This is a genomic window from Bacillus sp. UNC41MFS5 (assembly GCF_000686805.1).
Genome location: NZ_JMLP01000010.1, coordinates 344,989 through 396,444, shown reverse-complemented (window position 1 = coordinate 396,444; position 51,456 = coordinate 344,989). Strand labels below are relative to the sequence as shown.

Sequence of the window (51,456 nt, the reverse complement as noted above, 5' to 3'; positions counted from 1 at the left end):
CCTACCTACGTGTCTATAAAAATAAAGGTGCCAGTGGTGTTGATGGAGTTACAGTCGACGAACTTAAGCAACACCTGAAAGAGAACAAAGATGAGTTGCGCCAGCGCATCAGAACAAGAAAATACCAACCACAAGCTGCCTTAAGAGTGGAAATCCCAAAAGAAAACGGAAAGATGCGCAAATTGGGAATACCAACAGTAGTGGACAGAGTCGTTCAACAAGCCATTCATCAAGTTCTCAATCCCATATTTGAAGAACGGTTCAGCGAATTTAGTTACGGTTTCAGACCTAAAAGAAGTTGTGAAATGGCGATTATTAAAAGCCTGGAATTTCTGAACGATAGTCTTGATTGGGTAGTCGACATTGACCTTGAAAGATTCTTCGATACGGTCCATCATGATAAACTCATGCGAATTATATCCAACACAATAAAAGATGGCGATGTCATCTCGTTAATCAGAAAATACTTAGTCAGTGGAGTCATGGTGAATGGAAAATATGAAGACACACCTGTCGGTACTCCGCAAGGAGGAAACCTCAGTCCACTATTAAGTAATATTATGTTAAACGAACTTGATAAGGAACTAGAGAAAAGAGGATTAAGGTTCGTGAGGTACGCTGATGACGCTCTTATCTTTGTGAAAAGTGAAAAAGCAGCGAACCGAGTAATGAATTCAATCGTGAGATTTATAGAAGAGAAATTAGGTCTGATAGTCAACGTAGAGAAGAGCAGAATTTCACGTCCAAAAGAATTAAAATTCTTAGGATTTTGGTATTATTACGACATTAATAACAAGAGATATCAAGTGAAACCTCATCTAAGTTCGGTACAGAAGTTTCAAAGGAAGCTTCGACAACTGACAAAGCGAAACTGGAGTGTTCCATTAGACTACCGAATATTGAAATTGAAACAAGTAATATTAGGATGGGTAAACTACTTCAGAGTGGCAAACATGAAAAAAGTGACTGAACGAATAGACACGAAGCTTCGCTCCAGAATCAGGGTCATTATCTGGAAACAATGGAAAGTAGCGAAGAAACAAATTAGATCGCTTATTCAACTAGGGATTCCGGAGGAAGAAGCGAAAGGATTAACCTATTGTCGAAAAGGTTACCGATTCATAGGATTATCCAAAGTCGTCCAAAGAGCAATCTCAAACAAAAGACTAAAGCAGAGGGGAGTCCCCTCTGCTTTAGAACATTATCTAAAAGTACACACTGTGATATAAATTGAAACGCCGTATACGCGAACCGTACGTACGGTGTTGTGAGAGGGGCGAAAATAATACATTTATTTTCCCTCTACTCGATTACTTTAAAATTGGATTAAGGATTTTAGAAATTTATTTCTTTTCGTTCTCTAATTCCATCAGTTTTTGAATAAGAATATGTTGGGGCATATGCATAAGCTGTTCTATCGGAACATTTAACTTTTCAGAAAGCTTTATGGCAGTTTCAGGTGATAACTGTAAGGGTTTCATTTGTTATTCCTCCTAAATTTAAGTTGGGAAGTGAAGATATGACTCAGATTTTTGCGCACCGTGGTTATTCCGCTTCTTTTGCCGAAAATACACTTACAGCCTTTATAGAAGCAGAAAAAGCCGGAGCTGACGGATTAGAATTGGATGTACAATTAACTAAGGACGGTGAAATAGTTGTCATCCATGATGAAAAAGTTGATCGAACTACGAATGGTAAAGGGTTTGTCAAAGATTTTTTATATAAAGATTTAAGAAAGTTGAATGCGAATAATAAAAACAGCAAAATGGAACCAATTCCCGCATTAACGGAAGTGTTGGAATGGCTATGTACAAATAAATTGTTATGTAATATTGAACTCAAAAATGGACTCATTCCCTATAAAGGAATGGAAGAAAAAGTCATTCAGCTTATTTACAAATATAAGTTAGTGGATAGAATTATCATTTCCTCTTTTAATCATTATAGTATCGTCTATACCTACAGTATAGCACCAGAAATAGAAACAGCCCCTCTATTTCTTGAGGGAATTTACATGCCATGGGTCTATGCCAAAGCGATTCGAGCAAAAGGGATTCATCCCAAACATTCTGCGATATCTGATGAAATTATCATTAAAACCATTGAAAATGGAATTGCCGTACGACCTTATACGGTAAATAAAGAAGTGGATTTGCAGCGTCTTTTTAATATTAATTGTACGGCACTTATTACTGATGATCCAGTTAAGGCATTAAAAATACGAAAGCAATTTGAAAAGAGACCTTAATGGCCTCTTTTTATTTTTTAAATCTCTTTTGAACTTTGCTTCTTTTTCGATCGCGATGGAAAACAAATCCTGCGACGAAGCCTAGTCCTCCGATAAAAAAGATTAATCCAGTTAGAAATTGAAGTAATAAATTAGGAAATGGTGCTTGTACTATTCCGAATAACATATCACGCATTAATTTAATGCCAACAGCAGCTAGGATACCAGGAATTAATACAATCAAGAGGGCAATAATTCGCTTCATAAATAAATCCTTCCAATATCAAATTTTGCAAAGTGAAAAGCCTTATTTTGATTATATCTCAAGAAAATATTATTACATAGATATAATTTGTCAATGATTGTGATTGGAGATAAAATAGATATGAAAAAAGTTGCATGGGTTTCTTAAATATTATGAAAAAATTTTCTTATGAGGGGTATTTAAATGCAGAACGTAATGATTGTTGGTGCAGGAAAAGGTGGTACGGCAATCTTAAAAATTCTAAAAGAATCTGAAGTTTTAAAGGTAAGTGTTGTCATTGATCGGAATATAAATGCACCTGGCGTTTTGTTAGCACGTAAAGAAGGCATTAATACTGGGACAGACTGGCAGCCCTATTTAGTTGATCAGATTGATATTATAATTGAAGTTACTGGAAATGAAGCCGTTTTCCAAGAGTTAAGAAATACAAAAAATAAACAGACCGTTTTGATTCCAGGAAGCGTTGCCTTTCTAGTTGCAAAAATTATGGAAGAAAAGGAAGATCTCATCGAAAAGCACAAAAATGAATCCTACCAGCAAGAACTTATTTTTAATGCAACTAATGACGGAATGGTTGTTATTGATAAATATGGTAAGGTCATCCTATTTAATACACGCGCACAAGAAATAATCGGTGTAACAAAAGAACAGGCAATAGGCAAATATGTAGTTGAAGTAATTCCTACAAGCAGGCTCCCATTCATCCTTGAGTCAAGAAGAATTGAAGAAAACCAAGAAATGGGTTTGAAAAATGATCGAAAAATTATTACTACAAGGATTCCCATTATTGAAGAAAATGGCACCTTGATTGGTGCATTTGCTGTCTTCAAAGATATTACTGAAGTGGTTAATCTAGCAGAGGAACTTACAGATTTACGAGAAATTCAAACGATGCTTCAGGCTATTATTCATTCTAGTGATGATGCCATTTCTGTTGTGGATGAGAATGGCAGGGGAATACTTATTAATCCTGCTTACTCACGGATTACAGGTCTTACCCAGGAACAAGTTATAGGCCAACCTGCCACAGCCGATATATCTGAGGGTGAAAGTATGCACATGAAAGTGCTTCAAACGAGGAGAGCTGTCCGCGGGGTACCAATGAGAGTGGGACCAAGTAAACGAGAAGTTATAGTGAATGTTGCTCCAATTATTGTAAAAGGAAAGTTAAAGGGCAGTGTTGGTGTTATCCACGATATGTCCGAGATGAAATCTTTAAATAGGGAATTAAATCGTGCACGCCAACTCATTCGTAAACTTGAAGCGAAATATACATTTGAGGATATCATTGGTCAATCCGATGAAATGATGCTTGCAATGGAACAAGCAAAATTAGGAGCAAAAACTCCTGCGACCGTCCTCCTGCGAGGTGAATCGGGAACAGGGAAGGAATTGTTTGCTCATGCCATACATAATGCGAGTGACCGGAAATATAACAAATTTATCAGGGTCAATTGTGCTGCTATTTCGGAAACTTTGCTGGAAAGTGAACTATTTGGCTATGAAGAGGGAGCTTTTTCGGGCGCAGTAAGAGGCGGGAAAAGAGGCTTTTTTGAAGAGGCTAATAATGGAAGTATTTTCCTAGATGAAATCGGTGAGCTTCCAGTAAATACACAGGCAAAGCTACTCAGGGTTTTGCAAGAAAAAGAAATCATCCGTGTAGGCGGAACAAAGCCTATTTCCATTAATGTTAGAATTATTGCGGCAACTAATGTCAATTTAGAAAAAGGTATTGCTAAAGGCTCCTTTCGGGAAGACTTATATTATCGATTAAATCGTATGCCAATTCATATTCCGCCATTAAGAAAACGTAAGGAGGAAATCCCTCTTTTAAATGAAAGGCTTATTCAAAAAATTAGTCAGGACTATGGAAGGAATGTAGAAGGAATTACCCCAGCGGCACTGAAGCAATTAATGGAATATGACTGGCCAGGTAACGTAAGAGAATTAGAAAATATACTTGGAAGAGCGATCATTTTTATGAATTATAATGATCAGTTTATAGATGTTCAGCACTTACCAGAATTAAAAAATAAAAAAAACTTATCGGAACCATTTGTAAGCAATTCTTCTGATTCCGTGGTTATGGATCGAACCTTATCAGATATGATGGAAGAATTTGAGGCTAAAATTATTAAGCAAGCACTTCTTCGTTTAAATGGGAATAAAACATTAACAGCAAAAACACTCGGATTGTCTGTAAGGAATTTATATTATAAGATCGAAAAATATAATATTGAAAAAAATAGCATGCAATAAATTTCATATTATGAAAGAAAGTGCACACTTGGGTGAAGTGTAGTAAAGCGTTTTCATTAAAAGTGGTTTGGCACGGAAATTGCATATTTTAGTATGGGAGTTGCAGTAAGAGGAGAAAGGGTTGATGACAACTTGTTGCTTGATTCACTAATTGACAAAGCAGCCCAAGTACGTACAAACACCGTTGCAGTTGCTGCGGCAGAAGATTTAGAAGTCATTGAAGCAGTTATCGCTGCTTTAGAACAAAATCTTGCAAAATTTATTCTTTTCGGTGACGAAGAAAAAATTAAATCCATTATTAAAGAAAAACACCCAAACATTAACGATCTTAATTTAAAAGTTGTCAATGCTGATTCAAATGCTGCAGCGGCAGAATTAGCAGTAAAGGCAGTTTTTAATAAAGAAGCAAATGTCTTAATGAAAGGTAATATTCCCACAAATATTTTTTTAAAGGCAGTTTTGAATAAGGTGTATGGACTTAGGACAGGAAATGTCTTATCACATATTGCTGCATTTGAAGTTCCTGGCTTCAATCGTTTTACGATCATTACAGATGCTGCAATGAATATTGCTCCCGATTTAGAACAGAAAGCACAAATTATTAAAAATGCAGTTTCCATTGCAAGGTCAATTGGAATAGATGTACCGAAAGTGGCACCTGTAGCTGCTGTGGAAGTAGTTAATCCGGCTATGCAAGCCACATTAGATGCAGCTGCATTAACGGTAATGAATAAACGAGGGCAGATTTTGGACTGTATTGTGGATGGTCCTTTAGGTTTAGATAATGCTGTATCAACGCTTGCTGCGGAACATAAAGGGATTCATAGTGAAGTAGCGGGGAGTGCAGATATTTTATTAGTACCAACAATTGAAGTTGGCAATGTATTATATAAATCATTAATTTATTTTGCAAATGCAAAAGTTGGCGCCGTTATTGCCGGAGCAAAAGCACCAATTGTGTTAACATCCAGATCAGATTCTGCTGAAAGTAAGCTTTATTCCCTTGCACTAGCGTTATGCTGTGCTACATCAAAATAGATAGTAAATCATTTGAGGAGGAATTATACATGGAAATTTTCAAATATCTAGAACAATACGATTATGAGCAAGTGGTATTCTGTCAGGATAAACAATCAGGATTAAAAGCAATTATTGCTATTCATGATACAACTTTAGGGCCAGCTTTAGGTGGAACACGGATGTGGACGTATGCATCCGAAGAAGCAGCCATTGAAGATGCACTAAGACTTGCTAAAGGAATGACTTATAAGAATGCGGCTGCTGGATTAAATCTTGGCGGTGGTAAAACTGTTATCATCGGTGATCCAAGAAAAGATAAAAATGAAGAAATGTTCCGTGCATTTGGCCGCTACATTCAAGGATTAAACGGCAGATATATTACCGCAGAAGATGTTGGTACAACAGTGGCTGATATGGATTTAATTCATGAAGAGACAGATTTTGTAACTGGAATTTCTCCAGCGTTTGGTTCATCTGGAAATCCTTCCCCAGTAACAGCTTTTGGTGTATACCGCGGTATGAAAGCAGCTGCGAAAGAGGCGTTTGGAACGGATTCTCTTGAAGGAAAAGTAGTGGCTGTTCAAGGTGTTGGAAATGTTGCTTATACACTTTGCGAATATTTGCATGAAGAAGGAGCACAACTGATTGTAACTGATATAAATCAAGAGGCAGTTAACCGTGCGGTTGAAGCATTTGGTGCTCTCGCTGTTGATCCTGATGAAATTTATGGTGTGGAATGTGATATCTATGCCCCATGCGCACTCGGAGCAACGATTAATGACGAGACCATTCCGCAGTTAAAAGCAAGAGTGATTGCTGGTTCAGCGAACAATCAATTAAAGGATACCCGTCACGGCGATATTATTCATGAAATGGGTATTGTTTATGCCCCGGATTATGTAATCAACGCTGGAGGCGTAATCAATGTGGCAGATGAATTATATGGTTATAACCAAGAGCGCGCAATGAAAAAGGTTGAACAGCTATATACGACAATTGAAAAAGTGATTGAAATTTCAAAACGTGACGGCATTCCAACTTACGTAGCTGCTGACAGGATGGCAGAAGAAAGAATTGCAAGAATTCGTAATTCAAGAAGCCAATTTCTCCAAAACGGTCATCATATTTTAAGTCATAGAATTTCTCGCTAGAACTTATGTTAGCAATATATTTAGGAAAGCGCTGAATTGGATATTCAGCGTCTTTGCCTTTCATAGGGCTATGAATGTTTAATTTAAGTTAAAACTCGACTTCAATCATTAAGAATAATAAAATTGGAGGTCAAATACGTTGCACGATAATGAATATCGGATTCTCGTCATCAACCCAGGCTCGACATCCACGAAAATCGGGGTTTTCGATAATGATATTTCTATATTTGAAAAAACAATTCGTCATGATTCAGAGACAATCAACTCTTTTTCAAATATTATTGATCAATATGAATTTAGAAAAACAACAATTTTGGAAACAATGGATAATGAAGGGATAAATATTTCCAAACTGTCGGCTGTATGTGGACGTGGGGGATTACTACGTCCAATCGAAGGGGGTACCTATGCAGTTAATGATGTGATGTTAACAGATTTACGGTCTGGTTATGCAGGGCAGCACGCATCCAATCTTGGCGGGATCATTGCTTACGAAATTGCTTCTGGTTTAAATATTCCTTCTTTTATCGTTGATCCAGTTGTTGTTGATGAGCTTGAACCAATTGCGAGAATTTCTGGATTTTCCTTAATTGAACGGAAAAGTATCTTTCATGCTTTGAATCAGAAGGCCGTTGCAAGAAGGGTTTCAAAGGAATTAGGGAAAAAATACAGCGACTTAAATTTAATTGTAACCCATATGGGTGGTGGCATTACCGTGGGTGTGCATAAGCAAGGGAAGGTCATTGATGTAAACAATGGTCTTCATGGGGATGGACCCTTCAGCCCAGAACGTTCCGGAACAGTTCCTGTAGGGGATTTAGTAGCCCTATGTTATTCTGGTGAATATTATCGGGAAGAAATTATGAAAATGCTGGTTGGTCAAGGCGGTCTTGTAGGTTATCTCGGCACCAATGATGCGGTAAAGGTAGAGCAGCGAATTACAGCAGGCGATAAAGAAGCAATGCTTATTTATGACGCAATGGCCTATCAAGTGGCTAAGGAAATTGGGGCTGCTAGTGCTGTTCTCTCTGGAAAAGTGGATGCGATTGTTCTAACTGGAGGGCTCGCCTACGGGAAAGGGTTTGTGAAATCAATTACCGATAGGATCAATTGGATTGCTGACGTAATGGTTCAACCGGGTGAAAATGAACTACAAGCACTTGCTGAAGGTGCACTGCGAGTCTTAAGAGGCGAAGAAGAGGAAAAAATTTATCCTGGGAATTTTAAAACAGTTAAAATTTAAGGTTATGGGGAGGAAAAAAGAGTGGCACAAGAATATGATTTGGTAGTTCTTGGCGGGGGTACTGGCGGCTATGTTGCCGCAATTAGGGCCTCTCAGCTTGGCTTAAAAACAGCGATTGTTGAAAAAGGAAAGCTTGGCGGGACATGTCTGCATCAAGGGTGTATACCAAGTAAGGCACTTCTTAGGAGCGCAGAGGTTTTTGCAACAGCAAAACATAGTGAGGATTTCGGTGTTATTACTAGTGATGTATCGATAAATTTTGGTAAAGTACAAGAGAGAAAAAATAAAATTATTGACCAGCTTCATAAAGGTGTACAGCATTTAATGAAACAGGGCAAAATTGATGTCTATGAAGGTATAGGAAGAATCTTAGGACCGTCCATTTTTTCTCCGATGCCGGGAACTATTTCTGTTGAAATGAATAATGGGGAAGAAAACGAAATGCTTCTACCTAAAAATGTGATTATTGCCACAGGTTCAAGACCAAGGACACTTTCAGGTCTTGAGATTGATCGAGAATATGTGATGACATCTGATGAAGCATTGCAATTAGAGTCACTACCTAATTCCATTATTATTGTTGGTGGTGGTGTAATCGGAATAGAATGGGCGTCTATGCTTCATGATTTCGGTGTTGATGTAACAGTTATTGAGTATGCTGACCGCATTATCCCGACAGAAGATAAAGAAATTTCAAAAGAAATGCAGCGTTTGATGAAGAAAAAAGGAGTTAAACTGGTAACAAGTGCAAAAGTCCTCCCCGAAACAATGGTAAGGGACAATGGAGTAGCAATTTCTGCAGAAGTAAAGGGCACAGTGAAAGAATTTAAAGCGGAAAAAATTCTTGTTTCGGTGGGTCGTCAGGCAAATACAGAAGGAATTGGCCTAGAGAATACAGAAATACAAGTAGAGAAGGGTTTTATTGCAACAAATGAATTCTTCCAAACGAAAGAATCACATATTTATGCGATTGGTGATGTGATTGGTGGATTACAACTTGCCCATGTGGCATCACATGAAGGGATCATTGCTGTCGAACATATTGCCGGAAAGGATCCTTCGCCACTGCAGTATCATTTAGTTTCTAGATGTATCTATAGCAATCCAGAGGTTTCCAGTGTGGGAATAACAGAAGACCAAGCTATAGAAAAAGGTTATAAAGTAAAGACAGGGAAGTTTTCTTTCCGTGCGATTGGGAAAGCACTTGTTTTTGGAGAATCTGATGGATTTGTGAAAATTGTTGCGGATGAAGAGACCGATGATATTCTAGGGGTGCATATGATTGGTCCGCATGTAACTGATATGATTACGGAGGCAGGACTTGCGATGGTATTAGATGCAACACCTTGGGAAATCGCGCATACGATTCATCCACACCCAACTCTTTCAGAAGCCATTGGTGAGGCTGCGCTTGCCGTTGATGGGAAAGCGATTCATTCTTAAAAAATCAAAAGTTTAAATCTTTGAAAAAGTGTTAGTGTCTAGCTACAGTGCCTAGGTGCTCGAGACATAAGCCAATCGCTTCGGAAGGCAAAAAGCACGCCTTCTGTCAGCGCTCGTCTTATGCTTGTCGCCCCTGGACAAGGCACTTCCGCTTTTCGAATTTGGGAGGTAAGAAATAAATGACAGAAAAGCGTCATGATGCTTTAGGTTTAAATGACGGAAAAGTATTGGAAATGTACGAAACTATGCTATTGGCCCGCCGGATTGATGAGCGGATGTGGTTATTAAACCGTGCCGGGAAAATTCCCTTCGTTATTTCTTGTCAAGGTCAGGAGGCAGCACAAGTAGGGGCTGCATTTGCGCTTGATCGTGAAAAAGATTATGTTCTTCCGTATTATCGTGATATGGGTGTGGTTTTAACTTTCGGTATGACGCCGAGGGAATTAATGCTTTCAGGTTTTGCAAAAGCAGAAGACCCTAATTCAGGCAGCAGGCAAATGCCAGGCCACTTCGGCCAAAAGAAAAATCGGATTGTCACAGGTTCTTCACCTGTAACAACTCAGGTTCCACACGCTGTTGGAATTGCCCTTGCTGGGAAAATGGAAAGAAAAGATCTCGTAACTTTTGTAACTTTCGGAGAGGGCTCTTCTAACCAAGGGGACTTTCATGAGGGTGCCAACTTTGCAGGTGTACATAAACTTCCTGTTATTTTTATGTGTGAAAATAACAAGTACGCTATCTCCGTTCCAATCGAAAAACAATTGGCGTGTGAAAAAGTTTCCGACCGTGCGATTGGTTATGGTATGCCTGGGTTCACTGTTGATGGGAACGATCCACTAGAGGTTTATAAAGCTGTGAAGGAAGCAGCAGAGCGCGGTCGACGCGGTGAAGGACCTACGTTGATTGAAACCATTTCTTATCGTCTAACACCACACTCTTCTGATGATGACGACCGTTCCTACCGTGCACCAGATGAGGTTGCCAAAGCAAAAACCCAAGATCCAATTATTACCTTTGGAGCATATTTGAAGGAAACAGGTGTCATGGATGATGCATTAGAAAAAGAAATTAATGACCGCGTAATGAAGCTTGTCAATGAGGCGACAGACTATGCAGAAAATGCACCGTACTCTGCACCTGAAGATGCGCTGAAATTTGTTTATGCGGACTTGTAAGGGGGATGAAACATGGCGATAATTTCATATATTGATGCCATTACAATGGCAATGCGAGAAGAAATGGAAAGAGATCCAAAGGTTTTTGTCCTTGGTGAAGATGTTGGATTAAAAGGCGGGGTATTTAAGGCAACCCAAGGATTATATGACCAATTTGGGGAAGAACGAGTCATTGATACACCACTTGCTGAATCAGCAATTGCTGGCGTAGGAATTGGTGCAGCGATGTATGGCATGCGGCCGATTGCCGAAATGCAATTTGCCGACTTTATCATGCCGGCAGTGAATCAAATTATTTCAGAAGCAGCGAAAATCCGCTATCGTTCGAACAATGACTGGAGTTGTCCGATGGTGATTCGTGCTCCTTATGGCGGCGGTGTTCACGGTGCACTTTATCATTCCCAATCTGTTGAGGCAGTATTTGCAAATCAGCCTGGATTAAAAATTGTTATGCCTTCCACACCTTACGATGCAAAAGGGCTGTTAAAGGCAGCTGTCCGTGACAATGATCCAGTATTATTTTTCGAGCATAAGCGGGCGTATCGATTAATTAAAGGTGAGGTACCTACAGATGATTACACCCTTCCAATTGGGAAAGCGGATGTAAAGCGCAAAGGAGAAGATATTACCGTCATTACGTATGGTCTATGTGTTCATTTTGCCCTTCAAGCAGCAGAAAAATTAGCGAAAGATGGTATCTCCGCTCATATTCTTGATTTGAGAACTGTCTATCCTCTGGATAAAGAAGCCATCATTGAGGCGGCATCGAAAACTGGTAAAGTTCTTCTTATTACAGAGGATACAAAAGAAGGCAGTATTATTAGTGAAGTGGCTGCAATCATTGCAGAAAATTGCTTATTCGAATTAGATGCACCAATTATGAGGTTAGCTGGACCAGATGTACCGGCCATGCCGTATTCGCCAACAATGGAAAAATTCTTTATGGTAAATCCAGATAAGGTAGAAAAAGCGATGCGCGAACTAGCTGAGTACTAAAACGAAAAGCCCTGGCATCTTGGGTACAGCGCCAGAGCTGGACAATAGGAGTGTGTATATAGTGGTAATTGAACAAATCAAAATGCCTCAGTTAGGGGAGAGCGTTACCGAAGGTACGATAAGTAAATGGCTTGTATCTGTAGGAGATAAAGTAAATAAATACGACCCCCTGGCAGAAGTTATGACAGATAAGGTAAATGCGGAAATCCCATCCTCCTTTACAGGTGTAATAAAGGAACTAATTGCTGAAGAAGGGGATACCTTAGCAGTTGGGGAGCAAATTTGCACGATAGCGTTGGAGGGTGGAACAATTGAAGAAGTTCCTGAAGCATCTGTTGCAGCAAGCCCGAGCGCACCATCAAGTGCCTCGGAAAATGTGGAACAAGCTGATCAAGGCAACAAAGCACGTTACTCGCCTGCCGTCCTAAAAATCTCTCAAGAACATGGCATTGATTTAACTAGGGTGTCAGGCACCGGTGCAGGTGGACGAATTACGAGGAAAGATCTTTTAAAACTAATCGAATCAGGTAATATTCCTGAATCAGGACAAAATGTAGAAGCTAAAAATGAGCCCGCTGTTACCAAGGCAACAAATCAAGAAGCGGCTCAGCCAGTTGTTGCGCCAACGGCACCTGCTCAAGCTGTGAATATTCCAGTAGCCGTTGGCGACATTGAAATTCCAGTCACAGGTATTCGTAAAGCAATTGCCGCAAATATGCTTAGGAGCAAACACGAAGCACCGCATGCTTGGACAATGATTGAAGTGGACGCCACGAATTTGGTGGAGTACCGTAACTCGATAAAAGATGAGTTTAAGAAAAATGAGGGCTTTAATTTAACTTTCTTTGCATTCTTTGTGAAGGCTGTTGCACAGGCGCTAAAAGAATTCCCGCAAATCAATTCGATGTGGGCAGGAGATAAAATCATTCAAAAGAAAGATATCAATATTTCCATTGCAGTAGCAACAGATGACGCCCTTTATGTTCCTGTCATTAAACAGGCCGATGAAAAAACGATTAAAGGAATTGCGCGTGAAATATCTGAGCTCGCTGTCAAAGTAAGAACAGGGAAACTAAGGTCTGAAGATATGCAAGGCGGAACCTTCACGGTGAACAATACGGGTTCTTTTGGATCTGTTCAATCCATGGGTATCATCAATTACCCACAAGCGGCTATTCTTCAAGTTGAGTCTATCGTCAAACGACCAGTCGTCATGAATAATGGAATGATTGCTGTTCGTGACATCGTAAATTTATGTATGTCACTCGATCACAGAGTATTAGACGGGCTCGTTTGCGGACGTTTCTTACAACGTGTGAAGGAAATACTGGAAAATACATCTAAATCAACGACTTCGATTTATTAAAACATCATCACCGCTGCCAATGATAGCAGCGGTTGTTTGTTTTTAGATTGCTTGAAATGTGTTTGTACCATAAAATAGTAGTAGGTAGAATTATTTGAATTTTAATTCAATTGAGTGGAGAGGGGGATGAGGAGTTTGGAAAATTTAAAGAATCAGTCTTTTTCTTCAATATCAGAACAAGCATGGACAGAAAAAGCAGAGCAATCCTTAAAAGGAAAGTCGGTTGAATCTTTACAAACTACTACATATGAAAATATTATTTTGAAACCGCTTTATACCCGCCAAGATGAGTGTCCGGTACCGGAATATCCAGGAGGTTCGGATTTTAGAAGAGGGATATATCCATTAGGTTACCTGACAAATGATTGGAAGGTTGCCCAACGACTATCCTGCAAATCGGTAGAAGAGCTGCAGGCGAAACTCCATCAATTATTTAAAAAAGGTCAATCAGCCATTTCATTTAATGTCTCGAAAAGTCTGTTAGGTGGGAGTCAAAACCTAGGAAAAATTTTAGCAGATTCATATACTCAATATCCATTTTCAATTGACGCTAAAGAATTACAATCCACTTTTCTCACTGAATTAGAATTAATAGTAGAAGAAGATGCTAGCGAAAAAATCAGTGGATATATTGGTTCAGATCCAGTTGCAATTTTTGCTAAAGAAGGAGTGATTTCAGAAGCAATTTTTAAAGATTGGGTAAATAACATTAGTAACGCTGCTGAAAAGTTTCCTAACTTGCGTACAATTCTAATTGATACTAGTGCCTATCATAATGGTGGTGCAAGTGCAGCTCAAGAACTGGGGATTGCAATAGCTGAAGGGATATTCTATCTTGAACATCTTCAGGATGCAGGCATGGATTTAGATGCGATTTTTACAAAAATGATTTTCCAATTCTCTATTGGCAGCAATTTTTTCATGGAAATCGCAAAGCTTCGAGCTGCACGAGTCCTATGGAGCCGTGTGAGCAGTGTTTATGGAGCTAATGAAGATAAGTCCAGAATGAATATTGCTGCTGAAACTTCTACTATAACAAAAACTTTACATGACCCTTATGTTAACCTCCTCCGGGCTGGAAATGAAGCTTTTGCGGCTGTGGTTGGGGGCATTCAGTACTTACATGTGAGTCCTTTCGATGATCTCACAGGTGTCACTTCGTTTTCGGATAGAATTGCTAGAAATACTCAATTGATTTTGAAGGAAGAAGCACAGCTGCAGAAAGTTATTGATCCTGCTGGAGGTTCTTGGTATGTGGAACATCTAACAAATGAGCTTGCTGAAAAAGCTTGGGGATTTTTTCAACGTATTGATGCACATGGAGGCATTTTAGAAGTACTAAAATCTAAATGGTTGCAGCAAGAGATAGCAGCGGTCTATGAAAAAAAGATTGATGATATTCAAACAAGAAGGAAAAGTATTGTTGGTACAAATGTCTATGCCAATCTGGATGAAATGGTTACATATAAAAGCCTGCCAGAGAAAAATTCATATTTTGCAAATGGGAAAAACTCGTTAATTAATATAGAGGCTATTCCAGACCGTAGATTGGCAGAACCATTCGAAGAATTACGAAAAAAGTCATTTGATTTCGAAGGAAAATTAGGATCTAAGCCCTCTGTAGGGATGATTTGTCTCGGTGGATTAAAGCAGCATAAAGCAAGGCTGGATTTTATGAAGGGATTTCTCGCAGCCGGAGGTTTGAAAGCGGTTAAAAGTAATTCTATTATATCTGTTGAGAATGCCAGACAATTCGTTTTAGAACATCCTGCAAAGCACTATTGCTTATGCGGAACGAATGATCAATATGAAATAATTGGACATGGCATCTTAAATGTCCTTAAAACTGAATTTCCTGAGCGGACTTTTTACTTAGCAGGACTGCCAGAAAAAGAAAAACAGGACCTTTGGATGGATGAAGGTATTAAGCAGTTTATCCATATGAAAAGCAATTGCTATGAAACGCTGTTGTCCATTCTTAGTGAGTTGGAGGTGAGTAAGGTTGAAGAAACAAAAGCCTGATTTTCAAAATATATCCTTATTTGACGAACAGAAATTTATTAACAAAGAAGAGTGGCAGCAAAAAGTCGATCAAGAAATAAATGGTGTGATTGATGATTTACTGTTTGAGACAAATGAACAAATTAGTCTAAAACCGCTCTATACAAGCGAGGATCGTAAAGACCTTCCGCATATTGATGATCTTCCCGGGCTCCCTCCTTATACAAGAGGACCGTATCCAACCATGTATGTCAACCGTCCATGGACAGTTAGACAATATGCAGGTTTTTCAACAGCTGAGGAAAGCAATGCTTTCTATCGTCGAAATCTAGCTATGGGACAAAAGGGATTATCGGTTGCTTTTGATTTAGCCACACATCGTGGCTATGACTCCGACCATCCACGAGTGGTCGGTGATGTCGGTAAAGCAGGGGTAGCGATCGATTCCATCCTTGATATGAAGACATTGTTTGAGGGAATACCGTTAGACCAGATGTCCGTATCAATGACCATGAACGGGGCAGTGCTGCCGATCCTTGCCTTTTTCATCGTGACCGCTGAAGAACAAGGTGTAAGTCAGGAGAAACTGGCTGGTACCATTCAAAATGACATTTTAAAAGAATATATGGTCCGAAACACTTATATTTATCCGCCTGAAATGTCTATGAAAATAATTGCTGATATCTTTGAATATACGTCAAAATACATGCCAAAGTTTAATAGTATTAGTATTTCCGGTTATCATATGCAGGAGGCGGGGGCACCAGCTGATTTAGAATTGGCATACACGCTTGCAGATGGCTTGGAATATGTACGAACAGGTCTGAAGGCTGGTATTGAAATCGATTCATTTGCGCCCAGATTGTCCTTTTTCTGGGCAATTGGGATGAATTACTTCATGGAAGTAGCTAAGATGCGCGCTGCTCGATTGATTTGGGCAAAAATGATGAAATCATTTTCTCCAAAAAACGAAAAATCATTAGCGTTACGGACACATTCGCAAACATCCGGCTGGAGTTTGACCGAGCAAGATCCGTTTAATAATGTCACTCGTACGTTGATAGAAGCCCATGCGGCTGCAATGGGGCATACCCAATCCCTGCATACGAACGCCTTGGATGAAGCAATCGCACTGCCAACCGATTTTTCTGCACGTATTGCCCGTAACACACAATTATTTTTACAAGAGGAAACGGGGATTACCAATGTCATTGATCCATGGGCAGGCTCTTACTACGTTGAAAAATTAACTGATGAGTTGGTTTATAGAGCGTGGACACATATTGAAGAAATAGAAAATCTCGGTGGAATGGCCAAGGCGATTGAAACAGGCCTGCCAAAGATGAGAATTGAAGAAGCTGCAGCCAGAAGACAGGCACAAATTGATTCTGGGAAGGAAACAATTATCGGTGTCAATCGCTATCGACTAGAAAAGGAAGAAGCCATTGATATTTTAGATATTGATAATACAGCAGTTCGGTTAAAACAAATTGAAAAATTAACTGCATTAAAAGCTAATCGCGATGAGAAGAAAGTAAAAGAAACGCTTACAGAATTAACGAAAGCCGCAGAAACTGGTGAACAGAATTTATTAGAATTGGCTGTACAAGCAGCAAGGGCGAGAGCCACACTTGGGGAAATTTCTGATGCAATTGAGCAAGTGGCTAGCAGACATAAGGCAGTAATTCGTTCAATCAGCGGCGTGTATAGTACAGCTTTTAGCAATGAAGAAGAAATTGATGCAGTGAAAAAAATGACGGATGAATTCTTAGAAAATGAAGGCAGAAGACCAAGAATACTGATTGCCAAAATGGGTCAGGATGGCCATGACCGCGGTGCCAAAGTAATTGCTACGGCCTTCGCTGACCTTGGATTTGATGTCGATATTGGCCCTTTATTTCAAACTCCAGAAGAAACAGCGATGCAAGCCGTTGAAAACGATGTTCATGTGATTGGGATAAGTTCGCTTGCTGCAGGTCATAAAACGCTTCTCCCGCAATTGGTGGAGGAATTAGTGAAACTTGGCAGAGACGATATTTTGGTGGTGATTGGCGGTGTCATTCCAGCACAGGATTATCAATTTTTATATGACCACGGTGCTTCAGCTATCTTTGGACCGGGGACAATTATTCCGGTTGCCGCACAAAAGGTCGTCAAGGAGATTTATCACAAACTCGGTTATGAGGAAGTGTCTCAATAATGTCCTCTAATCAAAAACCGGAATGGAGCGATCCGAACCAACCAGATAAATGTTCAAGTGTGATAAGAAAAGGTCAAGAGCATGAGGGTCAAGCAGCATCCATTCAACCAAATATTCGCTTTCAAAAACGAAGAACCTCGGAACCGACGGTGGAAGAGCTTTATGAAGGAGTAATAAGGGGCGATAGGAGTCTTTTAGCTAGGGCGATTACGCTTGTTGAGAGCAATGCAGAACAGCATTTTCAAAAAGCACAACAACTCCTGCAGAAACTCCTGCCTAAAAGTGGTCAAGCTATCCGGATTGGAATTACAGGTGTTCCAGGTGCAGGGAAAAGTACTTTTATTGAGACCTTTGGTACGTACCTTTGCAGCTTAGGACATCGTGTAGCCGTATTAGCCATTGATCCAAGTTCGAGCATAAGCGGCGGCAGTATCCTTGGTGACAAGACAAGGATGGAGCAGTTATCAAGGAACCCTCGCGCCTTTATCCGTCCTTCTCCAACTGCAGGAAAACTAGGCGGGGTGCATCGGAAGACGAGAGAGGCGATGTTAATTTGTGAGGCAGCCGGTTTTGATGTCATCTTAATCGAAACTGTCGGGGTTGGGCAAAGTGAAGTCATTATTAGAGATATGGTAGACTTTTTCATGCTGTTAGTTCTTACAGGTGCTGGCGACGAATTGCAAGGGATGAAAAAAGGGATTATGGAGTTGGCTGATGCCGTCCTTGTTCACAAAGCCGATGGGGAGAACAAACAAATCGCTGAGCAGACGAGAAAAGAGTATAACCGTATCCTTCATTTTCTTCATCCCGCCACCAAGGGATGGGCTACTAAAGCCTATACGTGTTCTTCTTTGACTCAAGAGGGGATAAGCGATATTTGGAATGTCATACAGTCCTTTGAGCAAAATGGTAAAACATCAGGTGTGCTATTTGAAAGAAGAAGAACCCAGGCGAAAGAATGGCTCTATTCGCTGATTACTGACCAACTTCAATTTCATTTTTTTCATCATAATGGCGTGAAAAGTGCCCTATCTACTTTAGAAAATGAAGTAATTGCTGGAGAAAAGACAGTAGCTACGGCAGTTGATGAGTTATTTACTATTTATTTAGGATAGAAAAGTGAAGCGTCCATTAAATTCTTCTAAAGTATTAAGATTCTACATTTGAAAAAAACATATTTTTACTGTTAATATGTAGGTATAGGCATAAATCTAAGGAGTGAATTTAATGAGCATGGATTTTAATTTCTTTATGAATGATGTTGTGAAACAGGCACGTCAAGAAATCGTGTCTGCAGGATATAAAGAATTGACAACACCTGAGGAAGTGGAAGCAGCACTTGACCAAAAAGGGACTACTTTAGTAATGATTAATTCCGTCTGTGGTTGTGCTGGCGGTGTGGCACGTCCCGCAGCAGCACATGCCCTTCATTATGATAAGCGCCCTGATCAATTTGTCACTGTTTTTGCAGGACAGGATAAGGAAGCAACTGAAAAGGCAAGAAGCTATTTCACTGGTTATCCACCATCCTCACCGTCTTTTGCTCTATTAAAGGACGGTAAGATTATTTCAATGGTGGAAAGACATCAAATAGAGGGCTATGACCCTGCAACAGTTGTATCAAAACTTCAAAACGAATTTGATCAACATTGTGAAGAAGTATAATAAATGAATACAGAAAAAGCTAAATCATAAATTGATTTGGCTTTTTTTCTTGTCGAAATGAAATTTTTAATGTATATTTATTAATTATTTCGCAATTTTAGTCATAATATAGAGGAGTTTTTCATCATGAAGAATGTATTAAAAAATTATTTAGAAAAAATTCAAAATAGATTATGGGAGATTAGTGATACACTATACCATCATCCCGAATTAGGGGATCAAGAATTTGAATCTAGTAAACGGTTAATAGAGTTTCTTGAAGAACATAAGTTTGTTGTTGAAAAAGGGATCGTTGGCCGACCTACATCGTTTAAAGCCGTTTATGATAGCAAGAAGGATGGCCCAACAATTGCTTATTTATCTGAATACGACGCGTTACCTGAAGTTGGACATGGGTGCGGCCATAATTTGATAGGGACGATGAGTGCCGGGGCTGGAGTGACTTTAAGTAAAGTGGTAGATGAAATTGGCGGGCGTGTTGTTGTTTTAGGAACACCTGCTGAAGAAACAAACGGTGCCAAAGTTCCGATGGCTGAACAAGGCATTTTTGATGATATCGATGCTGCGATGATTTTACATCCTGCTGATGAATCCTATGAAAGTGGTGAATCTCTAGCAATGGATGCAATTCAGTTTGATTTCCGAGGCAGGACCAGTCATGCGGCGGCTTCCCCAGAGATGGGAATTAATGCATTGGATGCTGTATTACAATTATTTAATGGGATCAATGCACTGCGTCAACATGTAACTTCAGATGTTAGAATTCATGGAATTATTAAAGAAGGTGGAGTAGCAGCGAATATCGTCCCTGATAAAGCTGTAGCTCAGTTTTATGTTCGTGCCAAGGACCGTAGCTATTTAAATGAAGTGGTTCAAAAGGTAATTGGCATTGCAAAAGGGGCATCTTCCATGACAGGGGCAGAGGTTCATATTGAAAACTATGAATTGAGCTATGATAATATGGTGACCAATGAAACCCTCTCGCAGTTATTTACTGACAATCTCTTAAGTACAGGTGTTAAGCAAGTAAAGAAAGCAAAAGATTCATACGGTTCCATTGATATGGGAAATGTCAGTCATGTTGTGCCAGCCATTCACCCTTATATTGGTCTTGATTCGCCTGGATTAATTGCTCACACAAGGGAATTTGCTGACTTAACAATCACTGATAACTCCCACCAGATTCTATCAAGAGGAGCTTTGGCCCTTGCCTTAACTGGATATGATTTAATAACTAACAAAGAAGCATTGAAAAAAATGAAAAATGAATTTAGTCAAACAGTGATAAGTTAACTTTATTTTTAAAAGCATCTCTTCTCACAGAGGTGCTTTTTTATATGTATATTAATATTATTTTAATATAATTGGGTGCAGAATTTTTAGAATATTTTTATATTAGAAAAATATCTTTTCAAAATAAAATCTATGTGTTAATATTCGTTTTGTTGAATAAAAATTCAAATCAGAGAAGGCAGATAATATTTATCATAGGAGGATATATCATGAAAAAAACAGTTTTATTTTTTACGATGATTTTAACATTAGTGGTTTTGGCTGCTTGCGGTCAGAGCAATAAAGACGGCGCAAATGGAGAAAAAACAGCAGATAAGAAAGTATTAACAATGGCTACTTCAGCAGATTTTGCTCCATTTGAATCAAGAGACCCATCAGGTAAGGTCGAGGGCTTTGATATTGATTTAGCTAATGCCATTGCTAAAGAATTAGGTTACACACTAGATATAAAAGACATGAAGTTTGATGGTTTAGTCGGTGCATTACAGGCAAAACGAGTCGATATGGTACTTGCTGGTATGTCAGCAACAGAAAAGCGCAAGCAAAATGTTGATTTCTCAACAGCATATAACCATTCAGGTGAGATGTTTATCACGCTAAAAGATTCTAAGATTAAAACAATTGATGATCTTAAAGGAAAAACAGTTGGTGTACAGTTGGGAACCATTCAAGAAGAGGGTGCAAAAACCCTTCAAAAAAAGGTTGATTTTACACTGAAGCCATTAGATAATGCAACAACTTTAATTCAAGAACTATTATCAAATCGAATCCAGGTTGCTTATATGGATAAATCAGTTGCAACAGGATATATAAAGGAACAAGGTTTAGCCGGATTTGATGATCCTACAACAAGCTCTCCAGGAATGGCTGTCGCTTTTCCTAAAGGTAGTGACTTAACTGAAAAAGTAAATAAAGTTCTTAAAGATATGGAAGAGAATGGAAAGCTCCAAGAATTAAAGGACAAGTGGTTAAAAGACCAGCAATAAGCATAAACTGAATTTCAACAAGACTAGTGCTGCAAAGAAAATTATAAAGTGAGGTGTAAGGCATGAATTTGGATTTTAGCCAAATTGTGCCTTATATTCCTTTTATTTTAGAGGGAATATGGGTTACATTAAAATTTGTTATTATTTCTATTATTGTAGGTTTTATCCTTGGTACAATTTTAGCTTTGTGTAAAATATCACGAATCAAAGCATTAAATTGGTTTGGGGATCTTTATACATCTATTTTTCGAGGGACACCATTAATTTTACAATTGATGTTAATTTATTTTGCCATTCCGCAATTAACAGGTTATGACATTTCACCATTTTTATCATCAATCTTAGCTTTTGGCTTAAATTCATCAGCTTATGTTTCGGAGATTATCAGGGCCGGAATTCAAGCAGTGGATAAAGGTCAAACCGAAGCAGCCCAAGCATTAGGAGTTCCTTATCGACTTATGATGAAGGACTTGATATTACCACAAGCACTAAAAAATATTTTACCTGCACTTATGAATGAATTTATTACCTTAACCAAAGAATCAGCGATTGTCTCGACGATTGGTTATTTAGACTTGATGCGTCGTGCACAGGTTGTTGGAGCGGATACGTATCGAAATTTTGAACCATTAATTTTTGTCGGTCTCATCTATTGGATTTTAGTTATGGTGCTTACTTTGGCAGGTAAACGGTTTGAACGGAGGCTGAAGTACAGTGATTAAAGTGGAAAACCTATATAAACAGTTCGGCAATAACGAAGTATTAAAAAATATTTCTACAAATATTGATAGTGGAGAGGTTGTCTCGATTATTGGACCATCGGGTTCTGGTAAATCTACCTTTCTTCGCTGCTTAAATTTATTAGAGACACCAACAAAAGGGAAAGTTTGGATTAATAATCAAGAGCTTACCGATAGCAAAACGAATATCATGAAAGTGCGTGAACAAATCGGCATGGTTTTTCAACACTTTTATTTATTTCCACATCTGTCGGTTTTGGATAACTTAACTTATGCACCGATGAAAGTAAAGGGCGATTCACGGGAACTTGCTGAGAAAAAAGCCCGGGAATTGCTTGCACGCGTCGGTCTTACTGAGAAAGAAAAAGCCTTTCCGAATAATTTATCAGGTGGACAGAAGCAGCGAGTGGCGATCGCTCGTGCACTTGCGATGGAACCGAAGTTAATGTTATTTGATGAGCCAACATCTGCACTTGACCCAGAGATGGTAAAAGAAGTACTTAATGTTATGAAAGATCTTGCGCAATCAGGAATGACGATGGCCATTGTTACCCATGAAATGGGTTTTGCTCGTGAAGTTTCTGACCGGATTATCTTCCTTGATGAAGGGGTATTATTAGAAGAAGGATCTCCTGATGAATTCTTTAATAACCCTCGGACTGACAGGGCTAAGGACTTTTTAGAAAAAGTATTGTAGAGAATCGGAATCATAAATATGGGGCATTCTTGCAAAAGAATGCTTTAATAGGGATATGCTAAAGATGGTCTTAACGATCATCTTTTTATTTTTTTATAATTTGGAGAGGTAACTATGAAATTTCGGATTGGATACCGGACAATTAAAACAGCTGTTGGGACAGCCATTTCAATTTTACTTGCTCAGCAGTTAGGACTGCAGAACTTTGCTTCTGCAGGAATACTTACCATACTATGTATACAGGTGACAAAGCGGAGGTCGCTCAGTACGGCATGGGCTCGTTTTTTAGCCTGTGTACTAGCGATGCCTTTTTCTGCCGTTTTTTTCGAGGGAATCTCCTATCATCCAATTGTAATTGGGATTATGTTATTTTTCTTTATTCCGACGATAGTCATGCTGAAGGCGCCTGACGGTATTGTGACAAGCAGTGTTATTATTTTACATATTTATATGGCAAAAAAAATAACCTTGGCCATTTTTCTAAATGAGCTTGGGGTAATCACGATTGGAATTGGGGTCGCATTACTTATTAATCTTTATATGCCAAGTGTCGATAAAAAACTAAAGGATTATCAAAGTGAGATCGAGGAGAATTTTAAAATCATCTTTGTTGAAATGGTACGTTATTTACGGACTGGGGATAGTAATTGGGATGGAAAAGAGATTACGATGGGTGCTCGTCTGCTTGATGAAGCAATAGCAATAGCCCTTCAGGATGTTGAAAATCATTTTTTACGAGATGAGAATATATTTTTTCATTATTTTAAAATGAGACAAAAGCAATTTGAAATTATCGAACGTGTTTTACCTATTGTTACCTCCATTACTCGAACGGTAAAGCAGGGGCATATGGTAGCTGAGTTTCTAGAAGAACTTTCTGAAAATGTCCATCCTGGTAATACAGCCTATATTTATCTTGAAAAATTAAGAGAAATGAAAAAGGAATTTGAGGAAATGGAGCTCCCAAAGACAAGAGAAGAATTTGAAACGCGGGCTGCTCTGCTGCAGCTAGTAAATGAAATGAACGAATATCTGATTATTAAAAGTTCATATAAGGGAATAAAAACAACGGCTAAAGTGAATGAACAGAAGAAGATTGAAGCAAACTAGGGAAAAAAAGGCAGGTGGCTGCTTTGATAAAAATTTTATCGCCAATCCTGATTGCTTTTTTCATGTCACCACTTTGGCCATTGGGGCCAAACCCTATGCCAGGCGATCCATTTCTTATTGTGAATAAAAGTAAAAATGAAATGGCTTTTATTAATGAAAACAAAGTACAAACGGTTGTAAGTGTCGGGACGGGAAAAACACAAGAGTTGACGCCTGAAGGTCTTTTTACCATTACGGTAAAGGCCAAAGAACCTTATTTTCGGAAAGGGAATATCCCTGGAGGAGATCCTAAGAATCCACTGGGAGCAAGATGGATTGGCTTTGATGCAAAGGGAACCGATGGCAGAACCTATGGCATCCATGGAACGAATCAGCCAGCTTCAATCGGAAAATATGTCTCTCAAGGCTGTATCCGCACTCAAAATGAAGTGGTTACCTCGTTATTTCCCGTCATTCCATTAGGAACAAAAGTATTAGTGATTTCTTCCAAAAAATCATATGAGACACTTGCAAAAGATCATGGAGCAATTAAATAGGAAAAGGGACTGTTCAAATGGGAACAGTCCCTTTTTTTATATTATGACAGAAATTGACCAATTCCAATGAGTAGTGTTGAGGCAAGCATAGCAAATAACATTAAATAAACAATGATTTTTCTCGTTTTCTTACTTTTCAAAATGGGTACCTCCCTTAGCAGATTGAAACTTTACTTATATTGTACAAGGAAATGCAAAAATGAACAACGGAACAACTAAGTAATTAAGGAAGGATTTATGAACTTTTTAACGAATAAGATTATTGTCGAATAAATTTTAATATTTAGAACAGAGGGGTAAAAAATGATTAAAAAAGTCGACCATATTGGAATTGCGGTGAAGTCTATCGAGAAAGCGCTTCCTTTTTATACTGATGTGTTAAATTTGCCTTTGATTGGAATCGAAGAGGTGGATACTCAAAAGGTAAGAGTTGCCTTTTTACAGGCGGGCAGTACAAAGCTTGAACTACTTGAGCCTACATCTGAAGAAAGTGCCATCGCCAAATTTATCGAAAAACGCGGTGAGGGAATTCACCATGTTGCCCTCGGGGTGGACTCGATTGAAGAAAGAATTCACCAAATGAAGGAACAAGGGATACGTATGATTGACGAGCAGTCAAGACCTGGGGCAGGTGGGGCAAATATCGCTTTCATGCATCCAAAATCGACATCTGGGGTTTTATTCGAACTTTGTGAGAAGAAAGGGATGAAGGGGTAAAATGATAGACATCTATGAAAAAATAAATGAGTTGTATGATAAACGCAGAGAGGTTGAGTTGGGCGGCGGCGATGAGAGAATCGAGAAACAACATCAAAAAGGCAAGCTGACTGCTAGAGAAAGAATTGATCTTTTAGTAGACAAAGGAACATTTTTTGAGTTAAATCCTTTCATTGAGCACCGTACGAATGATTTTGGCCTTGATGAACAAAAGGGTCCAGGGGACGGAGTGGTGACTGGATACGGGAAAGTTAACGGTCGTCCCATTTATCTTTTTTCGCAGGATTTTACTGTTTTTGGCGGGGCATTAGGGGAAATGCATGCTAAGAAGATTGCTAATGTGATGGATTTAGCAGCGAAAAATGGAGCACCGTTTGTCGGTTTAAATGATTCCGGTGGGGCACGCATTCAGGAAGGCGTTGTCTCATTAGATGGGTATGGACATATTTTTTACCGAAATGCGATTTATTCCGGTGTCATTCCGCAAATATCGGTAATTATGGGCCCATGTGCGGGCGGTGCAGTCTATTCACCAGCGATTACTGATTTTGTATTTATGGTGGAAAAAACGAGTCAAATGTTTATTACTGGACCTAAAGTCATCGAAACAGTGACAGGTGAGAAGATTTCAGCAGAGGAATTGGGTGGGGCGAATGTGCATAGCTCCATTAGTGGAAATGCCCATTTTCAGGCGGATTCAGAAGAAGAGGTGTTACTAAACGTCCGCAGGCTGTTAAGCTATCTTCCGCAGAATAATGAGGAGAAGGCCCCTAGGTTTGAGGTACAGGATGACGAAGATTATCGTCCGGATTTAATGGATGTTATTCCATTTGATACGGTCCGTCCGTATGATGTCCGCAATGTCATCGAGCAAGTGGTTGACGAGAATAGTTTCATGGAAGTTCAAAAGGATTTTGCTAGAAATATTGTTGTTGGATTTGCACGAATTAAAGGTGAATCTGTAGGCCTTGTTTGTAATCAGCCAAAGGTGATGGCTGGCGGTTTGGATATCGATTCTTCTGATAAAGCGGCTCGCTTTATCAGAACCTGTGATTCTTTTAATATCCCAATCATCACGTTTGAGGATGTGACAGGCTTCTTCCCTGGAGTCAAGCAGGAACACGGGGGAATCATTCGTCACGGGGCAAAAATCTTATTTGCTTATTCCGAGGCGACCGTTCCGAAGTTAACAGTGATTTTAAGAAAAGCTTATGGCGGTGCCTATGTTGCGTTAAATAGTAAATCAATTGGTGCTGATTTGGTATTTGCCTGGCCGAATGCTGAAATTGCGGTTATGGGACCTCAAGGGGCCGCTAATATTATTTTTGCTAAGGAAATTAACAATAGTGAGAATCCAGAACTGACAAGACAGCAGAAAATTGATGAATACCGTGAAAAGTTTGCCAATCCCTATGTGGCAGCGAGCAGAGGGATGGTCGATGATGTCATTGACCCACGTGAAACTAGAATGAAAATTGTCCAAGGTTTAGAAATGCTTAGAAACAAGAAAGAGTCAAGGCCCTATAAAAAGCACGGAAATATTCCGCTTTAATTAAACTCTTTTTTAACCTTTTTGGATGTGCTCTCTATCATTTGATGATACTTTTATTAAAAGGTATACTAAAATAGGAAAAGCGAAAGCGACCTAGGCGCTGGAGCTGGACAATAGTGAGTACATAATTGGAGGTTCAATATAATGGTTAATCAGGAACGTCTATTGAATGAGTTTTTAGAACTTGTGCAAATTGACTCAGAAACAAAATTTGAGACTGAAATTGCCAAGGTATTAAAACAAAAATTTACAGAACTTGGTCTTGAAGTGTTTGAAGATGATACGACTGCTGTGACAGGGCACGGTGCAGGCAATCTAGTTTGTACGCTAGCGGCAACTAAAGAGGGTGTTGACCCGATTTATTTTACTTGTCATATGGATACTGTTACACCAGCTAAAGGTGTAAAGCCTTCTGTAAAAGACGGCTATGTGGTTACGGATGGCACAACAATCTTAGGTGCCGATGATAAAACTGGAATTTCTGTTATGCTTGAAACCATCCGTCAGTTAAAAGAACAAAACCTCCCACATGGTTTGATTCAATTCGTGATTACCGTTGGGGAAGAGTCCGGTCTTGTCGGTGCAAAAGCACTTGATTCCTCACTGATGAAAGCAAAATTCGGTTACGCATTGGATAGCGATGGCTTAGTTGGTAATGTAGTTGTAGCTGCTCCAACACAAGCAAAGGTAAAAGCCATTATTTATGGTAAAACAGCTCATGCGGGTGTTGCACCTGAAAAAGGTGTTTCTGCGATTACGATTGCAGCAAAATCGATTGCGAAGATGCCGTTAGGAAGAATCGATCACGAAACAACTGCTAACATTGGACGCTTTGAGGGCGGTCAAGCAACCAATATCGTTTGTGACCGTGTGGATATTTTAGCTGAGGCCCGTTCACTGATTCCTGAAAAAATGCAAGCCCAGGTAAGCAAAATGAAGGAAGCATTTGAAACAGTGGCAGCAGAAATGGGCGGGAGAGCCGAAGTTAATGTGGAAGTCATGTATCCAGGCTTTAAATTTGGAGAAGGCGACCATGTTGTCGAAGTGGCTCGAAAGGCTGCTGCAAAAATCGGCCGTAGTTGTGAGCTTCAGCATAGCGGCGGCGGCAGTGATGCCAACGTATTTGCTGGCTTTAATATTCCAACTGTCAATCTAGCTGTTGGCTATGAAGAAATTCATACAACCAACGAACGCATGCCAGTGGAAGAATTGTATAAGCTGGCAGAAATGACACTTGCCATTATCGATGAAGTGGCAAATCAATAATCTAATGGAAAGGAGAACCTAACTGTAGGTTCTCCTTTTTGATATACTAAGAGAAGAAAATGTGTTAAGGAAGTGCCAGCATGAAGGAAATGTACCCGAAAAACGGAAAAGTCATTTTACATGTAGATATGAATAGCTTTTATGCATCCGTCGAAATGGCCTATGATTCTAATCTGAAGGGGAAACCACTTGCAATCGCTGGAAATGTGGAGGAACGAAGAGGGATTATTGTCACCTGCAATTACGAGGCAAGAAAATTTGGTGTCAAAACAACGATGGCGCTTTGGGAAGCGAGAAAGCTTTGTCCCCAGTTAATTGTCATGAAACCGAATTTTGAGCGCTATCGTGCCGTTTCTATTGCTATGTTTGAAATTCTCAGACACTATACAGAAATTGTTGAACCTGTTTCGATTGATGAGGGATACTTAGATATAACAGAAAGCTTTGAAAAGGGGAGTCCGATCGAAATCGCTGAAAGTATTCAAAAAAGGATATTAGAACAACTAGATATTCCTTGCAGTATAGGGATAGCACCTAATAAATTTTTAGCGAAAACCGCATCCGATATGAAAAAGCCAATGGGAATTACTATTCTACGAAAACGTGATATTCCCAAAGTTCTTTGGCCGTTGAACACAAACGAAATGCATGGCGTCGGAAAAAAGACAGCCGAAAAATTACAGACGATTGGGATTCATACCATTGGTGAGTTAGCAAAAGGAAATGAGATTCAACTAAAAACACTACTTGGGATTAATGGAATTCGATTAAAAGAAAGAGCCAATGGGATAGATCATCGACCTGTTGACCCGGAAGCAATTGAGGAATTTAAAAGCATCGGCAATTCAACAACCCTTCCTCGTGACGTTAGCAATCAGCAGGAACTATTTCGTGTGTTAACATCATTAGCGGAAACTGTTTCCGTAAGGCTGAAGCGAAAGAAGGTTTTAGCTGGAACACTTGGAATAACTATTCGCTACAAGGATCGAAGAACGATTACCAGAAGTAAAAAACTTCCCAATCCTATTAATCAAAATGAGGACATTTCTTCCTTTGCACAGCAGATTTTTCTAAAAGCTTGGAATGGAGACGCTGTTAGGCTGTTAGGAATTACAGGCAATGATTTAGTGGATCATGACCATGCCTTTAAACAGCTAGATTTATTTTCCTATGAAAAGGATGCCAAAAAAGAGCCTTTACTTAATACACTGTCCAGTCTTCGTGAAAAGTACGGTAAAAAAATCATCGAAAATGCCGCCGGGCGTCAATCTTCTTCTTCCGATAATATCGGTACGGGGACGAGCTTCAATAAAGATTTTCTTCGCAACTTTCCCAATAAAAATCATGATCCATACTAAAAAGCACCGCTTTGTATCGATAACAAAGTGGTGCTTTCTTGTAGGACCTTATTTACACATATCTACTTCTAAAGCTGTTACCGGCCACCAGAAGAAGCCGTCTTTTTCTAAAAGCTCATCCGCCTCTTTCGGTCCCGTGGTCCCGGATTGATAATTAGGAAAGTTTTCAGCCTTCGTGTTTTCCCAAACTGCCGAAATTTTATCAACAAAACTCCAAGAATAGGCCACTTCATCCCAATGGGTAAAATTCGTGGCATCGCCTCGCATACAATCGTAAAGAAGCTTCTCATAGCCTTCAGGAGTATTCATCGCATGGATGCCGGTATTGGCAAAGCTCATTCTTACTTCCTGAGCATCTAAGTGTCCGCCTGCTTTTTTTGCGTTTAGATGTAATGTAATTCCCTCTTCAGGTTGAATATGAATTACAAGGAGATTTGGGTTTAACATTTTTTCCGTTTGATAATATAAATTCATCGGAATATCTTTAAATTGAACGACAATTTTGGTCGATTTTGTTGACATCCGTTTCCCTGTCCGAATGTAGAATGGAACACCAGCCCAGCGGAAATTATCAATCATGATTTTACCAGCAACAAAGGTTTCTGTATTTGATTCTTTGTCCACCATCGTCTCATCACGATAAGCAGGTACTTGAACATCCTCAACCGTACCCTCACCGTATTGGCCGCGTACAAAATAATCATTTACCTTTTCTCCCTCAACCGACCGAAGTGCACGAAATACACGAACTTTTTCGGAACGAATTTCATCGGTGGAGAGGTTGATTGGTGGTTCCATCGCAAGCAAGGCTACCATTTGCATCATGTGGTTTTGAAGCATATCTCTAAGGGCGCCGCTTGTTTCATAATAACGGCCCCGTTCTTCAACCCCGAGTACTTCACTAGAGGTAATTTGAATATTTGAAATATAACGATTATTCCAAAGCGGTTCAAATATAGCATTGGCGAATCGTATTACTTCTATATTCCGCACCATTTCTTTTCCTAAATAATGATCGATACGATATACTTCTTTTTCTTTAAATGCACTTCTAATTTGTCTATTTAACTCGATGGCAGATTCTAAGTCATGTCCGAATGGTTTCTCAATGACGAGGCGTTTATAACCTTTTACCTCTGTAAGTTTGTCTGATTTTAAGTGCAAAGCAATCGTTCCGAAAAATTCAGGAGCCATGGCAAGGTAAAAGATACGATTGCCTTCTAAATGATAGTTTTGATCAATCTCATCCGCTAAATTTTTTAACAATGCGTAAGAGTTGGAATCACTAACATCATGCGATTGATAGTAAAAATGCGAGATAAAATCATCAATCTTATCTTTATTTCCTAAGGCTGAGATGACCGAATCTTTGACTGAATGCTGAAATTCATCATTGGATAGCGATCTTCTTGCCACCCCAATCACCGCAAATTTAGTTAATTTTCCTTTCTCAAATAACCGGTAAAGGGAAGGAAACAACTTCCGTTTTGCTAAATCACCAGTTGCACCAAAAATCATAATTAATGAAGTCATGTTTCCAGTTTGCTCCAAAGTAAATACCTCTTTTCTTTTTATGTAAAAATGCATAATAACCTTATGTTCATAATGTTTGATTTTATCTCATTCGACTAGACTTCGCAAAAATAATACAACGAAATTAGACAATTTCTTTTATTTTTTACATAATAATTCCTGATATTCACTTTTCACTAGCTGTCCTTGGAGGGGAAAATTATATCTGTTTGTGCTATATTATCAATATTGGAAACAAATGAACGGAATTTGAGAGGAGTTTATTATTGTGGATATCTTTTTCCTAGGAACAGGGGCTGGAATGCCGGCAAAACTCCGCAATGTCACGTCTATTGCACTGAAATTGCTTGAGGAGCGGGGGGCGGTTTGGTTATTTGATGCCGGTGAGGCTACACAGCATCAAATTTTGCATACTTCCATAAAACCACGGCGAATAGAAAAAATCTTTATTACGCACCTTCACGGTGATCATATCTACGGGCTGCCAGGATTATTATCGAGCCGCTCTTTTCAAGGCGGGGAATCAGAAGTAACAGTTTATGGCCCCAAAGGGATAAAAGACTATATTCATGTCAGCCTATCGATAAGCCAGACTTATTTGAAATATCCTTTAGTTGTTATTGAAATCGAAGAGGGAATTATTTTTGAAGATGAGCAGTTTATGGTGGAATCCCGCCGGCTCGATCACGGTATTCCTTCCTATGGGTATCGGATAGTAGAAAAGGACAGGCCTGGAACATTACTTGCTGATAAATTGAAAGAAGCAGGGGTCCAGCCGGGGCCAATCTTTAGAAAAATTAAAAATGGTGAAGCTGTAACCCTCGATGATGGCAGGAAGATTGATCCAACTGAGTTTCTTGGTCCGGAACAGAAGGGGAGAATCGTTACGATTTTAGGTGATACCCGCTACTGTGAAAATGCAATTTCATTGGCTAAGCATGCCGATCTTTTGGTCCATGAAGCGACTTTTTCTGCTAACGAGGACAAGCTGGCCCATGACTATTTTCATTCAACCACACATCAGGCTGCAGATGTTGCAAAGAAGGCCGGTTGTAAGCTGTTATGTCTAACCCACATAAGCTCACGTTATGATCGAAATGCTTGGCAAGAACTAGTGGATGAGGCGAAGGAAGTATTTCCGAATACGGATATTGCTGAGGATTTTAAAGAAATAAACCTGCCACTTAAGTAATATAAAAACGCACTTACCAAAATAGGTAAGTGCGTTTGATTTAAACAGTTCAAATCCAGCCGCGTTCGTATGGCTTAGGTCCTTCGATACTTACATCAAGTTCATTGGCTGCAGTCCGCGGCCAATATGGATCGCGAAGTAATTCACGAGCTAAGAAGACTAAATCCGCTCTTTCATTTTGTAAAATTTCCTCCGCTTGAATCCCTGTAGTAATTAACCCTACGGCGCCTGTGGGAATACTAGCACCATTCTTAATGGTTTCGGAGTATTTTACTTGGTATCCAGGATATGCGTCAATATGGGCAGGGACAACCGCACCAGAACTTACATCGATTAAATCGACACCTTGTTCTTTCATCCATTGACTATAAGTTATGTAATCATTTGGAGTTAACCCTTCTTCGTGGTAATCATGTGCGGAAACCCTCACAAATAATGGACCTTCCCAGACGGTTTTCACTGCATCAATCACTTCACGAAGGAATCTGTAGCGGTTCTCAGCAGAACCACCGTATTCGTCGGCTCTTTTATTGGATAGCGGCGAAAGAAATTCATTGATAAGATACCCATGAGCGCCATGGATTTCAATCACATCGAAACCGGCTTTTCCTGCACGCTCCGCACCTTTTTTAAATGCTTCGACTGTTTCTTCAATATCTGTTTTGGACATTTCCTTTGGTGTTTTCATTTTTTCATTAAAAGCTAGTGCAGAAGGGGCAAGAATTTCACCTTCTAATACGGCTTTCCTGCCGGCATGGGCGAGCTGAATCCCAGTCTTAGCACCATGCTCTTTCATTTGACCAACAAGCTCAGTAAAGCCTTCAACATGCTCATCGCTCCAGATACCTAAATCTCTAGGTGAAATCCTTCCTTGGGGTGTTACTGATGTTGCTTCCACAATGATCAGACCAACCTGACCGACGGCTCTGGTTGTATAGTGAGTGCGATGCCAGTTTTGTATATGGCCATCTTCGTTATGGCTCGAATACATGCACATCGGTGCCATGACAATCCGATTTTTAAGTGTGATTCCCTTTATGGTATAGGGGGAAAATAGTTTTACTGCCATTTTAGAAGCCTCCCGAATTCATTAATAAACATTCCTTTTTTAGTATAGCAAAAGGAATGTTTTATTGAAAAAATCCAGTTTCTACTCTTTTTCCCGGAGTTCGCTTAACCGATAGGTGGTTCCTCTCCAAACAATACCGCCGCGCTTAAAGGTTAGAAGGCTTGCCCGGATAATCGAATAAATAAACAGCATGGCTGTTATTGGCAATACCAAAAACATGAGCGGGGAGAATAAGGTTAATTTTTTTATGACCATTACATAAAGTATTCCGCTCAGCATTATATTTCCGAAGGATAATAGGGCAACCGTCTTGTTACCGGAAAAAATCATCACAAAGGGCAGAACGTTGGTGATAAAAACCCCGAGAATCGCAAAAATCACCATGCTGATTCGGTAGTGTAATCCGGCAAATGTATTCTTTTCTAGGCCGATGAAAGCTTCCTTTAAACTTCCATACCATTCTACTTCGATTAAATGTAATGCAGTCACGATACTTTGTCGATAACCAGCCTTTTTCATCTTCATCCCGAGCTGCAAGTCATCATCCGGGCGCATTTTTATTCTTTCATGTGTTCCAAAAGACTCATAAGCTTCTTTTAAAACAAGATTAAAAGCGCCGATACCTGTTCCAATCTTTGATTTGGGGTTGTTGGCCAACCACGGACGTTTGAAATATGAAAAGCCAAACAGGAAAAAGGCAACAAATGATTTTAACCAAAACCGTTTTGCGCTTAAGTTTGGCGCTGCAGTTAGGTGATCCAAGTTATTCCTGTCAAAATAATGGAGAGCTTTTGCGAATGCTTGTTTTTCAAATTGTATGTCAGCATCGGTAAACAATAGCCATCTACCTGAAGCCTGACATACACCCATGTATAAGGCGTTATTCTTCCCAAGCCAGCCCTTTGGTAATTTCTCAATATGGATGACCTTTACGCGCGGGTCTCTTTTTGTTAATTCCTCCATGATAGTACCTGTGGCATCAGTGGACCGATCATTGACGAGAATCCATTCCACATTTTTGTAGGTTTGCTCTAACTGGCTGAGGATGCTTGCAGCAATCTGCTTTTCCTCATTACGGGCAGCCACCACTACAGACAACAATGATCCTTGCTCTAAGCCTTCTTCTTTTTCTAATGGATCTATTTTTCGCAAACCAATCATTCCGTCAATAAGAAAGATAATCCAGACTAGAATTCCTAATGAAAATAAGATCGTTAGCATGCATGACACTTCCCTAGCCTTTTTTACTAGTTTAATGTAATAAAGGCAAAAATCCAATTTAGGAAGGTTGGTCGGCAGTTTGAAGCTTAGTACTTAATTCAGTTCCCATTTTTTTAGATTGGGCCGTTGCCGCTTTGATACAAGAAATGAAAGCTTCTTGGACCCCATGTTCCTCAAGCACTCGAATCCCAGCTTCTGTTGTTCCGCCAGGGCTTGTTACGTCTTTACGCAGCTGGGTAGAGGATTTACTTGAGTTTTTGACCATTTCTGCTGCACCAAGAAGTGTTTGAACAATCAATTCACTGGCCATATCTTTTTCAAGACCTACTTCAACGGCACTTTTCTCCATTGCTTCAATTAGATAATAAATATAGGCGGGACCACTCCCGGAAAGTCCAGTTACGGCATCTAACTGTTCTTCTTCCACAACGGAAGCCAAGCCGACGGTTCCAAATAAGGTTTTTGTTGTTTCTAACTGCTGCTCGGTAACACGATGGTTCACGGCAACAGCAGTGGCCGATTTTCCAACAGCTGCCGAGGTATTTGGCATGGACCTTACAATCGCAAGTGGGATTCTTGCCAATGTTTCAATGGTATCCATGGATACACCTGCTAAGACAGAGACGACGAGCATATCCTCAGTTAAGTGTTCACGAATCGATTGAATGGCAGTCGCGACGTCCTTTGGTTTCATGGCTAACATCACAATGTCTGTTTGATCGAACAGTTCATTCAAATTATAAGTCGTTCGAATACCATAACGTGTTTCTAAGGTAGCTAATCTTTCTTGATTAGAATTGTTTGTAATCCAAATATTTTTTTTATCAATAAAACCATTTTCAAGAATTCCTGAAATGAATGCTTCAGCCATCGATCCTGCGCCAATAATTGCGATTTTTTTCATGTATATTCCTCCTTTTTATTCTCCTAAATAAAACAAAAAGACCCCTCATCCGTAAAGGACGAAAGGTCTAGCTTCCGTGGTACCACCTTCATTTACCCTTGCTTAAATTTTAAGAAGGGTTCACTCGAATCCGATAACGCCGGATGTGCGTTAGGTTTTCCTAAGTGCTCCTAAGGTAGGTTCAATGATTAAGAGGGCGGTGAAGTCTTTCAGCCGTCGAACTTCACTCTCTTTCGCCATTTCTCATTTACTGGCCTTATTCATCGCTTTAGCGAATCAAATTTTTACTAGATTATGCAAGATAAACAACCCATCTGTCAATAGATAAATTTAGTGAATTTTTTATTTTTTCTAAAAAATTATGCAGAAATAATGACAATTGGTTAAAAAGTCGCTACACTTTAGTATATATAATAAATGTCACATAATGTTCATATCTATATCAATGGATTCTTTATTCGAAAATAATGATAAGGGGATTTAGGAATGACAAAATGGAAAGACGGAATTGCAAAAATTACGGTACCGACTCCTTTTGCGGTCGGGGATGTCAATGTTTATTTGATTAAAGGCGAGCGATTAACACTTGTTGATGCTGGAGTAAAAACGGAACAGTCTTGGGAGTCACTTAAAGTTCAAATGGGGGATTTAGGCTTAAGTCCTGCTGATATCGAGCAGGTGATTCTAACGCATCATCACCCTGATCATGTTGGTATGCTTGATTTTTTTCCGGACTCCTTAGAAGTATATGGTCATCAACTGAATGAACGATGGATTCATCCCACTGAAGTCTTTTTTCAAGAGCAAGAAGAATTTTTCCGTGTGCATTTTCTAGAGTTCGGTCTGCCTGAGGAATATTTTCCTTTGCTTTCAGATTTAAGAAAAACATTGAAATATTCTTGCAACCGCTCATTGACTGGACATCTTGTTGAGGGAATGAGACCTCCTGGGCTACATGAATGGCAGGTCATTGAAACACCGGGTCATGCCCAAAGCCACATTGCCCTCTACCGGGAAAAGGATGGAATTTTAATTGGCGGAGATTTGATTTTAGCACATATTTCTCCCAATCCATTGTTAGAGCCTCCAGCCCCTGGTGAAACAAAAAGACCGAAGCCACTGTTGCAGCATAATGACTCGATGAAGAAGCTGCTTTCATATCCCATTCAATGTGTCTACACTGGTCATGGGGAGGAAGTTTATAAGTTAGCAGAGTTGGTTGATAAACGATTGGTGCGGCAGCACGAGCGGGCCATGACGGTTCATAGCTGGTTAAAAGAAGAAGAGTTGACCGTATTTGAAATTTGTAAACGCTTGTTTCCGACTGTTTACCAGCGTGAACTGATGCTGACCATTTCCGAAACCGTCGCACAACTTGACTATTTATCATCTATTGGGGAGATTAGTAGTAAGGGGACGAATCCTGTTCTTTTTCAGGCTAAAATTTAGCCTTGGAATCAACTCAGATGAGGTGTAGAAATGGTTAGGGAACAATTAAAAGGTAAAAATATCGTGATAACTGGTGCATCAGGAGGGATTGGAGCGGAAATCGCCAAGCTTTGTGCTTCTAGCGGTGCCAATCTTGTGCTATTAGCCCGAAGTATTAGTAAGCTCGAGCAATTGCGAATGGATCTTGAGCAAAAGCATCCCGTTAAAGTAGATGTTTATCAGTTGGATGTGTCGGATACAGCTGAGATAAAGAAGGTTTTTCAACGGATTTTCGATACAATCGGGGATATTGATATCCTTGTTAATAATGCCGGCTTTGGAGTCTTCCGTGAAGCCCACTTGGCGACATTGGATGAAATTAAAGGCATGTTTGATGTCAATGTGGTTGGGCTGATGGCCTGTACAAGCATGGTGCTGCCGAAAATGCGTGAAAGGCGTTTTGGCCATATTATTAATATTGCCTCCCAAGCTGGGAAAATTGCCACACCTAAATCGAGTGTCTATTCAGCCTCAAAGCATGCGGTTCTTGGTTACACAAACTCACTGCGGATGGAATTAGCAGATTTTAATGTACTTGTGACCTCCGTGAATCCTGGCCCAATCGCTACCAATTTTTTTAATATTGCCGACGAAAAAGGCACCTATGTTAAAAATGTCCAGAGATTTATGCTCAAGCCCGAGTATGTCGCCGAGAAGGTCGTGGACAGCATGCTGACGAAAACAAGGGAGATCAATTTGCCGCGTTGGATGAATATGGGGAGCGTTGTGTACGTACTCTTCCCTCGGTTGTTTGAGCGGATTGGCAGACGCGCTTTTAATCAGAAATAGGAATTATGTGAAGCCTCTTTTTCAGGGGCTTTTTTTATTTTGATCATTAGCCTGTTAAAAATTCATACACCGTATCATTGATGACCTCATATAAGTTTGCAGTTGGTTCGTCCTCTTTTAATTGGAAAATTCGCTTCGTGAGCACCTCCAAATCCTTTTCTCCAATAGGCATGGAGTCCGCTTCGTAATACTGTTTAAAACAATTTTTTATCATCTTTACGACTAGTTTTTTATCCATAACAAGCACCTCACACACATTATACTATTTTTTATCCGACTTCCATAAACGAAATAGTGTCAAAAAATTTCCATTGAATACGAACGCATATTCGCTTATGATAGTGAATATACTAAAAAGGAACAAACGTTCGATATTTAAGTTGTGAGGGATTAGTCATGGTGGATTACAGCGTACTGCCGCAAAATAAAATTTTATGTGTGGACATGAAGAGTTTTTATGCCAGTTGTTCGGCTGTCATGCACGGCCTTGACCCAATGGAATGTTATTTAGCTGTTGTCGGTCAAAAAGAGCGGCAGGGAAGTATTGTCCTTGCTGCTTCGCCGCGGATGAAAAAAGAATTTGGCATCAAAACGGGTTCCCGGATGTTCGAGATTCCTAAAGACCCTAGGATTCAAATTGTTGAGCCCAAAATGGCAACGTATTTGCGCATTGCCACAGAAATTTCCCGTGTATTTAACCGCTATGTTCCAAAAGAAGCCATCCATGTCTATAGCGTCGATGAAAGCTTTATTAAAGTGGATGGTGCGATGCAGTTGTGGGGGGATGCCCGCACGATCGCCCAAAAAATAAAGAATGATATCGAACGGGAGTTTCAGTTGCCATGTGCTGTTGGAATTGGCCCGAACATGCTACTGTCGAAGCTATGTCTTGACCTTGATGCCAAGAAAAAAGGAGTGGCCGAGTGGACGTATGAAGATGTCCAAACCAAGCTTTGGAATGTGTCGCCGCTTAGAGAAATGTGGGGGATCGGCAGGCGCGTGGAAAAAACATTAAATGGGATGGGCATTTTTACTGTCGGTCAGCTCGCCCGCTATGATTTAGAAACGTTGGAAAAGAAATTTGGCATCATGGGAAACCAGCTTTATTATCATGCCTGGGGTGTTGATCTCTCTGAATTGGGTGCACCGCTTATTCAAGGGCAGATTAGCTTTGGGAAAAGTCAAATTCTGTTAAGGGACTATAAAGAGGAAGCGGAAATTAAGACGGTCATTTTAGAAATGTGTGAGGAAGTAGCAAGGCGGGCACGGACGCATCGAAAGGCAGGGAGAACGATTAGTCTCGGAGTTGGCTATAGCCAGGACGAATTTGGCGGCGGTTTTCATCGCTCGAGAACGATTGGACAGCCAACAAATGTGACGATGGAGCTTTATCGTGTTTGTCTTGAATTATTTCATGAGCATTATACCGGAAAGACAGTACGGCAGATTTCGATTGCCATCAGCAATATTGTTGATGACCTCGAGCTCCAGCTTGACCTTTTCGACATGGGTGCCTATAAGCGGCGTGAGCTGGGCTATGTGGTAGATACGGTGCGTAGACGCTTTGGCTCAGGTTCCTTATTGCGCGCTGTTTCTTATACCGCTGCCGGAACTGCTAAGCACCGGGCTACACTTGTCGGCGGACATAAAAGATAGGAAAGAAGGAGAGGCGTATGATTCGTGATCGAGGAAGGATCAAATGGACATCGATGATGCTTCCTGAGCACGTGAAACTACTCAGGGATTGGGTGAAGGAAGACCGGTATGAACAGAAACGAGAAATGGATGAACAGCAGCTGGAATTGATGAACGAGATTTTGTCCGAAGCGATTGAATATGATCAATATGTTACCATCACCCATTACCGGAATCGGAACTATGAAATCGTGATTGGCAAAATCCATTACTGGGACGAACTGACCCAACGGCTTCATGTGCTGAACCGCTTTGAAGAAGTGCACCGGATTCCGATGGATACCATTGCTGACATTCGGCTGACAGAATTATAGAAAGAGCGGCTTCGTATTATGAAGCCGCTCTGTTTGTTCTTATTCTTCTTTAGGCAGCCGCACCTGGGATTGAAATTTTCCTTTATGTGAGCCGTCGCAAAATGGTTTGTTATTGGACAAACCACAGCGGCAGAGGGAAAAGGATGGCTTTGTTGTATAGACGTTGCCCTCGCCATCTAATAATTCCACATCACCTGTAATTCTCAGTGACCCGTTATCGTTTACTTTGATTTGTGTTTTTGACATGAAAAGCACCCCTTTATTTTAAATTCCTAATAATTATGAGATTAAATGGAATAGAAGGAAAAATCAACTAAATCCATAAGCAAAGAAGAAACAACTTTACCAAACCTGTGGTACAATCACCATATGCTAAAAAAGAGGGGAGCAATAAACTTGGAGATAACTATAACTACAGCGGCAGCTGAAAAAATAAATGAGAGAATTAATGATCGAGAAGGGTACTTAAAATTAAAATACGATACCGACGGCTGTGGTTGTGCCGTAAATGGGGTAGTGGCTTTGTGGTTTATCCCGGAATTAGAAACTACTGATATCGCGATTGAGACAAATGAGCGACCGATTTATGTAGAAAAATCAAAAACTGTTTTTTTCGATGAGCAAATGAAAATTGATTTTTCCCCTACGGCTAATTGCTTTCAACTAAAAAGCCCGCAGCAAATCCTAAATGGCCATATGAGTTTAATAATCAAAGAAAAAACAGACTGATCCATTTTGGACAGTCTGTTTTAGTTTGGCAACGCATGGTCAACATACTTTTGTAAAAATTCATCAATCACTCGTTCATAATCAGCCCGGTTTTCGTTAAATGACTGGGCATGGCGACCGTTAGCCGCTAAATAGAGCATTTTAGGCCCCTTTTTTTGCTCAAATAAATCCTTTGTCATGGTCGGGAGAATAAAATCATCCTTTTGGCTGTGTATAAACAAAATTGGATGTTTGATATTTTCAATAACCGAAATCGGCGATACATTTCGAATCGAATATTTGTCTCGGAGTCGTAAAAGTGCATCACCGATTGGCAATAAAAGACTAGGGACGAGCTTAAAATCCTTTTTAATTAAATAGGCAAGCTGCTCCTTAAAATCCGAAAATGGACAATCAGCAATATAAAAATCAGCCCCGTCCTCAAGAAGCCCAGCATATAGAAGCATGGTAGCGGCCCCCATCGATTCACCGTGAATACCGAGTTCAAGCTGAGGTCCTTTTTCTTTTTTGAGCCAATCGACGACAGTTTTTAAATCAAATTTTTCATAATGACCAAAGCTTGTGGTTTTGCCGCCGGATTCCCCGTGGCGGCGATGGTCATAAATTAACGTATTAAACCCTCGCGCTAAAAACAGATTCGCGTATTTAATCGAATTAATTTTCGTTTCGGTCACACCATGAGAAATAATAATATAACGATTGGTCTGGTGCGGTTCAACAAGAAGAGCTTTAATCATATAACCAAAAGGGGAAGGAATATCAATCTCCCGCTTCGGCAGGGACTCAAATTCCTCGGGATTATACCTGCCTGCCTCTTTCTCCCGTCGTAAAATTAAATCCTCATCCTTCTTTTTCATATACATGAGACGGTTTGTAAAATACAAACCAAGAGATAACCAGAAAAACAACAAGACGAACAAGGTTCGGAAAGCCTTCTTCATTAATGGCACCTCCCGTAGTATTTATATTAACATATGTAAAATAAGCACCCAGCGCCCATAAATTAACAGTTTTTATTTTAGCATAGAAAAAGCCGCTGACACCAACGAGCGGCTTTTTGAGTTTGGCTGTGCTATTCTCGGATGTTGATTTGCGCTTCAGGCGCGTGCGGTTGGCGGTTACTAACCGCCTCCTCGGTGCATAGCGACTGTGAGGTTTCCACAGTAATCCCGCAGGAGTCTCGCGCTTTTCCTCTCCAATCAACATGGCTAAAATATCAGCAATAACTATTGACACAGCCTTGAGTTTAAAAGTTATGATTGCTCTGAGTTTTGCCTTTTGGTAGGGTGGATGGCTTTTTCGACTTCTTCAGCGGCCATCACCCGCTGTCCTCCACCTGCAGTTTCAGCATAGTTTTTTCCCTTTTGACTGGAACCTTTATCGCGTTTTTGGCTCAAAATAATCAGTCTCCCTTCAAGTTAGTCTCAATTAATAAGATGCATTAGTAGTAGAATGATTATTCACTGAAAGTAAATTTAAACAGTTTGCACATGCAGGCGATAGTATCCGCTTTCAATTTGTCTGGAAAGATGAGGGCGTACGACTTCAATTGCATCAATCAACTTATTCAAATCAACCCCGGTATCAATCCCCATCCGTTCAAGCATATAAACCACGTCCTCTGTTGCTACATTTCCAGAAGCACCAGGTGCAAATGGACAACCGCCAAGCCCGCCGGCAGAGGTATCGAATCGGTCGATTCCTGCCTGGAGAGAGGCAAAAATGTTCGCAAGGGCGAGCTTTCGTGTGTCATGATAATGGGCAGTTAAGAGTGTATGAGGAAAAAGACTTTTCAATTGGGAAAACAAAGCAAAGCACTCATCTGGAGCTGCCATCCCGATAGTATCGGCAACGCTTAATTCATCAACACCTGCGTCAACAAATTCTTGGCAAAGCTTTATCGTATCACTCTCATTGATTTTTCCCTCATAAGGACAATAAAAGGCGGTAGAAATGCAGGCCCGGACAAAATAATTCTTCTCTTTTAATTCAGAAATGATTGGTACAAGTTCCGTCATACTATCCTTTGTTGTTTTATTAATATTTTTAAGATTAAAGCTATTGCTGACGCCAACAAATACAGCAACAGCTTGACAATTGGTAGAGTATACTCTGTCAATCCCTCTACGGTTCGGTGCTAGAACAATATTTCTGGAATCAGCATCAAGGCAGTCGGCTGCTATTTCAGCGGCATCGCTCATTTGAGGCACCCATTTTGGTGATACAAACGACGTGAGTTCCATTTCTTGAATACCAGCTTTCCTTAATTCTTCGATAAATTGTTTTTTTATAACAGTTGGTACAAATAACTTTTCATTCTGCAGTCCATCCCGAGGGCCGACCTCGATGATCGTGACCTTTTTAGGTAAATTTAGCATTCATTTTCCACCTCCGATAATCATACTTTCATTGTAGTGGTGTTAATTTCAAAAAAGCAAGAATAATAGAAATTTTGACAAAATAAAAGGATTTTTTCGTATTTTACTAGAAATAATAAAGGAAAAAAGGATGAAGGAGGGAAAACAGAATGAAGAAAATTTGTACATCCTTCCAGGAGGCAGTTGCCGATATTCATGATGGGGCTACCCTGATGGTTGGTGGATTTGGGTTGTGCGGAATACCGGAAAATCTGATTCTGGCCTTAGCAGAAAAAGGCGTGAAGGATTTAACGGTCATTTCAAATAACTGTGGGATTGATGAGTGGGGGTTAGGATTGCTCCTAAATAATAAACAAATCAAAAAGATGATTGGATCCTATGTAGGTGAAAATAAAGAGTTTGAGAGACAGGTTTTAACTGGTGAACTAGAGGTAGAATTAACGCCTCAGGGCACACTCGCTGAAAAAATTAGGGCAGGTGGGGCTGGGATTCCGGCATTTTATACACCTGCCGGAGTAGGAACTCCAATTGCCGAGGGGAAAGAAACGAAGATTTTTAACGGGAGAGAATACCTGCTAGAAGAGGCACTAACGGCCGATTTTAGTCTTGTGAGGGCGTGGAAGGGTGACAAAATGGGAAATCTTGTTTACCACAAAACGGCACGAAATTTTAATCCGATGATTGCGGCGGCTGGGAAAGTAACGATTGCAGAAGTGGAAGCGCTTTATGAAATTGGTGGATTAGATGCTAATTTTATTCATACTCCAAGTATCTATGTCCAAACAATCATCGAAGGAACACAGGAAAAACGAATTGAGAGATTGACAGTGAGCAAATAGTTTTGGGGAAGGGAGAGAGTACAATGGTGAATGAAAAAGTCTCTGTCAGAGAGAGAATTGCAATCAGGGCAGAGAAGGAAATTGAAAATGGCTTTTATGTAAACCTAGGCATTGGTATGCCAACCTTGGTTGCCAATTATATGTCAGCTAATAAACAAGTGGTATTGCAATCTGAAAATGGACTTCTTGGCATCGGGCCTTATCCAGGTGCGGACGAGGTGGATCCTGATTTAATCAATGCTGGTAAAGAGACTGTTACGGCGATAAGTGGTGCCGCCTATTTCGATAGCGCCGAATCGTTTGCGATGATCCGGGGCGGCCATGTCAATTTGGCGATCCTTGGTGGAATGGAAGTATCCGAAACTGGCGATTTAGCGAATTGGATGATTCCAGGAAAGATGATTAAAGGCATGGGCGGTGCGATGGATCTTGTTCATGGAGCTCAAAAAATAATTGTAATCATGGAGCATGTAAATAAAAAAGGTGAATCAAAAATATTGAAAGAGTGCACGCTGCCTCTTACAGGTAAAGGGGTAGTCAATCGGATTATCACTGAGCGCGCAGTCATGGATGTTACAGATACGGGTCTAAGGCTTGTGGAAGTCGCCAAAGGATTTACGATTGAGGAAGTTGTCAACTCTACGGAAGCCGCATTATCAGTGGACGAAAATGTGAAAATTGAAGCTTATTAAACCATGTAAGGGCAGGCAGAAAAATAAAGCCTGCTTTTTTCTGTGGGCATTTTTGATGACATGATATAATATAAATGAATTTTGACAACGGAGGATTTTGAATGAAAAAGCAAAACAGACAAAAAAATCAATCGAAACCCAAAAAAGATGATTCAGCGGTCACGCTTGGCGATATGATCAATCCCAATTTATTTAAACAATTAAAAGAACAACAGGAACAGCTGAAAGCAGCAGATGAAAAAAGAAAAGAAGAAGAAGAACAAAGAAAGCGGGAAGAAAGAAGATTAAAAGAAAAAAACAAATCCTTTGAAGAACTATTAAATGAAAGCGGCATGAATTGGAAGGAATTTAAATAAAAGACTGTGTTAAAGGTTAATTTTGATTTTGGCACTCTGTTGATTGAAGTGGAAGGCGCGAAGACTCCTGTGGGAGTACGGGGCAGGGGAGACCCCGCAGGCGCTGAAAGCGAAGCGCCTGGAACGGAAATCAACAGACTAGTTTAAAACAGCCAAATAAGAAATGATAAAAAGGAGAGCGGTTGTACGCTCTCCTTTAACGATGTTCTTTATAGATACTTGCTTTCGTTAATTCTTTAATAAGAGAAACTTCTGCAGCAGATAGTGGCTGACTTCTAACTGCTTTCGCATTACTTCTAATTTGCTCTGGACTGCTTGCCCCGGCGACAACAGAAGCAACAACAGGATTTGCGAGATTATACTGAAGGGCAATCTCTGTAAATGAGCGAGAGTCCGCTAGCTTTTCCTTTAACATTGGCAAGACTTCATTCAGTTCGTTTAAGCTATAGTCTTGATAACCCTTATCGGTTACTTTCTCAAGCATTTTATCACTTAAAAGGCCTTTGGCAAGCGGTCCGCGGGTTACAACGCTTACACCATGATCTTGTAGTAATGGAAGTGCTTCTTCCTCAGGACGGCGGTCTAGGATACTATATTGCATCATCACTGAAACGATACTCGACTTTTTCACATATTCCCTAATGACATTCGGACGAATGGATGAAATACCGTAATAGCGAATAAAGCCTTCTGCTTTTAATTCTTCAAATGCTTCAATGGTTTCCTCCATTGGATCATTGATTGTACCGCCATGCAGCTGATAGAGATCGATATAGTCGGTGCCCAGTCGTTTAAGACTTTGTTTGACTTCTTCCTTTATATATGACTTGGACGGGTCCCATGACCATCCTTTCTTATCTTGACTCCAGCGGTTCCCAACCTTGGTGGCAATAATCACATTTTCACGAATATCTTTTAATGCTGCCCCCACAATTCTTTCATTTTCACCAAAATCATATAAATCAGCCGTATCAAAATAATTGATCCCTTCCTCAAGCGATGCTTCAATAATTTTTCTAGCAGACTTCTCCTCGGTTCCAATTGACATACAACCAAGCCCTAATTCTGTTACATACAAATCTGAATTTCCCAGTTTTCTCTTTTTCAAAAAATCACCCGTCCTTTTTCTACAATTTTAATAAAGAAAAGGACAGACTACAATCGAAAGGCATTATTTTTGATTGACCTTTTCAACCCATTCGGAAACAGTGAGATGGTCTTTGTTATATTCTTTTAGTTTCTGCACTATTTCCCACCCTTTTCCAACAAGAATGATTCCCTTTTCGTGTACGTACACCTTCATCACATACCCTCCAATTAAAGTATGGTAAAATGTATGAGCAGATTATAGGAATAGAACAGGAGTGACCCTTATGAGCAATCTTGAAGAAAAAACAATCCAGAGCGAAGAGATTTTCTCCGGAAAAGTCATTAGTCTTCATTTACAGGAGGTCGAACTTCCGAACGGGAAACAATCCAAGCGGGAGATCGTTAAGCATCCGGGTGCTGTCGCTATTTTAGCGCTGACTGATGACAAAAAAGTTGTTATGGTGGAGCAATACAGAAAAGCATTGGAACGGACGATTGTAGAAATTCCCGCTGGAAAGTTAGAAAAGGGTGAAGAACCAGCCCTTTGTGCACGCCGTGAACTGGAAGAAGAGACAGGCTATGAGTGTAAGAGCCTTGAATGGCTCACCTCATTCTACACCTCGCCAGGATTTGCCGATGAACTCGTACATGTCTATGTAGCAACAGGGCTGACTAAAAAAGAAAATGCAGCCGCACTAGATGAAGACGAGTTTGTTAATCTTGAAGAATTAACCCTTGAAGAAGCGGTTCAATATGTGAAAGAACAAAAAATCTATGATGCCAAAACGATTTTCGCTGTGCAGTATTTACAGTTACAAGAGGCGTTGAAAAATAAATGAATCGTTACTATGTAGATTTACATATTCATATTGGCCGTACCTGGACGGGGAAGCCGGTAAAGATTACTGGGGCCAAGTCATTAACGTTTACGAATATCATTGAACACGCACGACATGAGAAAGGGCTTAATATGGTGGGAATCATTGATAGTCATTCACCTGAAGTCATTCTCGAAATGGAAAGTCTTATTGAAAGTGGAGATGTAGTGGAGCATCCAGACGGGGGCCTGGTTTTTGGTGATTTAACGGTTATTCCTGGTTCGGAATTAGAGATTTATGATGAGCAATGCAATGGTCCAATCCATCTACTGAGTTACTTTCCGAATCTTTTCGTCATGAGGGAGTTCTCCACATGGCTGTCAGGTCACTTGAAAAATATTCATCTAAGCTCTCAAAGGATTTATGCCTCTGGCCTCACTTTGCAAAAGAAGGTGAAAGAGTTAGGTGGAATCTTTATTCCTGCTCATGTATTCACGCCTTTTAAGAGTTTATATGGGAAAGGTGTCAATCAGTCATTAACTGAGGTATTGGACCCAGATTTGATTGATGCGGTTGAACTTGGATTAAGTTCCGATACGAATATGGCAGATCAAATCAAGGAGTTGCATGATTATACTTTTGTAACGAATTCTGATGCCCATTCCCTAGCAAAAATTGCCCGAGAATACCAAGTCATGGCGATGAAGGAACCAACATTTTTAGAGTTGCAGAAAGCATTAAAGAAGGAAGATGGACGGAAAATTATCGCAAACTATGGTCTTGATCCATTGCTTGGTAAATATCATAGGACAGTTTGTGCAGAGTGTCTAAATCCTGCAGCAGATGACGATCAACTATGCACCCAATGTGGGAATACCAAGATTATTAAAGGTGTAGCTGACAGAATCCTTGAACTGAAAACGGCTGTTCAAGGGCCAGATGATCGTCCGCCCTATATTCATCAGGTCCCGCTTGAGTTCATCCCTGGCTTAGGACCTCGCTTACTTGAGAAGTTGGTCGATCATTTTGGGAGCGAAATGGCGATTTTACATGATGTTCCATATGATGGTTTGAAAGAAGTCGTCCCCGAAAGAATTGCCAACCTAATCCTGAAAGCTAGAGAGGGGAACGTAAATCTAGCAGCTGGCGGCGGCGGGAAATACGGAAAAATTTCAGATTAAGTAAAACAAACCCCGGTAGCAAAAAGCCATCGGGGTTAATTTCTGAAATCTATTAGATTTTGAGCATAGAAATAATAGACTGGCATACAATGTATTAACTGAATCGAGAATAGTAGGAGGAAACGCAAATGAAAAAACGATTGTACCAGTCCGATGCCGCTAGTTATTTCCGTGAGCATTCCTCAATTTTTTTGTTCATTGTCGTCTTATTTTTAATGGGAGTAATCTTTGGGGCCATTGTTGTAAATAGTATGAGTATTACCCAGAAGGAAGATTTATTCTACTATTTATCCCAATTCTTTGGCCAAGTCTCAAGTGGAAAAGATGCCGAAGACAGTGATTTATTCCTGCAAAGCTTATTCCATAATAGTAAGTTTATTGGGCTCATGTGGATTCTAGGTATTTCAATTATTGGTCTGCCGGTTATTCTCATTCTATTATTTATTAAAGGAATGGTAGTGGGATTTACCGTTGGTTTTCTAGTCAGCCAAATGGGATGGCAGGGGTTTATGCTAGCCTTTGTTTCCATATTACCGCAGAATTTGATTATCATTCCCGTCTTTATAATGATGGCAGCATTATCAGTAATATTCTCAATCCGAATGATAAAAAAACAATTTATGAAAAAATATGCCCAGCCAATCCTTCCTTTTTTTAAGAGATATATTTTTGCTTTGATTGTAGCCGTGATATTTATATCTGCCGCATCTGGAATCGAGGCCTATCTTTCGCCATGGCTAATGAAAACCATTGTAACTTCAACTAGTTTAAAGTAATTACTTTATAATATTAATTATTAATTATTGTTTATTGTTATTTATAATAATTTTATTTTGATTCTCAATTGCCATCTGTTATAATGAGAATTAACAGTGGCGAGGGAGGGACTTCAGGATGGAAACTAGGATTGAGAGAATAAAAAAACAGTTGCATTCCGCAAGTTATAAACTAACACCTCAGCGTGAGGCAACAGTTCGTGTTTTATTAGAAAATGAAGAGGATCATTTAAGTGCAGAAGATGTATACCTCCTCGTAAAAGAAAAATCGCCTGAAATTGGTTTAGCAACTGTTTATCGAACGTTGGAATTATTAACGGAATTAAAAATTGTTGATAAAATAAATTTTGGGGATGGGGTTTCTCGTTATGACCTCAGGCAGGAAGGTGCAGCCCATTTTCATCACCATCTAGTTTGTATTGAATGCGGTGCCGTTGATGAAATTCAAGAGGATTTACTTGAAGATGTTGAAGCAGTTGTGGAACGTAAATGGAATTTTAAAATAAAAGACCATCGTCTTACTTTTCATGGAATCTGTTACCGATGCCAGGATAAAGTGAAAGATGATGAAAAAACTGATTAACCAAAGAAGCTCCTTGAAAAGGGCTTTTTTCTTTTCCCCTTTAATACCAATGACTAGGTATAAAAATTGTCTGTTTTGGCATACATTTTACTAGACGACCTTAAAATTGGGGGAAGTAGAATGGGCCAATTTATTAAAGTAGCACTAAAAACCTTAAAAGTTTTTATTATATTCACAGGATGCACGATTCTTTTCTATTATGGTATCATGTTGGTAAATGAAGAATATCAAAATTATCATCGCTATGATGAACCGGAAGGAGCCTCTCTCAAGGTTTCGAACGCTGTAAATGAGGATAATTCTTCTTTGTTAGATCGGCTGATGTTGTTTTATTTAAATGGGGAGTAAATGCGATGGACGAGCAATTAAAGGATTTTATGCATTACTTAATCGTTGAAAAAGGTTTATCCAATAATACAATTATGGCATATGAACGAGATTTAAAAAGCTATCTTCACTATTTGAAAAATGTGGAATCGGTCATGTCTTTAAATGATGTACAACGTGTCCATATCATTCACTTTTTAAGATTTTTAAAAGAACAAGGAAAATCACAGAAAACCTTAGCAAGACACATCGCTTCCGTTAGGGCATTTCATCAATTCTTATTAAGGGCAAAGGAAACTGAGCAAGATCCTTCCGTTCAAATTGAAACACCAAGGCTTGAAAGGTCCCTTCCAAATGTATTGAGTTTGAAGGAAGTAGAAGTCCTGCTGGAGACACCACAACCACATGATCATTTTGGGATAAGGGACAAGGCGATGCTTGAACTGTTATATGCAACAGGTATCCGGGTTAGTGAACTAATAGGTCTTGAGATTGATAATGTCCAGTTATCGATGGGATTTGTGCGCTGCAATGGGAATAAAGAAAGAATCATTCCGATTGGACGTACAGCCTCAGAGGCAATAAAGCATTATCTAGAAGAAGGAAGACCCCGTTTTGTTTCCACAAAGCATCAGGATCATGCTTTGTTTTTAAATCATCAAGGGAAAAGGTTGACGCGCCAAGGGTTTTGGAAAATTTTAAAAAAGCTTACAAAAGAAGCAGGCATCCATAAGGAACTTACCCCACATACCCTTCGTCATTCGTTTGCAACGCATTTGATAGAAAATGGGGCGGATTTACGTGCTGTTCAAGAAATGTTAGGTCATTCAGATATTTCAACCACTCAAATATATACACAGGTTACGAAAACAAAATTAAAAGACGTATATAGTAAATTTCATCCACGAGCTTAATAGAGTAGTAGGGGAATCTAAAAAAAACATAAAATTGTCAAAAAGCTGCCTTAATTTTGGTGGCTTTTTTCTTGTAATTTCTGATAGATTTAGTAAAATAGAGATGTCAGACTTCTGACGAATAAAATTATATTAGTTTTCATAAACCCATATAATGAGGGCAACATATTTGTATGATTTGAGTATTTGCAAACGTTTTCTAGTAGTAGAAGGAGGAAGAATTAAATGGCTGCAAATAAATATAAACGTATTTTTATTATTGTTATGGATTCAGTAGGGATTGGAGAAGCACCGGATGCTGAAAAATTTGGTGACAAAGGTGCAGATACTTTTGGGCATATTGCTGAAAGAATGAACGGCCTTAACATGCCGAATATGGGCAAGCTGGGTTTAAGCAACATCCGTGAAATAAAAGGAATAGAAAGGGCAGAAAAACCGTTAGCGTTTTACACGAAAATGATGGAGGCCTCTAACGGAAAAGATACCATGACCGGACACTGGGAAATCATGGGTTTAAATATTCAAACACCTTTCCAAGTGTTCCCAGAGGGTTTTCCAGATGAACTTCTTTCGGAATTAGAAAAGCGTACAGGAAGGAAAATTATTGGGAATAAGCCGGCAAGCGGAACAGAAATACTCGATGAGCTGGGCGAAGAGCATATGAAGACAGGGGCATTAATTGTCTATACTTCCGCTGATTCGGTTCTTCAGATTGCTGCACATGAAGAAATTATTCCAATTGAAGAGCAATACAAAATTTGTAAAATTGCTCGTGAATTAACGCTTGATGAAAAGTATATGGTTGGACGTGTCATCGCACGCCCTTTCTTAGGTGAACCAGGGAACTTTAAACGTACCTCGAACCGTCACGATTACGCGCTAAAACCATTTGACCGGACGGTGATGAGTGAATTAAAAGATAGCGGCTTCGATGTCATTGCAATTGGAAAAATATCCGATATCTATGACGGTGAAGGCGTGACTCAATCCCTAAGAACGGTTTCTAATATGGATGGTATGGATAAGCTTGTCGAAACCTTAGAAATGGATTTTACAGGAATTAGTTTTTTAAATCTGGTTGATTTTGATGCTTTATATGGCCATCGTCGGGACCCTGAGGGCTATGGGAAGGCTTTGGAAGAATATGATGAACGTCTCCCAGAAGTGTTTGCGAAATTGAGAGAAGACGATTTATTAATGATTACAGCCGACCACGGAAATGACCCAGTAGCACCAGGTACGGACCATACACGTGAATATGTACCTTTATTAGTTTACTCAAAAGGTATGACTGAAGGTAAGG

Annotated in this window: 56 protein-coding genes (1 of these 56 only partly in view); 41 read left to right on the top strand and 15 right to left on the bottom strand. The window is 39.8% G+C overall.

Going from position 1 to position 51,456, the window contains the following annotated elements; genetic code table 11:
* A partial coding sequence (gene ltrA, locus BR30_RS0104885; protein ID WP_026564043.1) for a group II intron reverse transcriptase/maturase occupies positions 1-1,229 on the top strand: 1,229 nt, incomplete at its 5' end.
* Between the two features lie 114 nt (positions 1,230-1,343).
* Here the strand turns inward: ltrA and BR30_RS35675 are convergent.
* Positions 1,344-1,481, bottom strand: a complete 138-nt coding sequence (locus BR30_RS35675) for a YycC family protein (RefSeq protein WP_081825344.1) — start codon at positions 1,479-1,481, stop codon at positions 1,344-1,346.
* A gap of 38 nt (positions 1,482-1,519) precedes the next feature.
* Here BR30_RS35675 and BR30_RS0104875 point away from each other — a divergent pair, with 38 nt between their 5' ends.
* On the top strand, positions 1,520-2,248 hold the full coding sequence (locus BR30_RS0104875; protein ID WP_026564042.1) for a glycerophosphodiester phosphodiesterase: 729 nt from the start codon (positions 1,520-1,522) through the stop codon (positions 2,246-2,248).
* A gap of 10 nt (positions 2,249-2,258) precedes the next feature.
* Here BR30_RS0104875 and BR30_RS0104870 read toward each other — a convergent pair whose 3' ends face one another.
* On the bottom strand, positions 2,259-2,492 hold the full coding sequence (locus tag BR30_RS0104870; RefSeq protein WP_026564041.1) for a DUF2627 domain-containing protein: 234 nt from the start codon (positions 2,490-2,492) through the stop codon (positions 2,259-2,261).
* 183 nt (positions 2,493-2,675) lie between these two features.
* On the opposite strand from BR30_RS0104870, the gene BR30_RS0104865 reads away from it, so the two are divergent.
* From BR30_RS0104865 to BR30_RS0104780, 18 genes are all read left to right on the top strand, one after another.
* Positions 2,676-4,751, top strand: coding sequence for a sigma-54 interaction domain-containing protein (locus tag BR30_RS0104865; protein WP_026564040.1), 2,076 nt, complete (start codon positions 2,676-2,678; stop codon positions 4,749-4,751).
* Positions 4,752-4,883: 132 nt separating this feature from the next.
* Positions 4,884-5,789, top strand: coding sequence for a phosphate butyryltransferase (gene yqiS / locus BR30_RS0104860; RefSeq protein WP_026564039.1), 906 nt, complete (start codon positions 4,884-4,886; stop codon positions 5,787-5,789).
* 29 nt (positions 5,790-5,818) lie between these two features.
* Positions 5,819-6,922, top strand: coding sequence for a branched-chain amino acid dehydrogenase (gene bcd / locus BR30_RS0104855; RefSeq protein ID WP_026564038.1), 1,104 nt, complete (start codon positions 5,819-5,821; stop codon positions 6,920-6,922).
* Between the two features lie 139 nt (positions 6,923-7,061).
* Complete coding sequence (buk, locus tag BR30_RS0104850) at positions 7,062-8,165, top strand: butyrate kinase (protein WP_026564037.1); 1,104 nt, start codon at positions 7,062-7,064, stop codon at positions 8,163-8,165.
* 21 nt (positions 8,166-8,186) lie between these two features.
* Entirely contained in the window at positions 8,187-9,608 is a 1,422-nt protein-coding gene (gene lpdA, locus BR30_RS0104845) for a dihydrolipoyl dehydrogenase (RefSeq protein ID WP_026564036.1), read from the top strand.
* Positions 9,609-9,787: 179 nt separating this feature from the next.
* Positions 9,788-10,783: a thiamine pyrophosphate-dependent dehydrogenase E1 component subunit alpha gene (locus BR30_RS0104840; protein WP_026564035.1), complete on the top strand. Its 996-nt coding sequence runs from the start codon at positions 9,788-9,790 to the stop codon at positions 10,781-10,783.
* A 12-nt stretch (positions 10,784-10,795) separates the two neighbouring features.
* Entirely contained in the window at positions 10,796-11,779 is a 984-nt protein-coding gene (locus BR30_RS0104835) for an alpha-ketoacid dehydrogenase subunit beta (RefSeq protein ID WP_026564034.1), read from the top strand.
* Positions 11,780-11,840: 61 nt separating this feature from the next.
* Complete coding sequence (locus BR30_RS0104830; RefSeq protein ID WP_026564033.1) at positions 11,841-13,145, top strand: dihydrolipoamide acetyltransferase family protein; 1,305 nt, start codon at positions 11,841-11,843, stop codon at positions 13,143-13,145.
* Between the two features lie 126 nt (positions 13,146-13,271).
* Positions 13,272-15,167 (top strand): methylmalonyl-CoA mutase subunit beta, encoded by a 1,896-nt coding sequence (locus tag BR30_RS0104825; protein ID WP_035445029.1) that lies wholly within the window; start codon positions 13,272-13,274, stop codon positions 15,165-15,167.
* Complete coding sequence (gene scpA / locus BR30_RS0104820) at positions 15,148-17,346, top strand: methylmalonyl-CoA mutase (RefSeq protein ID WP_026564031.1); 2,199 nt, start codon at positions 15,148-15,150, stop codon at positions 17,344-17,346. The genes BR30_RS0104825 and scpA overlap by 20 nt, the downstream gene beginning before the upstream one ends.
* On the top strand, positions 17,346-18,461 hold the full coding sequence (gene meaB / locus BR30_RS0104815) for a methylmalonyl Co-A mutase-associated GTPase MeaB (RefSeq protein ID WP_026564030.1): 1,116 nt from the start codon (positions 17,346-17,348) through the stop codon (positions 18,459-18,461). Before scpA ends, meaB begins: the two co-directional genes overlap by 1 nt.
* Before the next feature lie 112 nt (positions 18,462-18,573).
* Positions 18,574-19,011, top strand: coding sequence for a BrxA/BrxB family bacilliredoxin (locus tag BR30_RS0104810; protein WP_026564029.1), 438 nt, complete (start codon positions 18,574-18,576; stop codon positions 19,009-19,011).
* Between the two features lie 126 nt (positions 19,012-19,137).
* The gene (locus BR30_RS0104805) at positions 19,138-20,304 is read left to right on the top strand and encodes a M20 family metallopeptidase (RefSeq protein WP_026564028.1); all 1,167 of its coding nucleotides are present in this window, start codon (positions 19,138-19,140) and stop codon (positions 20,302-20,304) included.
* A 209-nt stretch (positions 20,305-20,513) separates the two neighbouring features.
* A complete protein-coding gene (locus BR30_RS0104800; protein ID WP_026564027.1) occupies positions 20,514-21,290 on the top strand; it encodes an ABC transporter substrate-binding protein in 777 nt (258 codons plus the stop codon).
* Between the two features lie 62 nt (positions 21,291-21,352).
* Positions 21,353-22,012, top strand: coding sequence for an amino acid ABC transporter permease (locus BR30_RS0104795; RefSeq protein ID WP_026564026.1), 660 nt, complete (start codon positions 21,353-21,355; stop codon positions 22,010-22,012).
* Complete coding sequence (locus tag BR30_RS0104790; RefSeq protein ID WP_026564025.1) at positions 22,005-22,727, top strand: amino acid ABC transporter ATP-binding protein; 723 nt, start codon at positions 22,005-22,007, stop codon at positions 22,725-22,727. The genes BR30_RS0104795 and BR30_RS0104790 overlap by 8 nt, the downstream gene beginning before the upstream one ends.
* A 114-nt stretch (positions 22,728-22,841) precedes the next feature.
* Positions 22,842-23,837 carry an aromatic acid exporter family protein gene (locus BR30_RS0104785; RefSeq protein WP_026564024.1) on the top strand — a complete coding sequence of 332 codons (996 nt, stop codon included), beginning with the start codon at positions 22,842-22,844 and terminating at the stop codon, positions 23,835-23,837.
* 62 nt (positions 23,838-23,899) lie between these two features.
* Positions 23,900-24,373: a L,D-transpeptidase gene (locus BR30_RS0104780; protein ID WP_051633458.1), complete on the top strand. Its 474-nt coding sequence runs from the start codon at positions 23,900-23,902 to the stop codon at positions 24,371-24,373.
* 41 nt (positions 24,374-24,414) lie between these two features.
* On the opposite strand, the gene prli42 is transcribed toward BR30_RS0104780, so the two are convergent.
* On the bottom strand, positions 24,415-24,513 hold the full coding sequence (gene prli42, locus BR30_RS36490; protein WP_155928433.1) for a stressosome-associated protein Prli42: 99 nt from the start codon (positions 24,511-24,513) through the stop codon (positions 24,415-24,417).
* A gap of 163 nt (positions 24,514-24,676) precedes the next feature.
* Here prli42 and mce point away from each other — a divergent pair, with 163 nt between their 5' ends.
* The 4 genes from mce (at position 24,677) to BR30_RS0104755 (ending at position 29,266) form a co-directional block, all read left to right on the top strand.
* Positions 24,677-25,090, top strand: a complete 414-nt coding sequence (gene mce, locus BR30_RS0104770; protein ID WP_026564022.1) for a methylmalonyl-CoA epimerase — start codon at positions 24,677-24,679, stop codon at positions 25,088-25,090.
* Position 25,091: 1 nt separating this feature from the next.
* A complete protein-coding gene (locus BR30_RS0104765) occupies positions 25,092-26,642 on the top strand; it encodes an acyl-CoA carboxylase subunit beta (protein ID WP_026564021.1) in 1,551 nt (516 codons plus the stop codon).
* Between the two features lie 144 nt (positions 26,643-26,786).
* Positions 26,787-27,908, top strand: a complete 1,122-nt coding sequence (locus tag BR30_RS0104760) for a tripeptidase T (RefSeq protein WP_026564020.1) — start codon at positions 26,787-26,789, stop codon at positions 27,906-27,908.
* Between the two features lie 80 nt (positions 27,909-27,988).
* Positions 27,989-29,266: a DNA polymerase IV gene (locus BR30_RS0104755; protein WP_026564019.1), complete on the top strand. Its 1,278-nt coding sequence runs from the start codon at positions 27,989-27,991 to the stop codon at positions 29,264-29,266.
* A 48-nt stretch (positions 29,267-29,314) separates the two neighbouring features.
* Here the strand turns inward: BR30_RS0104755 and zwf are convergent, their stop codons facing one another.
* Positions 29,315-30,784, bottom strand: a complete 1,470-nt coding sequence (zwf, locus tag BR30_RS0104750; RefSeq protein WP_035445068.1) for a glucose-6-phosphate dehydrogenase — start codon at positions 30,782-30,784, stop codon at positions 29,315-29,317.
* 283 nt (positions 30,785-31,067) lie between these two features.
* Between zwf and rnz the strand changes: the two genes are divergently transcribed.
* Entirely contained in the window at positions 31,068-31,991 is a 924-nt protein-coding gene (gene rnz / locus BR30_RS0104745; protein ID WP_026564017.1) for a ribonuclease Z, read from the top strand.
* Between the two features lie 49 nt (positions 31,992-32,040).
* Here rnz and namA read toward each other — a convergent pair whose 3' ends face one another.
* The 3 genes from namA to proC all read right to left on the bottom strand — a co-directional run bounded on the left by namA (position 32,041) and on the right by proC (position 35,185).
* A complete protein-coding gene (namA, locus tag BR30_RS0104740) occupies positions 32,041-33,060 on the bottom strand; it encodes an NADPH dehydrogenase NamA (protein ID WP_026564016.1) in 1,020 nt (339 codons plus the stop codon).
* 81 nt (positions 33,061-33,141) lie between these two features.
* Positions 33,142-34,281 (bottom strand): glycosyltransferase family 2 protein, encoded by a 1,140-nt coding sequence (locus BR30_RS0104735; RefSeq protein ID WP_026564015.1) that lies wholly within the window; start codon positions 34,279-34,281, stop codon positions 33,142-33,144.
* A 58-nt stretch (positions 34,282-34,339) separates the two neighbouring features.
* Complete coding sequence (gene proC, locus BR30_RS0104730; RefSeq protein WP_026564014.1) at positions 34,340-35,185, bottom strand: pyrroline-5-carboxylate reductase; 846 nt, start codon at positions 35,183-35,185, stop codon at positions 34,340-34,342.
* A 486-nt stretch (positions 35,186-35,671) separates the two neighbouring features.
* Between proC and BR30_RS0104725 the strand changes: the two genes are divergently transcribed.
* A complete protein-coding gene (locus tag BR30_RS0104725; RefSeq protein ID WP_026564013.1) occupies positions 35,672-36,634 on the top strand; it encodes an MBL fold metallo-hydrolase in 963 nt (320 codons plus the stop codon).
* A gap of 30 nt (positions 36,635-36,664) precedes the next feature.
* Positions 36,665-37,462 carry an SDR family NAD(P)-dependent oxidoreductase gene (locus tag BR30_RS0104720; protein WP_026564012.1) on the top strand — a complete coding sequence of 266 codons (798 nt, stop codon included), beginning with the start codon at positions 36,665-36,667 and terminating at the stop codon, positions 37,460-37,462.
* 46 nt (positions 37,463-37,508) lie between these two features.
* Here BR30_RS0104720 and BR30_RS0104715 read toward each other — a convergent pair whose 3' ends face one another.
* The gene (locus BR30_RS0104715) at positions 37,509-37,700 is read right to left on the bottom strand and encodes a YqzH family protein (RefSeq protein ID WP_026564011.1); all 192 of its coding nucleotides are present in this window, start codon (positions 37,698-37,700) and stop codon (positions 37,509-37,511) included.
* Between the two features lie 158 nt (positions 37,701-37,858).
* Between BR30_RS0104715 and BR30_RS0104710 the strand changes: the two genes are divergently transcribed.
* Both BR30_RS0104710 and BR30_RS0104705 read left to right on the top strand, forming a co-directional pair.
* Positions 37,859-39,118 (top strand): Y-family DNA polymerase, encoded by a 1,260-nt coding sequence (locus BR30_RS0104710; RefSeq protein WP_026564010.1) that lies wholly within the window; start codon positions 37,859-37,861, stop codon positions 39,116-39,118.
* Positions 39,119-39,135: 17 nt separating this feature from the next.
* A complete protein-coding gene (locus BR30_RS0104705; RefSeq protein ID WP_026564009.1) occupies positions 39,136-39,471 on the top strand; it encodes a YolD-like family protein in 336 nt (111 codons plus the stop codon).
* 39 nt (positions 39,472-39,510) lie between these two features.
* Here BR30_RS0104705 and BR30_RS0104700 read toward each other — a convergent pair whose 3' ends face one another.
* Positions 39,511-39,717 carry a CDGSH iron-sulfur domain-containing protein gene (locus BR30_RS0104700; protein ID WP_026564008.1) on the bottom strand — a complete coding sequence of 69 codons (207 nt, stop codon included), beginning with the start codon at positions 39,715-39,717 and terminating at the stop codon, positions 39,511-39,513.
* Between the two features lie 150 nt (positions 39,718-39,867).
* On the opposite strand from BR30_RS0104700, the gene BR30_RS0104695 reads away from it, so the two are divergent.
* Positions 39,868-40,200 carry an iron-sulfur cluster biosynthesis family protein gene (locus BR30_RS0104695; RefSeq protein ID WP_026564007.1) on the top strand — a complete coding sequence of 111 codons (333 nt, stop codon included), beginning with the start codon at positions 39,868-39,870 and terminating at the stop codon, positions 40,198-40,200.
* Positions 40,201-40,220: 20 nt separating this feature from the next.
* Here the strand turns inward: BR30_RS0104695 and BR30_RS0104690 are convergent, their stop codons facing one another.
* From BR30_RS0104690 to BR30_RS0104680, 4 genes are all read right to left on the bottom strand, one after another.
* A complete protein-coding gene (locus tag BR30_RS0104690; protein ID WP_026564006.1) occupies positions 40,221-41,141 on the bottom strand; it encodes an alpha/beta hydrolase in 921 nt (306 codons plus the stop codon).
* Positions 41,041-41,436, bottom strand: a complete 396-nt coding sequence (locus tag BR30_RS37670) for a hypothetical protein (protein ID WP_155928431.1) — start codon at positions 41,434-41,436, stop codon at positions 41,041-41,043. The genes BR30_RS0104690 and BR30_RS37670 overlap by 101 nt, the downstream gene beginning before the upstream one ends.
* A 17-nt stretch (positions 41,437-41,453) precedes the next feature.
* Positions 41,454-41,597 (bottom strand): hypothetical protein, encoded by a 144-nt coding sequence (locus tag BR30_RS37255; protein ID WP_197032290.1) that lies wholly within the window; start codon positions 41,595-41,597, stop codon positions 41,454-41,456.
* Positions 41,598-41,675: 78 nt separating this feature from the next.
* Entirely contained in the window at positions 41,676-42,578 is a 903-nt protein-coding gene (locus BR30_RS0104680) for a hydroxymethylglutaryl-CoA lyase (protein WP_026564005.1), read from the bottom strand.
* Between the two features lie 149 nt (positions 42,579-42,727).
* On the opposite strand from BR30_RS0104680, the gene BR30_RS0104675 reads away from it, so the two are divergent.
* From BR30_RS0104675 to BR30_RS37665, 4 genes are all read left to right on the top strand, one after another.
* The gene (locus BR30_RS0104675) at positions 42,728-43,417 is read left to right on the top strand and encodes a CoA transferase subunit A (protein WP_026564004.1); all 690 of its coding nucleotides are present in this window, start codon (positions 42,728-42,730) and stop codon (positions 43,415-43,417) included.
* Positions 43,418-43,440: 23 nt separating this feature from the next.
* The gene (locus tag BR30_RS0104670; RefSeq protein ID WP_026564003.1) at positions 43,441-44,109 is read left to right on the top strand and encodes a 3-oxoacid CoA-transferase subunit B; all 669 of its coding nucleotides are present in this window, start codon (positions 43,441-43,443) and stop codon (positions 44,107-44,109) included.
* Between the two features lie 101 nt (positions 44,110-44,210).
* On the top strand, positions 44,211-44,465 hold the full coding sequence (locus tag BR30_RS0104665; protein WP_026564002.1) for a YqkE family protein: 255 nt from the start codon (positions 44,211-44,213) through the stop codon (positions 44,463-44,465).
* 6 nt (positions 44,466-44,471) lie between these two features.
* Positions 44,472-44,612, top strand: a complete 141-nt coding sequence (locus BR30_RS37665) for a hypothetical protein (protein WP_155928429.1) — start codon at positions 44,472-44,474, stop codon at positions 44,610-44,612.
* A 49-nt stretch (positions 44,613-44,661) separates the two neighbouring features.
* On the opposite strand, the gene BR30_RS0104660 is transcribed toward BR30_RS37665, so the two are convergent.
* Both BR30_RS0104660 and mciZ read right to left on the bottom strand, forming a co-directional pair.
* Positions 44,662-45,573, bottom strand: a complete 912-nt coding sequence (locus BR30_RS0104660; protein WP_026564001.1) for an aldo/keto reductase — start codon at positions 45,571-45,573, stop codon at positions 44,662-44,664.
* Between the two features lie 63 nt (positions 45,574-45,636).
* Positions 45,637-45,768 (bottom strand): Z-ring formation inhibitor MciZ, encoded by a 132-nt coding sequence (mciZ, locus tag BR30_RS35670; RefSeq protein ID WP_081825343.1) that lies wholly within the window; start codon positions 45,766-45,768, stop codon positions 45,637-45,639.
* 70 nt (positions 45,769-45,838) lie between these two features.
* Here mciZ and BR30_RS0104650 point away from each other — a divergent pair, with 70 nt between their 5' ends.
* The 7 genes from BR30_RS0104650 to deoB all read left to right on the top strand — a co-directional run.
* On the top strand, positions 45,839-46,393 hold the full coding sequence (locus tag BR30_RS0104650) for an NUDIX hydrolase (protein ID WP_026564000.1): 555 nt from the start codon (positions 45,839-45,841) through the stop codon (positions 46,391-46,393).
* The gene (locus BR30_RS0104645) at positions 46,390-47,553 is read left to right on the top strand and encodes an endonuclease Q family protein (protein WP_026563999.1); all 1,164 of its coding nucleotides are present in this window, start codon (positions 46,390-46,392) and stop codon (positions 47,551-47,553) included. Before BR30_RS0104650 ends, BR30_RS0104645 begins: the two co-directional genes overlap by 4 nt.
* A gap of 128 nt (positions 47,554-47,681) precedes the next feature.
* Entirely contained in the window at positions 47,682-48,329 is a 648-nt protein-coding gene (spoIIM, locus tag BR30_RS0104640; protein WP_026563998.1) for a stage II sporulation protein M, read from the top strand.
* A gap of 118 nt (positions 48,330-48,447) precedes the next feature.
* On the top strand, positions 48,448-48,912 hold the full coding sequence (gene fur / locus BR30_RS0104635; protein ID WP_026563997.1) for a ferric iron uptake transcriptional regulator: 465 nt from the start codon (positions 48,448-48,450) through the stop codon (positions 48,910-48,912).
* 120 nt (positions 48,913-49,032) lie between these two features.
* Positions 49,033-49,260: a YqzK family protein gene (locus BR30_RS0104630; RefSeq protein ID WP_026563996.1), complete on the top strand. Its 228-nt coding sequence runs from the start codon at positions 49,033-49,035 to the stop codon at positions 49,258-49,260.
* 5 nt (positions 49,261-49,265) lie between these two features.
* A complete protein-coding gene (xerD, locus tag BR30_RS0104625) occupies positions 49,266-50,153 on the top strand; it encodes a site-specific tyrosine recombinase XerD (RefSeq protein ID WP_026563995.1) in 888 nt (295 codons plus the stop codon).
* A gap of 225 nt (positions 50,154-50,378) precedes the next feature.
* Positions 50,379-51,456, top strand: the 5' portion of a protein-coding gene (gene deoB / locus BR30_RS0104620) for a phosphopentomutase (protein WP_026563994.1). It continues 107 nt past the right edge of the window; only the first 1,078 of its 1,185 coding nucleotides appear in the window; the start codon lies at positions 50,379-50,381; the stop codon falls past the right edge of the window.

Bases quoted from the DNA above. Each gene is read 5' to 3' on its own strand.
- zwf (WP_035445068.1), bottom strand. From the start codon at position 30,784: ATGATTTTTGGTGCAACTGGTGATTTAGCAAAACGGAAGTTGTTTCCT.
- BR30_RS0104795 (WP_026564026.1), top strand. From the start codon at position 21,353: ATGAATTTGGATTTTAGCCAAATTGTGCCTTATATTCCTTTTATTTTA.
- BR30_RS0104800 (WP_026564027.1), top strand. From the start codon at position 20,514: ATGAAAAAAACAGTTTTATTTTTTACGATGATTTTAACATTAGTGGTT.
- BR30_RS0104665 (WP_026564002.1), top strand. From the start codon at position 44,211: ATGAAAAAGCAAAACAGACAAAAAAATCAATCGAAACCCAAAAAAGAT.
- BR30_RS0104865 (WP_026564040.1), top strand. From the start codon at position 2,676: ATGCAGAACGTAATGATTGTTGGTGCAGGAAAAGGTGGTACGGCAATC.
- BR30_RS35675 (WP_081825344.1), bottom strand. From the start codon at position 1,481: ATGAAACCCTTACAGTTATCACCTGAAACTGCCATAAAGCTTTCTGAA.
- BR30_RS0104805 (WP_026564028.1), top strand. From the start codon at position 19,138: ATGAAGAATGTATTAAAAAATTATTTAGAAAAAATTCAAAATAGATTA.
- xerD (WP_026563995.1), top strand. From the start codon at position 49,266: ATGGACGAGCAATTAAAGGATTTTATGCATTACTTAATCGTTGAAAAA.
- BR30_RS0104700 (WP_026564008.1), bottom strand. From the start codon at position 39,717: ATGTCAAAAACACAAATCAAAGTAAACGATAACGGGTCACTGAGAATT.
- BR30_RS0104735 (WP_026564015.1), bottom strand. From the start codon at position 34,281: ATGCTAACGATCTTATTTTCATTAGGAATTCTAGTCTGGATTATCTTT.
- mciZ (WP_081825343.1), bottom strand. From the start codon at position 45,768: ATGAAGGTGTACGTACACGAAAAGGGAATCATTCTTGTTGGAAAAGGG.
- BR30_RS0104720 (WP_026564012.1), top strand. From the start codon at position 36,665: ATGGTTAGGGAACAATTAAAAGGTAAAAATATCGTGATAACTGGTGCA.
- BR30_RS0104755 (WP_026564019.1), top strand. From the start codon at position 27,989: ATGAAGGAAATGTACCCGAAAAACGGAAAAGTCATTTTACATGTAGAT.
- BR30_RS0104670 (WP_026564003.1), top strand. From the start codon at position 43,441: ATGGTGAATGAAAAAGTCTCTGTCAGAGAGAGAATTGCAATCAGGGCA.
- BR30_RS0104825 (WP_035445029.1), top strand. From the start codon at position 13,272: ATGAGGAGTTTGGAAAATTTAAAGAATCAGTCTTTTTCTTCAATATCA.
- BR30_RS0104835 (WP_026564034.1), top strand. From the start codon at position 10,796: ATGGCGATAATTTCATATATTGATGCCATTACAATGGCAATGCGAGAA.
- fur (WP_026563997.1), top strand. From the start codon at position 48,448: ATGGAAACTAGGATTGAGAGAATAAAAAAACAGTTGCATTCCGCAAGT.
- BR30_RS0104875 (WP_026564042.1), top strand. From the start codon at position 1,520: ATGACTCAGATTTTTGCGCACCGTGGTTATTCCGCTTCTTTTGCCGAA.
- BR30_RS0104840 (WP_026564035.1), top strand. From the start codon at position 9,788: ATGACAGAAAAGCGTCATGATGCTTTAGGTTTAAATGACGGAAAAGTA.
- BR30_RS0104690 (WP_026564006.1), bottom strand. From the start codon at position 41,141: ATGAAGAAGGCTTTCCGAACCTTGTTCGTCTTGTTGTTTTTCTGGTTA.
- BR30_RS0104810 (WP_026564029.1), top strand. From the start codon at position 18,574: ATGAGCATGGATTTTAATTTCTTTATGAATGATGTTGTGAAACAGGCA.
- spoIIM (WP_026563998.1), top strand. From the start codon at position 47,682: ATGAAAAAACGATTGTACCAGTCCGATGCCGCTAGTTATTTCCGTGAG.
- BR30_RS0104765 (WP_026564021.1), top strand. From the start codon at position 25,092: ATGATAGACATCTATGAAAAAATAAATGAGTTGTATGATAAACGCAGA.
- BR30_RS0104715 (WP_026564011.1), bottom strand. From the start codon at position 37,700: ATGGATAAAAAACTAGTCGTAAAGATGATAAAAAATTGTTTTAAACAG.
- BR30_RS0104630 (WP_026563996.1), top strand. From the start codon at position 49,033: ATGGGCCAATTTATTAAAGTAGCACTAAAAACCTTAAAAGTTTTTATT.
- BR30_RS0104760 (WP_026564020.1), top strand. From the start codon at position 26,787: ATGGTTAATCAGGAACGTCTATTGAATGAGTTTTTAGAACTTGTGCAA.
- bcd (WP_026564038.1), top strand. From the start codon at position 5,819: ATGGAAATTTTCAAATATCTAGAACAATACGATTATGAGCAAGTGGTA.
- BR30_RS0104675 (WP_026564004.1), top strand. From the start codon at position 42,728: ATGAAGAAAATTTGTACATCCTTCCAGGAGGCAGTTGCCGATATTCAT.
- meaB (WP_026564030.1), top strand. From the start codon at position 17,346: ATGTCCTCTAATCAAAAACCGGAATGGAGCGATCCGAACCAACCAGAT.
- BR30_RS0104645 (WP_026563999.1), top strand. From the start codon at position 46,390: ATGAATCGTTACTATGTAGATTTACATATTCATATTGGCCGTACCTGG.
- BR30_RS0104650 (WP_026564000.1), top strand. From the start codon at position 45,839: ATGAGCAATCTTGAAGAAAAAACAATCCAGAGCGAAGAGATTTTCTCC.
- BR30_RS0104780 (WP_051633458.1), top strand. From the start codon at position 23,900: ATGTCACCACTTTGGCCATTGGGGCCAAACCCTATGCCAGGCGATCCA.
- BR30_RS0104785 (WP_026564024.1), top strand. From the start codon at position 22,842: ATGAAATTTCGGATTGGATACCGGACAATTAAAACAGCTGTTGGGACA.
- BR30_RS0104870 (WP_026564041.1), bottom strand. From the start codon at position 2,492: ATGAAGCGAATTATTGCCCTCTTGATTGTATTAATTCCTGGTATCCTA.
- namA (WP_026564016.1), bottom strand. From the start codon at position 33,060: ATGGCAGTAAAACTATTTTCCCCCTATACCATAAAGGGAATCACACTT.
- BR30_RS0104705 (WP_026564009.1), top strand. From the start codon at position 39,136: ATGATTCGTGATCGAGGAAGGATCAAATGGACATCGATGATGCTTCCT.
- BR30_RS0104725 (WP_026564013.1), top strand. From the start codon at position 35,672: ATGACAAAATGGAAAGACGGAATTGCAAAAATTACGGTACCGACTCCT.
- BR30_RS0104710 (WP_026564010.1), top strand. From the start codon at position 37,859: ATGGTGGATTACAGCGTACTGCCGCAAAATAAAATTTTATGTGTGGAC.
- mce (WP_026564022.1), top strand. From the start codon at position 24,677: ATGATTAAAAAAGTCGACCATATTGGAATTGCGGTGAAGTCTATCGAG.
- proC (WP_026564014.1), bottom strand. From the start codon at position 35,185: ATGAAAAAAATCGCAATTATTGGCGCAGGATCGATGGCTGAAGCATTC.
- BR30_RS0104680 (WP_026564005.1), bottom strand. From the start codon at position 42,578: ATGCTAAATTTACCTAAAAAGGTCACGATCATCGAGGTCGGCCCTCGG.